The sequence below is a fragment of the Flavimobilis marinus genome, from assembly GCF_900113055.1.
Lineage (GTDB): Bacteria > Actinomycetota > Actinomycetes > Actinomycetales > Cellulomonadaceae > Flavimobilis > Flavimobilis marinus.
Map to the genome: position 1 here is coordinate 1,019,659 of NZ_FONZ01000001.1, position 57,671 is coordinate 1,077,329.

General features: G+C 72.8%; 56 protein-coding genes (2 of these 56 only partly in view). 50 read left to right on the top strand and 6 right to left on the bottom strand.

What is annotated here, in order from left to right; translation table 11 throughout:
• Positions 1-871, bottom strand: partial view of an AAA family ATPase gene (locus BMZ30_RS04705; RefSeq protein ID WP_229828240.1) — the 5' portion only. The gene continues 110 nt to the left of window position 1, outside the view; 871 of the gene's 981 nt are visible here — the first part of the coding sequence; it begins with the start codon at positions 869-871; the stop codon falls past the left edge of the window.
• Between the two features lie 429 nt (positions 872-1,300).
• On the opposite strand from BMZ30_RS04705, the gene mraZ reads away from it, so the two are divergent.
• The 23 genes from mraZ to BMZ30_RS04820 all read left to right on the top strand — a co-directional run bounded on the left by mraZ (position 1,301) and on the right by BMZ30_RS04820 (position 26,420).
• Positions 1,301-1,735, top strand: a complete 435-nt coding sequence (gene mraZ / locus BMZ30_RS04710) for a division/cell wall cluster transcriptional repressor MraZ (RefSeq protein WP_093375801.1) — start codon at positions 1,301-1,303, stop codon at positions 1,733-1,735.
• A 180-nt stretch (positions 1,736-1,915) separates the two neighbouring features.
• Positions 1,916-2,914, top strand: coding sequence for a 16S rRNA (cytosine(1402)-N(4))-methyltransferase RsmH (gene rsmH / locus BMZ30_RS04715; protein ID WP_093375470.1), 999 nt, complete (start codon positions 1,916-1,918; stop codon positions 2,912-2,914).
• Positions 2,911-3,321 (top strand): cell division protein FtsL, encoded by a 411-nt coding sequence (ftsL, locus tag BMZ30_RS04720; protein WP_177191273.1) that lies wholly within the window; start codon positions 2,911-2,913, stop codon positions 3,319-3,321. The genes rsmH and ftsL overlap by 4 nt, the downstream gene beginning before the upstream one ends.
• Positions 3,321-5,510, top strand: coding sequence for a peptidoglycan D,D-transpeptidase FtsI family protein (locus tag BMZ30_RS04725; RefSeq protein ID WP_093375474.1), 2,190 nt, complete (start codon positions 3,321-3,323; stop codon positions 5,508-5,510). Before ftsL ends, BMZ30_RS04725 begins: the two co-directional genes overlap by 1 nt.
• Before the next feature lie 58 nt (positions 5,511-5,568).
• Positions 5,569-7,119 carry a UDP-N-acetylmuramoyl-L-alanyl-D-glutamate--2,6-diaminopimelate ligase gene (locus tag BMZ30_RS04730; protein ID WP_093375476.1) on the top strand — a complete coding sequence of 517 codons (1,551 nt, stop codon included), beginning with the start codon at positions 5,569-5,571 and terminating at the stop codon, positions 7,117-7,119.
• A gap of 5 nt (positions 7,120-7,124) precedes the next feature.
• Positions 7,125-8,522: a UDP-N-acetylmuramoyl-tripeptide--D-alanyl-D-alanine ligase gene (locus BMZ30_RS04735; RefSeq protein ID WP_093375478.1), complete on the top strand. Its 1,398-nt coding sequence runs from the start codon at positions 7,125-7,127 to the stop codon at positions 8,520-8,522.
• Entirely contained in the window at positions 8,519-9,601 is a 1,083-nt protein-coding gene (gene mraY, locus BMZ30_RS04740) for a phospho-N-acetylmuramoyl-pentapeptide-transferase (protein ID WP_093375480.1), read from the top strand. Before BMZ30_RS04735 ends, mraY begins: the two co-directional genes overlap by 4 nt.
• Positions 9,601-11,016, top strand: coding sequence for a UDP-N-acetylmuramoyl-L-alanine--D-glutamate ligase (murD, locus tag BMZ30_RS04745; protein ID WP_093375482.1), 1,416 nt, complete (start codon positions 9,601-9,603; stop codon positions 11,014-11,016). The genes mraY and murD overlap by 1 nt, the downstream gene beginning before the upstream one ends.
• A complete protein-coding gene (locus BMZ30_RS04750) occupies positions 11,013-12,296 on the top strand; it encodes a peptidoglycan glycosyltransferase FtsW (protein WP_093375484.1) in 1,284 nt (427 codons plus the stop codon). Before murD ends, BMZ30_RS04750 begins: the two co-directional genes overlap by 4 nt.
• Positions 12,289-13,407, top strand: a complete 1,119-nt coding sequence (locus BMZ30_RS04755; protein ID WP_229828238.1) for a UDP-N-acetylglucosamine--N-acetylmuramyl-(pentapeptide) pyrophosphoryl-undecaprenol N-acetylglucosamine transferase — start codon at positions 12,289-12,291, stop codon at positions 13,405-13,407. Before BMZ30_RS04750 ends, BMZ30_RS04755 begins: the two co-directional genes overlap by 8 nt.
• Positions 13,397-14,806 (top strand): UDP-N-acetylmuramate--L-alanine ligase, encoded by a 1,410-nt coding sequence (gene murC, locus BMZ30_RS04760; RefSeq protein WP_308430754.1) that lies wholly within the window; start codon positions 13,397-13,399, stop codon positions 14,804-14,806. Before BMZ30_RS04755 ends, murC begins: the two co-directional genes overlap by 11 nt.
• A 170-nt stretch (positions 14,807-14,976) precedes the next feature.
• Positions 14,977-15,828, top strand: coding sequence for a cell division protein FtsQ/DivIB (locus tag BMZ30_RS04765; RefSeq protein WP_093375488.1), 852 nt, complete (start codon positions 14,977-14,979; stop codon positions 15,826-15,828).
• Positions 15,829-15,975: 147 nt separating this feature from the next.
• A complete protein-coding gene (gene ftsZ / locus BMZ30_RS04770; protein ID WP_093375490.1) occupies positions 15,976-17,265 on the top strand; it encodes a cell division protein FtsZ in 1,290 nt (429 codons plus the stop codon).
• A 40-nt stretch (positions 17,266-17,305) separates the two neighbouring features.
• Entirely contained in the window at positions 17,306-18,019 is a 714-nt protein-coding gene (pgeF, locus tag BMZ30_RS04775; protein ID WP_244887036.1) for a peptidoglycan editing factor PgeF, read from the top strand.
• Between the two features lie 126 nt (positions 18,020-18,145).
• A complete protein-coding gene (locus tag BMZ30_RS04780; protein WP_093375494.1) occupies positions 18,146-18,634 on the top strand; it encodes a cell division protein SepF in 489 nt (162 codons plus the stop codon).
• A gap of 10 nt (positions 18,635-18,644) precedes the next feature.
• The gene (locus tag BMZ30_RS04785) at positions 18,645-18,932 is read left to right on the top strand and encodes a YggT family protein (RefSeq protein ID WP_093375496.1); all 288 of its coding nucleotides are present in this window, start codon (positions 18,645-18,647) and stop codon (positions 18,930-18,932) included.
• A gap of 126 nt (positions 18,933-19,058) precedes the next feature.
• A complete protein-coding gene (locus BMZ30_RS04790; RefSeq protein WP_093375498.1) occupies positions 19,059-19,754 on the top strand; it encodes a DivIVA domain-containing protein in 696 nt (231 codons plus the stop codon).
• 125 nt (positions 19,755-19,879) lie between these two features.
• Positions 19,880-20,341, top strand: a complete 462-nt coding sequence (locus tag BMZ30_RS04795) for a TraR/DksA family transcriptional regulator (RefSeq protein ID WP_093375500.1) — start codon at positions 19,880-19,882, stop codon at positions 20,339-20,341.
• Positions 20,342-20,373: 32 nt separating this feature from the next.
• Entirely contained in the window at positions 20,374-21,006 is a 633-nt protein-coding gene (locus BMZ30_RS04800; protein ID WP_093375805.1) for a signal peptidase II, read from the top strand.
• Positions 21,003-21,935 (top strand): RluA family pseudouridine synthase, encoded by a 933-nt coding sequence (locus BMZ30_RS04805; RefSeq protein ID WP_093375502.1) that lies wholly within the window; start codon positions 21,003-21,005, stop codon positions 21,933-21,935. Before BMZ30_RS04800 ends, BMZ30_RS04805 begins: the two co-directional genes overlap by 4 nt.
• Entirely contained in the window at positions 21,932-22,444 is a 513-nt protein-coding gene (locus BMZ30_RS04810; RefSeq protein ID WP_229828236.1) for a GNAT family N-acetyltransferase, read from the top strand. The genes BMZ30_RS04805 and BMZ30_RS04810 overlap by 4 nt, the downstream gene beginning before the upstream one ends.
• Positions 22,445-22,453: 9 nt before the next feature.
• Complete coding sequence (gene dnaE, locus BMZ30_RS04815) at positions 22,454-25,993, top strand: DNA polymerase III subunit alpha (protein WP_093375504.1); 3,540 nt, start codon at positions 22,454-22,456, stop codon at positions 25,991-25,993.
• A gap of 19 nt (positions 25,994-26,012) precedes the next feature.
• On the top strand, positions 26,013-26,420 hold the full coding sequence (locus BMZ30_RS04820) for a TIGR03618 family F420-dependent PPOX class oxidoreductase (RefSeq protein WP_093375506.1): 408 nt from the start codon (positions 26,013-26,015) through the stop codon (positions 26,418-26,420).
• Positions 26,421-26,478: 58 nt separating this feature from the next.
• Here the strand turns inward: BMZ30_RS04820 and BMZ30_RS04825 are convergent, their stop codons facing one another.
• Positions 26,479-26,724 carry an RNA-binding S4 domain-containing protein gene (locus BMZ30_RS04825; RefSeq protein WP_093375508.1) on the bottom strand — a complete coding sequence of 82 codons (246 nt, stop codon included), beginning with the start codon at positions 26,722-26,724 and terminating at the stop codon, positions 26,479-26,481.
• Positions 26,725-26,757: 33 nt separating this feature from the next.
• On the opposite strand from BMZ30_RS04825, the gene hisD reads away from it, so the two are divergent.
• Entirely contained in the window at positions 26,758-28,083 is a 1,326-nt protein-coding gene (gene hisD / locus BMZ30_RS04830) for a histidinol dehydrogenase (RefSeq protein ID WP_093375510.1), read from the top strand.
• Between the two features lie 90 nt (positions 28,084-28,173).
• Here hisD and BMZ30_RS04835 read toward each other — a convergent pair whose 3' ends face one another.
• Positions 28,174-30,291 carry a RecQ family ATP-dependent DNA helicase gene (locus BMZ30_RS04835; RefSeq protein ID WP_093375512.1) on the bottom strand — a complete coding sequence of 706 codons (2,118 nt, stop codon included), beginning with the start codon at positions 30,289-30,291 and terminating at the stop codon, positions 28,174-28,176.
• Between the two features lie 146 nt (positions 30,292-30,437).
• Between BMZ30_RS04835 and BMZ30_RS04840 the strand changes: the two genes are divergently transcribed.
• Genes BMZ30_RS04840 through BMZ30_RS04870 form a run of 7 tightly spaced genes read left to right on the top strand, consistent with a single transcriptional unit; the run spans position 30,438 to position 35,555 of the window.
• Complete coding sequence (locus BMZ30_RS04840; protein WP_093375514.1) at positions 30,438-31,043, top strand: SRPBCC domain-containing protein; 606 nt, start codon at positions 30,438-30,440, stop codon at positions 31,041-31,043.
• A gap of 57 nt (positions 31,044-31,100) precedes the next feature.
• Positions 31,101-32,228 (top strand): histidinol-phosphate transaminase, encoded by a 1,128-nt coding sequence (locus BMZ30_RS04845; protein ID WP_093375516.1) that lies wholly within the window; start codon positions 31,101-31,103, stop codon positions 32,226-32,228.
• Complete coding sequence (gene hisB / locus BMZ30_RS04850; protein ID WP_093375518.1) at positions 32,225-32,839, top strand: imidazoleglycerol-phosphate dehydratase HisB; 615 nt, start codon at positions 32,225-32,227, stop codon at positions 32,837-32,839. Before BMZ30_RS04845 ends, hisB begins: the two co-directional genes overlap by 4 nt.
• Complete coding sequence (locus tag BMZ30_RS04855) at positions 32,836-33,372, top strand: hypothetical protein (RefSeq protein WP_093375520.1); 537 nt, start codon at positions 32,836-32,838, stop codon at positions 33,370-33,372. Before hisB ends, BMZ30_RS04855 begins: the two co-directional genes overlap by 4 nt.
• Positions 33,369-34,016 (top strand): imidazole glycerol phosphate synthase subunit HisH, encoded by a 648-nt coding sequence (gene hisH / locus BMZ30_RS04860; RefSeq protein ID WP_093375522.1) that lies wholly within the window; start codon positions 33,369-33,371, stop codon positions 34,014-34,016. Before BMZ30_RS04855 ends, hisH begins: the two co-directional genes overlap by 4 nt.
• Positions 34,017-34,071: 55 nt before the next feature.
• Complete coding sequence (gene priA, locus BMZ30_RS04865; RefSeq protein ID WP_093375524.1) at positions 34,072-34,803, top strand: bifunctional 1-(5-phosphoribosyl)-5-((5-phosphoribosylamino)methylideneamino)imidazole-4-carboxamide isomerase/phosphoribosylanthranilate isomerase PriA; 732 nt, start codon at positions 34,072-34,074, stop codon at positions 34,801-34,803.
• Complete coding sequence (locus BMZ30_RS04870) at positions 34,800-35,555, top strand: SseB family protein (protein ID WP_093375526.1); 756 nt, start codon at positions 34,800-34,802, stop codon at positions 35,553-35,555. The genes priA and BMZ30_RS04870 overlap by 4 nt, the downstream gene beginning before the upstream one ends.
• Positions 35,556-35,602: 47 nt before the next feature.
• Here the strand turns inward: BMZ30_RS04870 and BMZ30_RS04875 are convergent, their stop codons facing one another.
• The 3 genes from BMZ30_RS04875 to BMZ30_RS04885 all read right to left on the bottom strand — a co-directional run bounded on the left by BMZ30_RS04875 (position 35,603) and on the right by BMZ30_RS04885 (position 38,081).
• Positions 35,603-35,953, bottom strand: a complete 351-nt coding sequence (locus BMZ30_RS04875) for a DUF1844 domain-containing protein (RefSeq protein ID WP_093375528.1) — start codon at positions 35,951-35,953, stop codon at positions 35,603-35,605.
• 93 nt (positions 35,954-36,046) lie between these two features.
• Entirely contained in the window at positions 36,047-37,549 is a 1,503-nt protein-coding gene (locus BMZ30_RS04880) for a catalase (protein WP_093375530.1), read from the bottom strand.
• 67 nt (positions 37,550-37,616) lie between these two features.
• On the bottom strand, positions 37,617-38,081 hold the full coding sequence (locus BMZ30_RS04885) for a Fur family transcriptional regulator (protein WP_093375532.1): 465 nt from the start codon (positions 38,079-38,081) through the stop codon (positions 37,617-37,619).
• A 343-nt stretch (positions 38,082-38,424) separates the two neighbouring features.
• On the opposite strand from BMZ30_RS04885, the gene infC reads away from it, so the two are divergent.
• The 19 genes from infC to tyrS form a co-directional block, all read left to right on the top strand.
• Positions 38,425-39,441, top strand: coding sequence for a translation initiation factor IF-3 (infC, locus tag BMZ30_RS04890; RefSeq protein WP_093375534.1), 1,017 nt, complete (start codon positions 38,425-38,427; stop codon positions 39,439-39,441).
• Positions 39,442-39,536: 95 nt separating this feature from the next.
• The gene (gene rpmI / locus BMZ30_RS04895; RefSeq protein WP_093375536.1) at positions 39,537-39,731 is read left to right on the top strand and encodes a 50S ribosomal protein L35; all 195 of its coding nucleotides are present in this window, start codon (positions 39,537-39,539) and stop codon (positions 39,729-39,731) included.
• A gap of 62 nt (positions 39,732-39,793) precedes the next feature.
• Positions 39,794-40,180 carry a 50S ribosomal protein L20 gene (gene rplT, locus BMZ30_RS04900; protein ID WP_093375538.1) on the top strand — a complete coding sequence of 129 codons (387 nt, stop codon included), beginning with the start codon at positions 39,794-39,796 and terminating at the stop codon, positions 40,178-40,180.
• Positions 40,181-40,191: 11 nt separating this feature from the next.
• A complete protein-coding gene (locus BMZ30_RS04905) occupies positions 40,192-41,031 on the top strand; it encodes a TrmH family RNA methyltransferase (RefSeq protein ID WP_093375540.1) in 840 nt (279 codons plus the stop codon).
• A 60-nt stretch (positions 41,032-41,091) separates the two neighbouring features.
• The gene (locus BMZ30_RS04910; RefSeq protein ID WP_093375542.1) at positions 41,092-42,048 is read left to right on the top strand and encodes an aldose 1-epimerase family protein; all 957 of its coding nucleotides are present in this window, start codon (positions 41,092-41,094) and stop codon (positions 42,046-42,048) included.
• A gap of 61 nt (positions 42,049-42,109) precedes the next feature.
• A complete protein-coding gene (pheS, locus tag BMZ30_RS04915) occupies positions 42,110-43,171 on the top strand; it encodes a phenylalanine--tRNA ligase subunit alpha (protein ID WP_229828234.1) in 1,062 nt (353 codons plus the stop codon).
• Complete coding sequence (pheT, locus tag BMZ30_RS04920; RefSeq protein ID WP_093375546.1) at positions 43,171-45,717, top strand: phenylalanine--tRNA ligase subunit beta; 2,547 nt, start codon at positions 43,171-43,173, stop codon at positions 45,715-45,717. The genes pheS and pheT overlap by 1 nt, the downstream gene beginning before the upstream one ends.
• Positions 45,714-46,535, top strand: a complete 822-nt coding sequence (locus BMZ30_RS04925) for an SDR family NAD(P)-dependent oxidoreductase (RefSeq protein ID WP_093375548.1) — start codon at positions 45,714-45,716, stop codon at positions 46,533-46,535. Before pheT ends, BMZ30_RS04925 begins: the two co-directional genes overlap by 4 nt.
• 56 nt (positions 46,536-46,591) lie before the next feature.
• On the top strand, positions 46,592-47,668 hold the full coding sequence (argC, locus tag BMZ30_RS04930; protein WP_229828427.1) for an N-acetyl-gamma-glutamyl-phosphate reductase: 1,077 nt from the start codon (positions 46,592-46,594) through the stop codon (positions 47,666-47,668).
• Positions 47,665-48,834 carry a bifunctional glutamate N-acetyltransferase/amino-acid acetyltransferase ArgJ gene (gene argJ, locus BMZ30_RS04935; RefSeq protein ID WP_093375551.1) on the top strand — a complete coding sequence of 390 codons (1,170 nt, stop codon included), beginning with the start codon at positions 47,665-47,667 and terminating at the stop codon, positions 48,832-48,834. The genes argC and argJ overlap by 4 nt, the downstream gene beginning before the upstream one ends.
• Before the next feature lie 62 nt (positions 48,835-48,896).
• Positions 48,897-49,805 carry an acetylglutamate kinase gene (gene argB / locus BMZ30_RS04940; RefSeq protein WP_229828425.1) on the top strand — a complete coding sequence of 303 codons (909 nt, stop codon included), beginning with the start codon at positions 48,897-48,899 and terminating at the stop codon, positions 49,803-49,805.
• The gene (locus BMZ30_RS04945; protein WP_093375555.1) at positions 49,802-51,082 is read left to right on the top strand and encodes an acetylornithine transaminase; all 1,281 of its coding nucleotides are present in this window, start codon (positions 49,802-49,804) and stop codon (positions 51,080-51,082) included. Before argB ends, BMZ30_RS04945 begins: the two co-directional genes overlap by 4 nt.
• A 1-nt stretch (position 51,083) precedes the next feature.
• Positions 51,084-52,016 carry an ornithine carbamoyltransferase gene (gene argF, locus BMZ30_RS04950; RefSeq protein ID WP_093375557.1) on the top strand — a complete coding sequence of 311 codons (933 nt, stop codon included), beginning with the start codon at positions 51,084-51,086 and terminating at the stop codon, positions 52,014-52,016.
• On the top strand, positions 52,013-52,522 hold the full coding sequence (locus tag BMZ30_RS04955; protein ID WP_093375559.1) for an arginine repressor: 510 nt from the start codon (positions 52,013-52,015) through the stop codon (positions 52,520-52,522). The genes argF and BMZ30_RS04955 overlap by 4 nt, the downstream gene beginning before the upstream one ends.
• Positions 52,523-52,589: 67 nt before the next feature.
• Positions 52,590-53,834 carry an argininosuccinate synthase gene (locus BMZ30_RS04960; protein WP_093375561.1) on the top strand — a complete coding sequence of 415 codons (1,245 nt, stop codon included), beginning with the start codon at positions 52,590-52,592 and terminating at the stop codon, positions 53,832-53,834.
• A complete protein-coding gene (argH, locus tag BMZ30_RS04965; protein WP_093375562.1) occupies positions 53,827-55,245 on the top strand; it encodes an argininosuccinate lyase in 1,419 nt (472 codons plus the stop codon). Before BMZ30_RS04960 ends, argH begins: the two co-directional genes overlap by 8 nt.
• Positions 55,224-55,799 (top strand): uridine kinase family protein, encoded by a 576-nt coding sequence (locus tag BMZ30_RS04970; RefSeq protein ID WP_244887037.1) that lies wholly within the window; start codon positions 55,224-55,226, stop codon positions 55,797-55,799. Before argH ends, BMZ30_RS04970 begins: the two co-directional genes overlap by 22 nt.
• Positions 55,796-56,494, top strand: coding sequence for a DNA-3-methyladenine glycosylase (locus tag BMZ30_RS04975; RefSeq protein WP_093375809.1), 699 nt, complete (start codon positions 55,796-55,798; stop codon positions 56,492-56,494). The genes BMZ30_RS04970 and BMZ30_RS04975 overlap by 4 nt, the downstream gene beginning before the upstream one ends.
• A 44-nt stretch (positions 56,495-56,538) precedes the next feature.
• On the top strand, positions 56,539-57,671 hold the 5' portion of the coding sequence (gene tyrS / locus BMZ30_RS04980) for a tyrosine--tRNA ligase (RefSeq protein ID WP_093375564.1). Its footprint extends 130 nt past the window's final position; the window shows 1,133 of its 1,263 coding nt (coding positions 1-1,133); it begins with the start codon at positions 56,539-56,541; its stop codon lies off the right edge, out of view.

The window sequence follows — 57,671 nt, forward strand, 5'->3', positions numbered from 1 at the left end:
CGCGGTGGGCGAGCACCGGGACCGCGAGCGCCTGCACGTCGTCGGGGATCACGTACGCGCGGCCGTTCGTCGCGGCGAGGGCCTTGGCAGCCCGCAAGAGCTGGACCGACGCTCGCGGTGACGCGCCCAGCCGCAGTGCCGGGTCGCTGCGCGTGCTGGAGACGAGCGAGAGGAGGTACTGCTTGAGCGCCGGGCTCGCGTAGACGGTGCGGACCGTCGCGATGAAGCGCTCGATGGTCGCGGCGCTGGTGATGGGTCGGAGCGCGTCGATCGGGTCCGCCGTCTCCCGTCGTTCGAGCATCTCGAGCTCGGCGCCGGCGTCCGGGTACCCGACGCTGACGCACGCCATGAAGCGGTCGCGCTGCGCCTCGGGGAGCGGGTAGGTGCCCTCCATCTCGACCGGGTTCTGGGTGGCCACGACGAGGAACGGGCGGGGGAGCGTGTACGTGGTGCCGTCCACGGTGACCTGCCCCTCCTCCATCGACTGGAGCAGCGCCGACTGCGTCTTGGGAGACGCGCGGTTGATCTCGTCGCCGATGACGATGTTCGCGAAGACGGGGCCGGGCCGGAACTCGAACTCGTGCTGCTGGGCACGGTAGATGTTCACGCCCGTGAGGTCGCCCGGGAGCAGGTCCGGAGTGAACTGGATGCGCCCCACGCTGCCGTCGATCGTCCGGGCCAGCGCCTTCGCGAGGGTCGTCTTCCCGACGCCGGGCACGTCCTCGAGCAGCAGGTGGCCCTCGGCGAGGAGAACCGCGATGGTCGTCTGCACGACCTCCGGCTTCCCCGAGAGGACCGAGGACAGCTGGGCCTGGATGTCGGACGCCGCGCTGGTGATCTCGCGCAGGGCGTCGTCGGAGACAGTGGGCACATTTCCTCCAGATCGGTTAGGGGCGAGCCTAGAGGATGGCGGCCGCCCTCGGGGGCGGCGTCCTCCACACCGCTCCCCGCCGCGCCCCCGGGCTCCTCCACTTCGTTCCACAGCCGAGCCGCCACGAGCAGACCGGCTCACCTCGTCGCTCACGACGGGGCACGGCTGCCGCGGAGTTCTGCTGTTCCCGGGGTGATCGCCTGTCGCACAGCGGCTCGGGGGCGTCGCGGGCGGCGACGCACGCTGGCGTTGCGCCGCGCAGATCCCTCCACCGTCCTCCACGGCTCTCACCTGCGAAGTCGCCTCATGCTGGCGGTCCGTGCGCCGATGCATCCGTTGACGGTGGTGGAAAGTGGAGTAATGTGGAGCCACTTGGTGCAGGAGGGGAGGTGTGGCGTGGTGGCAGAGCTCTTCGGCGGCGCGCCCAGCCTGCTGCTCGGTACCTACACGCCGCGTCTCGACGAGAAGGGCCGCCTGATCCTTCCCGCCAAGTTCCGCGCCCAGCTGGCCCAGGGCCTCGTCATGACCCGCGGTCAGGAGCACTGCCTGTACCTGCTGCCGATGGACGAGTTCCGGCGCATGTACGAGCAGATCCGCGTGGCCCCGATCACCAGCAAGCAGTCCCGCGACTACCTGCGCGTGTTCCTGTCCGGGGCGAGCGACGAGGTCCCGGACAAGCAGGGGCGCATCTCCATCCCGGCACCCCTGCGCGAGTATGCGCGGCTCGACCGCGACGTCGCGGTGATCGGCATGGGCACCCGCGTCGAGATCTGGGACGCGCCCACCTGGGGCGACTACCTCGCCCAGCAGGAGTCGGGATACGCCGACACCGCGGAGGAGGTGCTGCCGCCCTTCCCGATCTGACCCTCCCCGTACGACGAGGCCTCCTCCCGCCCCCGCTGACGCACTTCCCCGGCGCCAGCGTCGGTCGCGGAGGGAGACCTGGCCGGACGGCGAGACGAACCGCAGCACCGCACCCCGCCCGATCCGCCCCCGCCCGATCCGCACCCGATCCCGCACCGCCGACGCCAGGAAGGAGCCACCGTGACCGAACCTCGCGAGACGTCCGACCGTCACGACCCCGTGCTCCTGCAGCGCTGCGTCGACCTGCTCGCCCCCGCGCTGGCTGTCGACGGCTCCGTGCTGGTCGACTGCACGCTGGGCATGGGCGGGCACACGGAGGCGATCCTCGAGCAGGTGCCCACCAGCCGCGTGATCGGCATCGACCGCGACCCGGAGGCGCTCACGCTCGCGTCGCAGCGGCTCGAACGGTTCGGCGACAGGTTCGTCGCGGTGCACGCCACCTACGACGAGATCGGCGACGTCGTGCGCGAGCAGGGGCTGCCGGCAGTCCAGGGTGTCCTGATGGACCTCGGGGTCTCGTCGCTCCAGCTCGACGAGGTCGACCGAGGGTTCTCCTACGCCCGGGACGCGGCGCTCGACATGCGGATGGACACGACCACGACCCTGACCGCGGCGGACGTGCTCAACACCTACTCCGAGGACGACCTCACCCGGATCCTGCGCGACTTCGGCGAGGAGCGGTTCGCACGCAAGATCGCGCGGTCGGTCGTCTCGCGGCGCGCGACCGAGCCGTGGCGCACGTCCGCACCGCTCGTCGACCTCGTGCGCGCCTGCATCCCCGCAGCGACCCGCAAGACCGGCGGGAACCCCGCCAAGCGCACCTTCCAGGCGCTGCGCATCGAGGTCAACCAGGAGCTCGAGGTCCTCGAGCGCGCGGTGCCGGCAGCGATCGAGGCCCTCGCCGTCGACGGTCGCATCGTCGTCGAGTCCTACCACTCGCTCGAGGACCGCCTGGTCAAACGGGCCTTCGCCCACGGTGCGACGTCGAGCGCGCCCGCGGGGCTCCCGGTGGAGCCCGAGACCCACAAGCCCTACCTCGAGCTGCTCACCCGCGGCGCCGAGGAGGCGCACGGCGAGGAGCTGGAGCGCAACCCGCGCGCAGCGTCCGTCCGTCTCCGAGCCGCACGCCGGCGACGTCCGACCCCCACCCACATGCTCCGAACGGCGGTGACACGATGAGCGCTCAGGCAGCAGCCCCCCTCGCGCGGCCCACGGCGCCGCTCCGCGCGCCAGCACCTGCGTCCGCCGAGCCCAGGATTCACCTCGTCAGCGCGCCTCTCGCGTCGCGGAGCCGGGTGCCGTTCATCGGGGTCTGCATGCTCATCCTCGTGGGGGCGCTCGTGAGTGTCCTGGTCCTCAACACGACGATGGCAGGCGGGTCCTACGAGCAGCGCGAGCTCCAGTCGCAGCTGTCCGAGCTCGCGCAGCGCGAGCAGGCGCTGCTGGCCCAGCTCGACCAGGAGGCGTCCCCTGAGACGCTCGCCGCGCGCGCCGAGGCCCTCGGGATGGTCCAGGACTCGACGCCGGCGTTCATCCGCCTCGCGGACTCCAAGGTCATCGGCGATCCCAGCCCGGCGAAGAAGTGATGACGGGCCCCGACGGCGGCGAGCAGCCGCGCAGCATCGCTCCGGGTGCGCGGCGGCGCCCGCAGCCGGCTCCCGGCACAGGCCGCAACGGATCGCCGCGTCCGGCCTCCGGACCCTCGGTCGCGGCCCGGACGGCCGTGCGCTCCGGGCGAGCCACCCCGGCGCCCCGGACGCAGGCGGCGCGGTCGTCCGCCGGGCGCACCGCCGCGCCCCGGTCCAGCGCTTCCCGTACGTCCGCACCGCGGACGAGCGCGCCCCGTGCGGGTGCCCCGCGGACGAGCGCCCCGGGCGCGACCTCCCGGTCAGGAGCGCCCCGAGCGTCGGCCCGCGCCAGCGTCCGGACCGGTGTCTCCGGCGCCGCGCGGACCGCCACGGCGCCCCGCGCGCCGCGCGCCCTGCGCGAGCCGACGACCCCGGCGTGGCGCGAGCGCCTGCGGATGCGCCCCGGGACGCCCGAGCGCCGCCAGCGGATCCTCATGGGGATCGTCCTCGCGGTGCTGTGCGTCTTCGCCGCACGCCTCGTCCACATCCAGCTCGTGCAGGGCCCGTCGCTGGCCCAAGCCGCGCTGCAGGGCCGGGTGCTGACCGGAGAGATCCCGGCGGTGCGCGGCGACATCGTCGACGCCGAGGGCGAGGTGCTGGCGACGTCGGTCGAGCGGTACGACATCATCGTCGACCTCACCCTGGTCGCCACGTGGAAGCGGATCGAGAACGGCGAGATCGTCGGCACCGGACCGACCGCTGCGGCAGAGGTGCTCGCACCGGTGCTCGGTCTCGACGCGCCCGAGCTCGCCGCTGACCTCGTGGGCACGAGCCGCGGCAAGTACATCGCCAAGGAGGTCCTCCCAGACACCTGGCGCGCGATCAAGGCGCTCAACGTCACGGGTGTCGCGGCCGAGCGAACGACCGTGCGGGAGTACCCGAACGGGTCGACGGCGGGCAACATCATCGGCTTCGTGAACTCCGAGGGCATCGGATCGGCGGGCCTCGAGCAGACCTTCGACTCGGTCCTGACCGGCACCCCCGGCTCGTACCTCATGGAGCGGAGCCTGCGCGGGCACCAGATCCCGACCGGCGTCCAGGAGGAGACGGCGGCGCAGGCCGGGCTGTCCACGCAGCTGACGACGATCAACGACCTGCAGTGGAAGGCGCAGGACGCGATCGACGAGGCGAAGCGCAAGACCGGCGCCACGTACGGGTCGATCGTGATCGAGGACGTCCGGACGGGCGACATCCTTGCGCTCGCCGAGACCGACACCGTCGACCCGAACGACCTGGGCGCGAGCGACCCGGCGACCTGGGGGTCGCGTGCCGTGTCCAACGTGTTCGAGCCCGGGTCGACCGCCAAGGTCATCACCATGGCCGCCGCGCTCGAGACCGGCGTCGCCGAGCCGCTGAGCGAGTTCGAGGTGCCCGACAGGTACACGACCAGCAACGGTGAGACGTTCAAGGACTCGCACGACCACGAGAAGCTCAAGCTGACCTTGGCGGGGATCTTCGCCGAGTCCTCGAACACCGGCACGGTCCAGGTGGCCGAGCTGCTGACCCCGCAGGTCCGCTACGACTACCTGCGCAAGTTCGGCTTCGGCGAGCGCACCGGCATCGGCCTGCCCGGGGAGTCCGCGGGGATCCTGCACCCCGTCGAGCGCTGGGACGGGCGCACGCAGTACACCGTGAGCTTCGGGCAGGGGCTCGCGGTCAACGCGATCCAGGCCAACGAGGTGTTCGCGATCATCGGTAACGGCGGCGTGCGCGCGCACCCCCGCCTCGTCAAGGGCTACACGGACGAGTCCGGCACCTTCACGCCGCACGACGCCGGGGCGCAGACCCGGGTGGTCTCGGAGGAGACCGCGGACGCCGTGCTGTCCATGATGGAGACGGCCGTGTCGGACGGGACCGGCGTGCTCGCCCAGATCCCCGGCTACCGGGTTGCCGGCAAGACGGGGACCGCGCAGGCCGCCAACCCGGCGACCGGCACCTACGACCACTTCGTCGCGTCCTTCAACGGCGTGGTGCCCGCCGACGAGCCGCGCCTCGCGGTGTCCGTCGCGCTGAACTACCCGTCGCTCGAGTACGGCGGCGTGGTGGCCGCGCCCGTGTTCGCCGACGTGTCGGCCTTCGCGCTGCAGTACCTGGGTATCGAGCCGAGCCAGCGGGCGGCCGAGCCCTACGCCACGACGTGGGAGTGACGGTTCCCACGCCGGGGCGCGCAGGCTCCGGCGGGGGCCTGCGAGGTAGGTTCTCCTTGTGACAGGACAACCGCTCCCGACGACGCTCGGACAGCTCCTGGCCGAGCTGACGTTCGCCCCGGAGCTCCGTGACGTCGATCCCGCCACCCCTGTCCGGGCGGTGACGCTCGACTCGCGCCGGGCGACGGCCGGGACCCTCTTCGCCGCGCTCCCGGGCGCGCGTGCCCACGGTGCGACCTTCGCCGGCCAGGCCATCGCCGCCGGGGCGTGCGCGGTGCTGACCGACCCGGCCGGCCTGGAGCACCTGCCGGCGCAGGCTCCGGCGCTCGTGGTGCCGGACGTGCGCGCCGCGCTCGGCGAGGTCAGCGCGTGCCTCCTCGGCCAGCCCGCGCAGGCACTCACGACGTTCGGCGTGACCGGGACCAACGGCAAGACGACGACGACGTTCCTGCTGGACCACGTCCTGCGGTCCATGGGCTGGCGGACCGGGCTGATCGGGACGGTCGAGAACCGCGTCGGCGACGTCGCTCTCGCGAGCACCCTCACGACGCCGGAGTCCCCGGACCTGCAGGGGTGGCTCGCCCAGATGCGCGACGCCGGTGTCGACATGCTCTCGATGGAGGTGTCCTCGCACGCGCTGGCCCTGCACCGGGTCGACGGAGTGACGTTCGACGTCGTCGGGTTCACGAACCTCAGCCAGGACCACCTGGACTTCCACGGCGACCTCGAGGGCTACTTCGCTACCAAGGCCGACCTCTTCACGCCCGAGCGCGCCCGGCGCGGTGTCGTGGTCGTCGACGACGCCTGGGGACGCAGGCTCGCCACCGAGGCGGACATCCCGGTCGCGACGCTCAGCACCGTGGGCGAGGACGCGGACTGGGTCGTGAGCGAGGTCGCGCCGAGCGCCGTCGGCTCGACCTTCCTCCTCCGTCACCACGACGGCCGCGCGGTCCGCACGTCGGTCTCGTTGCCGGGTCCGTTCAACGTCGCCAACGCCGCTCTCGCCCTGGCGATGGTGCTCGAGGGCGGCGCTGACGTGCGCGATCTCGTGGCGGCGCTCGGTGACGGCATCGACGCCCGGGTGCCCGGTCGCATGGAGGTCGTCGCGACCGCACCTCGCGTGGTCGTCGACTTCGCGCACAACGCCGAGGCGCTCGAGCTCGCGCTGACGGCGCTGCGCGCGACCACCCCCGGTCGCCTGATCGTCGTGTTCGGAGCCACCGGGGACCGCGATGCCGGCAAGCGCCCCGTCATGGGACGGGTCGCCGCGACGCACGCCGACGTCGCCGTGGTCACCGACGACGATCCGCACGGCGAGGACCCTGCGGCCGTGCGCCGCGAGGTCCTCGCAGGCACCACGGGCATCGACGACGCCCGTGCCACTGTGCACGAGGTCGCGCCCCGCCAGGACGCGATCGCGCGCGCCGTGGCGATGGCGGGGCCCGAGGACACGGTGCTCGTCGCGGGTCGCGGGCACGAGACGATCCAGGAGGTCGCGGGCGTCGACCTGCCGCTCGACGACCGCGTCGTGGCGCGGTCGGCCGCAGCGAGATGGCACGATGACCACGCCGCCGCGGTGGCAACCAGCCCCGAGCACGAGGAGCCCTGACGCACATGATCGAGATGACGGCCGCGCAGATCGCCGCCGCCACGGGCGGACGCGTCGTCGGCGACCCGGACGCCCGGGTGCTCGCCCCCGCCGTCGTGGACTCCCGGCTCGTGGCGCCCGGGGCGCTCTTCGTCGCCCTCGCCGGCGAACGGACCGACGGGCACGACCACGCGCCGGGCGCCGTCGCCGCGGGAGCGACCGTCGTGCTCGCGGCACGCGAGGTCGACGTGCCCAGCCTCGTCGTCGTCGACGACGTCCAGGAGGCCCTGGGCGCGCTCGCCCGGACCGTCCTGGCCCGCCTGCGCGCGGCCGGCGACCTGCGGGTCGTGGGCATCACCGGATCGGTCGGCAAGACGACCACGAAGGACCTCGTCGGGCAGCTCCTGCGGGCGCACGGCCCCACGGTGGTGCCGGTGGGCTCGTTCAACAACGAGATCGGCCTGCCCCTGACGGTGCTCGAGGCGACAACGGACACGCGCTTCCTGGTGCTCGAGATGGGCGCCTCCGGCGTCGGGCACCTGACCTACCTCACGTCGATCGCGCCGCCCGACGTCTCGGTGGTGCTGGCCGTCGGCTCGGCCCACCTGGGCGAGTTCGGGGGCATCGAGGCGGTCGCCCGGGCGAAGGCCGAGATCGTCACAGGACTCGCGCCGGGCGGCGTCGCCGTGCTCAACGCCGACGACCTGCGCGTCGCAGCGATGGCTGAGCGCGCCCCGGGCGAGGTCGTGACCTTCGGTACGGTCACCTCGGCGGTCGTGCGCGCCGACGACGTCACGGTCGACGAGGCCGGCCGGACCACCTTCCGCGTCAGCCACGCGGGGGAGCAGGCCCAGGTCCGTCTGCGCCTCGTGGGCGAGCACCACGTCGGCAACGCCCTCGCGGCGCTGACGGTCGGTCGCACGCTCGGGCTGCCGCTCGACCGGCTCGCCGCCGACCTCGCCGACGCGGTGCCGCTCAGCCCGCACCGCATGCAGGTGACGGAGCGAGCCGATGGCGTGACGGTCATCGACGACTCCTACAACGCGAACCCGGAGTCGATGCGCGCGGCGTTGCGTGCGCTCGCCGTCGTGGCTGGCCGGCGCCGCCGCTCGGTCGCCGTCCTGGGCGAGATGCTCGAGCTCGGTGACGACAGCCGCGAGCGGCACGACGAGGTCGGCCGGCTCGCGGTCCGGCTCAACGTCAAGCTGCTCGTCGTCGTCGGCGGCGCGGCGTGGCCCATCTTCGACGGTGCCCAGATGGAGGGCTCCTGGGGCGAGGAGGTCGTGCAGGTGGCTGACGTCGCCGAGGCCAAGGCGCTGCTGGACAGCACCCTCACGGCTGGCGACGTCGTGCTCGTGAAGGCGTCCCACGGCTCCGGCCTGTGGCGCCTCGCCGACGAGCTCGTGGCGGGTGAGCGCGGATGATCGCGATCCTCGTCGCGGCGGGTGTGTCGCTCCTGCTCTCGCTGCTGTGCACGCCGCTGTTCATCCGGTACCTCGTGCGCAAGCAGTACGGCCAGTTCATCCGCCAGGACGGACCGACGGCGCACTTCACCAAGCGCGGCACCCCCACCATGGGCGGCGTCGTGATCATCGGGTCGACGCTCGTGGCGGTCGCGGTGTCCGCGCTCGTCGCCGGGCGGGTGCCCAGCGTCTCGACGTGGCTGGTGCTGTTCCTCATGACCGGCCTCGGCGTCGTGGGCTTCCTCGACGACTTCATCAAGATCTCCCGCCAGCGCAGCCTGGGCCTGTCCGCGCGCGCCAAGATCGTCGGCCAGGGGCTCATCGGCATCACGTTCGCGGTGCTGGCCCTGCAGTTCCCGAACGCGAACTTCCGCACGCCGGCGTCGACCGCCGTGTCGTTCGTGCGGGACACCGGCATCGACCTCGCCTTCACGGGCGCCACGGTGGGCCTGGTTCTGTTCGTGCTGTGGGCCAACTTCCTCATCACGGCCTGGTCGAACGCGGTCAACCTGACCGACGGCCTCGACGGCCTCGCGACCGGCGTCTCGCTCATCGTCTTCGGCGCCTACACGTTCGTCGGGATCTGGCAGTGGAACCAGCGCTGCCAGTCGATCGCCTCGGCCGGACCGCGCTGCTACGAGGTCCGCGACGCGTGGGACCTCGCCGTCGTCGCCGCCGCGATCACGGGCGCCCTGTTCGGCTTCCTGTGGTGGAACGCCTCGCCGGCGAAGATCTTCATGGGGGACACCGGGTCTCTCGCCCTCGGCGGCGCGCTCGCCGGCATCTCCATCCTGTCGCGCACGGAGGTGCTGGCCGCCATCATCGGTGGTCTCTTCGTCCTCATCGTGCTGTCCGACGTCATCCAGATCGGGGTCTTCAAGCTCACCCGCAAGCGCGTGTTCAAGATGGCCCCGCTGCACCACCACTTCGAGCTGTCCGGGTGGGGTGAGGTGACGATCGTCATCAGGTTCTGGATCATCGCCGGGCTGTTCGCTGCCCTCGGCCTCGGCATCTTCTACGCCGAGTGGGTGGTCGGGTAGTGCCCGCTGCGCTCGACCGCCCGGACCTGGGCGACGCCCGGGTCGTCGTCGCCGGGCTCGGCGTGACCGGGCGAGCCGTCGTCACCGCGCTGACCCCCCGCGCACGCAGCATCGTGACGGTCGACGCGCAGGCCGACGCCGACGTCGCGGACGCGAGCACGCTCGACCTGACCGACGTCGATCTCGTCGTCGCCTCGCCGGGGTGGGCGCCGTCGTCGGACCTGCTCGTGCGGGCCGGCGCCGCCGGCGTGCCCGTGTGGAGCGAGATCGAGCTCGCGTGGCGGCTGCGCGCCTCTGACGCGCCCTGGCTCGCCGTCACCGGCACCAACGGCAAGACGACGACGGTCGGGATGCTGACGTCGATCCTCCGCGCGAGCGGCGCGCACGTGGCGGAGGTCGGCAACGTGGGCACGCCCGTGATCGAGGCCGCTCTCGACCCGTCCGTCGAGGTGCTGGCCGTCGAGCTGTCGAGCTTCCAGCTCCGGTTCACGCACTCGATGTCGGCGACGGCGGCGGCGGTGCTCAACCTCGCGCCGGACCACTTGGACTGGCACGGCTCGTTCGAGCAGTACGCACGGGACAAGGGGCGCATCTTCGACCGGGCGCGGCGCGCGTGCCTGTACAACGTGGCGGACGCCGCCACCCGTCGCATGGTCGAGGACGCCGACGTCACCGAAGGTGCCCGCGCCGTGGGCTTCACGCTCACCGCGCCGGCGCGGGGCGACGTCGGCGTCGTCGAGGACGTCCTCGTCGACCGTGCGTTCCACGCCGCTCCGGGCACGCCGGCCTGGCGCGACACGGCCGCGGAGCTCGGCACGCTCGCTGACCTCGCCCGCCTGGGGGGTACGGACGGCACACCGCCGGCGCACGTGGTGGCCAACGCCCTGGCTGCCGCCGGTCTCGCTCGCGCTTCGGGCGTGAGCCCGAAGGCCGTGCGCGACGGGCTGCGCGCCTACGCGCCCGGCGCCCACCGCATCGCGACCGTCGCCACGGTCGCAGGCGTGACCTACGTCGACGACTCGAAGGCGACCAACGCCCACGCGGCATCCGCTGCCCTCGGCGGGATGGCGGCGGGCACCGTCGTGTGGATCGCCGGTGGCCTCGCCAAGGGCGCGCAGTTCGACGACCTCGTCGCCGCCCGCGCCGACCGGCTGCGTGCCGTCGTGCTGATCGGCGTCGACCAGGCACCGCTGCGGCAGGCCCTCGAGCGACACGCGCCCCACGTCCGCGTCGAGAGCGTGGATCCTGGTGACACTGGGACGGTGATGCGTCGCGCCGTCGTCCGAGCAGCAGGACTCGCCCACCCGGGCGACACCGTCCTGCTCGCACCCGCGTGCGCATCGATGGACCAGTTCCGCTCGTACGCCGAGCGCGGGGACCGGTTCGCCGACGCCGTGCGCGGGGTGGGGGCGTGAGCCGCAAGAGCTGGCTCGGGCAGTGGAACAGTCCCGTCGCGAGCTACTACCTGATCCTTAGCGTGACTGCGCTGCTGACCGCGATCGGTCTGGCCATGGTGCTGTCCGCCTCGTCGGTGCGAGCCCTCAACATGGGCGACTCGCCGTACTCGATCTTCCTGGGACAGGCGCGCTTCGCGCTGCTCGGCGCCGTGGCGCTCTGCGTGACGGCGCTCGTCCCCGTCCGCTTCTACCGCAAGGGCGCCTGGTTCATCCTCGCCGGCGCCATGGGGCTGCAGCTGCTGATCTTCTCGCCGCTCGCGCTCTCGGCCGGTGGCAACACCAACTGGGTGAACCTGGGGTTCACGGCCGCCCAGCCCTCCGAGGTCGTCAAGCTCGGTCTCGCGATCTGGCTCGGCGCCGTCCTGGCCCGCAAGCAGGCGCTCATCGGGCAGTGGACCCACGCCCTGATCCCCGCGGTGCCCGTCGCCGCCGTCGCCGTCGGGCTCGTCCTCGGCGGCCACGACCTCGGGACCGCGATCATCCTCATGATGATCGTCGCGGGCGCGCTGTGGGTCGCCGGCGTGCCCGGCCGGCTGTTCGCGATCGGAGGCTCCGTCGCGGCGATCGGCATGGTCGCGCTCGCGCAGACGGACAACCGTGCCAAGCGCATCGCGGCCTGGCTCGGTGAGAACTGCGACGAGCAGGCGGCCTGCTACCAGACGAAGCACGGCCTCTGGGCGCTCGGCACCGGCGGATGGGGCGGCGTCGGCCTCGGGGCGGGCCGCGAGAAGTGGCTCTACCTGCCCGAGGCGCACAATGACTTCATCTTCGCGGTCGTGGGCGAGGAGCTGGGCCTGCAGGGCACGCTCCTGATGCTCGTGCTGTTCGGGGTGCTCGGCGCGGCCATGACGCGCGTGGTGCTGCGCCACCCCGATCCCTTCGTGAAGATCACCACCGCGGCCATCGCGGCGTGGATCATCGGCCAGGCTCTGGTCAACGTCGCCGTGGTGATCGGCCTGCTCCCGGTGATCGGCGTGCCGCTGCCGCTCGTGTCCGCGGGAGGCTCGGCCCTGATCATGACGATGGCGGCCATCGGGGTCGTGGTCGCCTTCGCGCGCGACGAGCCCGAGGCGCGCGCCGCGCTCGCCGCACGGCCCCGCACGGTGCGTCGGTCGATCGCCGTCGTCGCGCGCGGCGGCGCGCGACGGCTCGGGCGCCGCGGTCGTGCGCGCCCGAGCGAGCGCACCTCCTCGGGCTCCGTGCCCTCCGTCCGTTCTGAAAGGGTCAGCCGTGGTTGAGTCCGTCCTCCTGGCCGGTGGGGGTTCCGCCGGTCACGTCAACCCGCTCCTGGCCGTGGCCGACGAGCTGCGCCGCCGGTACCCGGACGCGACGCTCACGGTCCTCGGCACCCGGGAGGGGCTCGAGGCCGAGCTCGTGCCCCAGCGCGGCTACCCGCTCGCGGTGGTGCCGCGCGTCCCGCTGCCTCGTCGGCCGGGACGCGCCATGCTCGGCGTCGGTGGTCGGCTGCGCTCCGCGATCAAGGCGGCCGACGACGCGCTGACGAGCTCGGGCGCCCAGGTCGTCGTGGGCTTCGGCGGCTACGTCTCGGCGCCCGCCTACCTCGCCGCCCGCCGGCGCGGGATCCCCGTGGTCGTGCACGAGCAGAACGCACGGCCAGGGCTCGCGAACCGCCTCGGGGCGCGGTGGGCCAGCGCGGTCGCCGTCACGTTCCCGGGCACGCCCCTGCGCGGCGGGCGGCTGACCGGCCTGCCGCTGCGGTCCGAGGTCGTCGCGCTCGTCGAGGCGCGCCGCGCCGACCTCGGTGCGTCGCGGGCGGACAGCCGGCGCGCCCTCGGCCTCGACCCGGCGCGCCGCACCCTGCTCGTCACGGGAGGATCGCTCGGCGCCCAGACCCTCAACCGGGCGATGGCGGACGCCCTCGACGCGTTCGGCGAGGCCGACGCCCAGGTGCTTCACCTCACCGGGCACGGCAAGGCCGACGAGGTCCGCGCGGCCGTCGCTGCCGCCGGCCTGGCGGAGCGCTACCAGGTGCGGGAGTACCTGGACGAGATGCACCTCGGGCTGGGTGCCGCGGATCTCGTGCTGTGCCGCGCCGGTGCCGGCACGGTCGCCGAGCTCACCGCCCTGGGCATCGCCGCTGCCTACGTGCCGCTCGCGATCGGCAACGGGGAGCAGGCGCTGAACGCGGAGCCGGCCGTGCACGCCGGCGGTGGCGTCGTCGTCGAGGACCACCTGCTCACCGGCGCCTGGGTCCGCGGCACGCTCCTCCCGCTGCTCGCGGACGACGACCGGCGCAATGCCATGGGCGTGGCTGCCGCACGGGTCGGCCGGACCGACGCGGCCGAGTCCGTGGCGGACCTCGTCGAGGAGGCAGCCCGTGGGCGCTGACGCGCACGACCTCGCGGCCCGCTGGGGCACCGTGCACCTCGTGGGCGTCGGTGGCGCGGGCATGTCCGTGGTCGCCCGGCTCCTGCAGGCCCGCGGCGTGCGCGTGCAGGGCTCGGATGCGACGGCGTCGGCGACGCTCGCGGCCCTGACGGCCACGGGCATCACGACCTGGGTCGGGCACGACGCCGAGCACGTGGCCGGTGCGGACACGGTCGTCGTGTCGACGGCGGTCCGGGAGACCAACCCGGAGCTGCGCGCGGCCCGGGCAGCGGGTCTGCGCGTGCTGCACCGCTCCGAGGCGCTCGCCGGCCTGATGGACGGCGCGCGCGCGGTCGCGGTCGCCGGCGCCCACGGCAAGACGACGACGTCGGGCATGATCGCGCTCGCCCTGGCGGGGGCGGGGCTCGACCCCTCGTTCGCCATCGGGGGCAGCGTGCGGCACGTCGACGGCACCCTGCCCGGCGGCCACCACGGCGCGTCCGACATCCTGGTCGCGGAGGCGGACGAGTCGGACGGCTCGTTCCTCAACTACGCCCCCCAGGTCGCCGTCGTGACGAACGTCGAGCCCGATCACCTCGACCACTACGGCTCGCGCGAGGCCTTCATGCAGGCGTTCGTCGACTTCGCCGCCCGCGTGCGGCCCGGAGGCGTCCTCGTGGCGTGCGCGGACGACGCGGGCGCGGCCGACCTGGCCCGCGCGCACCGGGGAGACGTCGTCACCTACGGCTTCGACGCCGGCGCCGACGTCCGGATCGTCGACTATCTCCCTGAAGGCTCGGGCGTGTGCGCCCGGGTGGCCCTGCCCGAGCGGTTCGGCGGCCAGGTGCACACCCTCGACCTGCGGGTGCCGGGCCGCCACAACGCCGCGAACGCGACCGCCGCTCTCGCGTGTGCCGCCGCGCTGGGCGCGGACCCGGCCGCAGCCGCCGCCGCGCTGGGCGGGTTCCTCGGCGCGGGCCGGCGGTTCGAGCTGCGCGGCGAGGTCGGGGGAGTGCGCGTCGTCGACGACTACGCCCACCACCCGACCGAGGTGAGAGCGCTCCTCGAGGCGGCCCGGGTCGTGGCTGGGCCAGGGCGGGTCGGCGTGCTCTTCCAGCCGCACCTGTTCTCGCGCACCGCCACGTTCGCGGCCGAGTTCGCGACCGCGCTCGGTCTCGCCGACCACGCGGTGGTCACCGACGTCTACGCCGCGCGCGAGGACCCGGCGCCCGGCGTGACGAGCGCCCTCATCGTCGACCGGATGAGCGCCGCCCAGGCGGCGTTCGTCCCCGACCGCGTCGACGCCGCGCGCGCCCTCGCGAGGTGGGCTGTGCCCGGCGACCTGCTGCTCACGGTGGGCGCCGGGGACGTGACGGAGCTCGGCGAGGTGATCCTGGCCGAGCTGCGGGGAGCGCCGTGAAGCCCCCCGCGCGGCCTCGTCCAGCGGCGCCGCCGCCCGGCGACCGGCAGCCGCCGTCGCGCCGGCCGGTGCCCAAACCGCAGCAGCCGCCAGCGACATCGGCCTCGCCCTCGCCCTCGCCCGCACGCCGGACCCCCGGGCGAGCGGCGTCGACGCCTGCCCGGACACCTGTGCCCGCACCACCCGCACCGCCGGCTCCGCAGGTCGAGCCCGACGGCACCCCGCAGCCGGGCGCGCGGGAGCGGCTGCGCGCCTGGATGCCCGGACCACGGCCGGACCGCACGGTCTCCACGGGTCTCGCTGAGCGGCTGGCCGAGCGCGAGGCGGCGCTGCGGCGACGGCGCCTGGTGCGCGGCGCCATCGCCGCGGGTGCCCTCGCCGTCGTCGCGCTCCTGCTGTGGGCGGTGTTCTTCTCGCCGCTGTTCCGTCTCGACCTGGACCAGGTCGAGATCACGGGGGAGGGGACGGTCATCGAACCCGCTGACGTCATGGCCGTCGTCCGCTCCGTCGACGAGACGCCCCTGACGCGGCTGGACACGGTCGGGTTGCGTCTGGAGATCCTCGACGTCCCGGGCGTGCGGGACGTCCGGGTCGCGCGTGCGTGGCCTCGTGGCCTGACCGTCCGGCTCGAGTCGCGCGAGCCCGTGGCCGCCGCGCCGGTGCCCGGGGGTGTCGTGCTCCTGGACGACGAGGGCGTGCAGGTCGGCCGCGCGGACGCTGCCCCGGACGGGCTGCCGGAGATCGACATCGACCTCGCGGGGGAGAGCCGGCGGAGCCTCGAGGCGGCGCTCATCCTTCTCAACGCACTGCCGCCCGAGCTCTCTGAGCAGGTCAGGAAGATCTCTGCGGAGACGCCCGACGCCGTGACCATGCGGCTCGCAGACGGCTCGCGGGTCCTGTGGGGCAGCGCCGCGGACGCCGCGCTCAAGGTGCAGGTGCTCCAGGTGCTGCGTAGCGACGAGGCGTCGCGCAAGGCCGTTGTGTTCGACGTCTCGGCGCCCACCGCACCCATCACGCGCTGATCCGTGGGCCGACACGCGCGCGTGGTCGTTGCTCCGCGGGCGTCGGCAACCTAGCGTCATCCTCAGCATGAGTTGACATAACTATAACCCTCTACTAGAGGGTGAAGGTTATACGCGCACCGTCCGTCTGACTGAGAGGCACTCCCCGTGGCAACACCACAGAACTACTTGGCCGTCATCAAGGTGGTGGGCATCGGCGGCGGTGGCGTGAACGCCGTCAACCGCATGATCGAGGTGGGCCTCAAGGGCGTCGAGTTCATCGCCATCAACACGGATGCCCAGGCGCTGCTGATGTCGGACGCCGACGTCAAGCTCGACGTCGGCCGCGAGCTCACGCGCGGGCTCGGCGCCGGTGCCGACCCCGAGGTCGGCAAGAAGGCCGCCGAGGACCACACCGAGGAGATCGAGGACGTCCTGCGGGGCGCTGACATGGTCTTCGTCACTGCGGGCGAGGGCGGCGGCACGGGAACCGGCGGAGCCCCCGTGGTCGCCCGGATCGCGCGCTCGCTCGGCGCGCTGACGGTCGGCGTCGTCACCCGGCCGTTCACCTTCGAGGGTCGCCGCCGCGCCAACCAGGCGGAGTCCGGCATCGAGGCGCTGCGCAGCGAGGTCGACACGCTGATCGTCATCCCCAACGACCGTCTGCTGTCGATGTCGGACCGCAACGTCTCGGCCCTCGACGCCTTCCACTCCGCGGACCAGGTGCTGCTCTCCGGCGTGCAGGGCATCACCGACCTCATCACCACCCCGGGCCTGATCAACCTGGACTTCGCCGACGTGAAGTCCGTGATGCAGGGTGCCGGGTCCGCGCTCATGGGCATCGGCTCTGCGCGGGGCGACGACCGCGCCGTCCAGGCCGCCGAGCTCGCGATCTCCTCGCCGCTGCTCGAGGCCAGCATCGACGGTGCCCACGGTGTGCTGCTGTCGATCCAGGGCGGATCCGACCTCGGTCTGTTCGAGATCAACGAGGCCGCGCGTCTGGTGCACGAGGCAGCCCACCCCGAGGCCAACATCATCTTCGGTGCGGTCATCGACGACGCTCTCGGCGACGAGGTCCGCGTCACGGTGATCGCTGCCGGGTTCGACGGCGGTGCACCGCAGGTCCGCAAGGACAGCCGGGGTCTGGGGCAGGTCGAGAGCGCTGCTCCCGCGCCGGCGATCCAGCCGCCGGCCGCGCGCCGTGCGGAGCCGCCGACGACGACGGGCATGCACGCGCAGGCCCGCCCGGTCCTGCCCGTCGAGGGCGAGCGCGCGCAGCGTGCCGAGGCTCCGGCCCGCCGGCCCGCCGAGCCCACCACGGAGCAGGTTCCGGCGTTCCTGTCGACGGACCCCGACGCCAACCCGGCCACGGGCGCGCTCGAGGTCCCGCGGATCTTCGACGAGGAGCCCCCACGCCGGCGCAACGACGACCTCGACATCCCCGACTTCCTCAAGTAGTCCGGGTCCCGGCTCCACCATGCAGGCACACGAACCCCAGGTGATCGAGGCTGACCTCGGCCCTGGGGTTCGTGCGTTCTTCACGACGGTCGCGGGCGGGGTGTCCGGGGCCGGCTACGCCAGCCTCAACCTCGGGCCCGCCACCGGGGACAGCGCGGAGCACGTGCAGGTCAACCGCACGCGGGTCGCTGCGCGCGCCGGGATGCCCGTCACCTATGCGACCCAGGTGCACGGCACCGACGTGGCGCACGTCTCGGGCCCCGCCTTCGGCGAGGAGTGCGGCGAGTACGACGCGCTCGTGACGGCCGAGCGGGGCCGAGGGCTCGCCGTCCTCGTGGCCGACTGCGTCCCGATCCTCCTCGCGGACCCCGCCGCCGGCGTCGTCGGCGCCGTGCACGCCGGGCGGCGTGGCCTCGGCGCCGGCATACTCGAGCGTGCGCTGGCCCAGCTGCGCGCTGCGGGCGCGCGCGAGGTCAGAGCCGTGGTGGGACCCGCGGCCTGCGGTCGCTGCTACGAGGTGCCCGAGCGCCTCCGGGCGGAGGTCGCGGCCGTGCACCCCGCTGCGTGGAGCGAGACGAGCTGGGGCACCCCGGCGCTCGACCTGCCGGGCGCCGCCGAGGCGGTCCTCTCGGACGCCGGCGTCGCCCACGTGCGAGTGCATCGCTGCACGATCGAGGACCCGGCACTGTTCTCTTACCGGCGTGCCGCAGGGGCGCCGACCGGCCGCAGCGCGGGAGTGGTCGGCCTCGTCTGAGTCGCGCCGCAGGTCCGACACGCCGCGCCCGGGCGTGTCGGTGCGCAGCGGACGGCTTATCGGCGACTAGCGTGAGCAGCGCTGAGCACGATGACCCACCATGCACGCGACGAGATGGAGAGAGCGATGGCCGGAGCGCTGCGCAAGACCATGCTGTACCTGGGCCTCGCCGACGACCGCGGCGAGCAGGAGTACGCCGACGAGTACGTCGAGGACTACACCGAGCACGAGGGCGAGGCTGAGATGTCCCACGACTTCCCCGCGCAGGTGACGCCCATCAACCGGGCCGTCGCGCAGCGCGAGCAGGCCATGCACGGCGCCGGCCTGCGCCGGATCACGACCGTGCACCCGCGTTCGTACAACGACGCGCGCGTGATCGGCGAGGCCTTCCGGTCCGGCACCCCCGTGATCATGAACCTCTCCGACATGGACGACGCCGACGCCAAGCGCCTGGTCGACTTCTCCGCCGGTCTCATCTTCGGCCTACGCGGCGCGATCGAGCGGGTCACCAACAAGGTGTTCCTCCTGTCCCCCGAGAGCGTCGAGATCACCGCCGAGGAGCGGGGTCCCGTGGCGGACCCGGTCACGCGCGCGGGCTTCTACAACCAGAGCTGATCCGTCGCCGGTGGACATCGTCATCGAGCTGCTCAGGCTCGCGCTCTTCCTATACATCCTCGTGCTCTTCAGCCGGGTGGTCCTCGACCTCGTGCGGATGCTCGCACGGGACTGGCGGCCCACCGGGGTGGTGCTCGTGCTGGCCGAGGGCGTGTACATGCTCACGGACCCGCCGCTGCGTGCGCTGCGCAAGGTGATCCCGCCCCTGTCGCTCGGTCCCGTGCGCCTGGACCTTGCCTTCATGGTCCTGCTCCTGGCGTGCTATCTGCTCTCCGGGCTGCTCAGCACCCTCGCCTGACCGCGCACCGGTGCGCCGTCACGGCGTGCTCCCCGCGCACAACTCCCCGTTCATCCGCTAGCGTGAGGCCGTGGTCGTCCCTGACCTCCCGCTCATGACCCGCGAATACCGCATTGAGGTGACACGATGGCACTGCTCACGGCAGACGACATCCTGAACAAGAAGTTCACGGCAACCAAGTTCCGTGAGGGGTACGACGTCGTCGAGGTCGACGACTTCCTCGACGAGGTCCTCGAGACCCTCCGTGCGCTCCAGGGTGAGAACGACGACCTGCGCGCCAAGCTCGCCGAGGCCGAGGCCAAGGTCGCCGAGGCGACGCGCGCCGGTGCCCAGGCCCCGGCGCCCGCTCCGGCCCCCGTGCCCGAGGCGCGCCCGGAGCCCGAGCCGGAGCCCGAGCCGGAGCCCGAGCCCGAGCCGGCCCCCGCGCCGCCGGCGCCCGTCGCTGCGGCCCCCGCGCCTGCTCCCGTCCAGGCCACGGCCCGGATGAGCGAGCCGGAGTCCGCGACGGGCATGCTGCAGCTCGCGCAGCGTCTGCACGACGAGTACGTCCGCAACGGCCAGGAAGAGGGCGAGCGCCTCGTCGGCGAGGCTCGCGAGGAGGGCGAGCGCATCGTCCGCGAGGCCGAGCAGCAGTCGGCACGCACCCTCGAGCAGCTCGAGCAGGAGCGCTCGCTCCTGGAGCGCAAGATCGACGAGCTCCGCCAGTTCGAGCGCGACTACCGCACCCGTCTGCAGAGCTACCTCGAGACGCTGCTGGGCGACCTGAACAACCGCGGCTCGGCGCTCCCGGGCCGAGGCGACCAGCCGAACCAGGGCATCTGACTCAAGCCCCATCGCCGCTGAGGTCTCGCGCGGCCGGTGGTGCCCACTTCCGTCGTGAAGTGTTGGCACCACCGGCCGCGCGCGTCTATCCTCAGGCATCCTTGCGAACAGAGAGGTCCGGTGTGATGCCGATCCAGAACGAAGAAGCGGCGCAGACGTTCAAGGAGCGCTTCCCGCGCCTCGCCAAGGACGTCAAGACGTTCCCCGTGCGTGACGGCGAGGAGCCGTGGACCACCAAGGACGTCAAGGAGCTCGCCGAGGAGCTCCTCGCCGAGGTCGACCGGCTGACGGTGGACCTGGAGGCGGCGGACCGCGAGCTGTCCGAGCTCCTGCGCAACTCCGGCGACGGCGCGGGGGACGACCAGGCGGACTCCGGCTCTAGCGCGCTCGAGCGCGAGCAGGAGCTGACGTTCGTCAACAACACGCGTGACCTCCTGCAGCAGAATCACCGCGCGCTGTCGCGGATCGCCGCGGGCACCTACGGCACGTGCGAGTCGTGCGGCGGCCCCGTGGGCAAGGCGCGCCTGCAGGCTTTCCCCCGCGCAACCCTCTGCGTCGCCTGCAAGCAGCGGGAGGAGCGTCGCTGAGAGCCCGTAGCGGCGTGGGAGACTTCTCCTCGATGACTGACACCTCTGACCCCACCGCGGCGCGAGCGCGACGCCTCACCACCGGCCTGACCTTGATCGCCGTCGTCGTGCTCGTCGCGGACCAGCTGTCGAAGTGGGCGGCGGAGTCCTGGCTGTCGACGTCGGAGCCGACGCGCTGGTTCCTGGGCGAGCTGCTGGGCTGGCGACTGATCTACAACCCTGGTGCGGCGCTGTCCATCGGCACCAGCTTCACGTGGGTGCTCACGATCATCGCGGTCGGCGTCGTCGTGACGATCGTCCGGCTCTCGCGCCGGCTCGTCTCGACTGGCTGGGCCGTGGCGCTCGGGCTGCTCCTCGGCGGCGCGCTCGGCAACCTCGGCGACCGCTTCTTCCGCGACCCAGGCTTCGCTCGGGGACACGTGGTCGACTTCATCAACTACGCGGACTTCTTCGTCGGGAACGTCGCGGACATCGCGATCGTCGTGGCTGCCGGCCTCATCGGGATCCTGTCGTTCCGCGGTGCGCCGCTGAGCGCCGATCCGAGCGAGCCTGCGGACTCGGCGACCCCTGAGGATCCCGCGGACTCCGCCGACGCCGATTTCGCCGAGGGCGAGTCCGCCGACCCGAAGGCGCCGCTCGCGACGCCCGAGGAGGACCGGGCGTGACCGCCCGCTCTCTTCCCGTCCCCGACGGGCTGGCGGGCGAGCGTGTGGACGCAGCCCTCGCCCGGCTGCTCGGCCTGTCCCGCACCCGCGCGGCCGAGCTCGCCGAGGCCGGCTACGTCGTCGTCGACGGACGTGCCGTGGGCAAGTCCGACCGCCTCGTGGCGGACGCGTGGCTCGAGGTCGAGATCCCGGACGAGCGGGAGCCCGACCCGGCGACGCCCACACCCGTGCCAGGCATGGCCATCCGGTACGACGACGACGAGGTCGTCGTGGTGGACAAGCCCGTCGGCGTTGCCGCGCACCCGTCACCCGGTTGGACAGGCCCGACGGTCGTGGGCGCGCTCGCCGCCGCGGGCTACCGCATCGCGACGTCCGGGGCCGCCGAGCGGCAGGGCATCGTGCACCGCCTCGACGTGGGCACCTCGGGCTTGATGGTCGTCGCGAAGAGCGAGCGTGCCTACACGGTCCTCAAGCGCGCGTTCAAGGAGCGCACGGTCGACAAGGTCTACCACTCGGTGGTGCAGGGTCATCCTGAGCCGACGACCGGCACGATCGACGCGCCCGTGGGGCGTCACCCGGGCGCCGACTACAAGTTCGCCGTGGTGGCGTCGGGGAAGCCCTCGGTCACGCACTACGAGGTCCTGGAGATGTTCCCGGCCGCGTCGCTCGTCGAGGTGCATCTCGAGACGGGTCGCACCCACCAGATCCGCGTGCACTTCTCGGCGCTGCGGCACCCGTGCGTCGGGGACCTCACGTACGGGGCGGATCCGACGCTCGCCCGGCGCACCGGGCTGACCCGGCAGTGGTTGCACGCCATGCGCCTCGGGTTCGACCACCCCGCCACGGGTCAGCGTCTGGAGATCGCCAGCGAGTACCCCGACGACCTCGCGCACGCCCTCGAGGTGCTCTCCTCCGGGACCGGACGGTGACCGAGGAGCGTCACGGGGCCCCGGGCTCGTACGTCGTCGAGCACGTGACCACGTCGGCGCAGCTCGAGGAGTGCTACGCCATCCGCATGGAGGTGTTCGTGGCGGAGCAGCAGGTGCCGGCCGAGGAGGAGCTCGACGACCTCGACGTCGCGCCCACGACGACGCACCTGCTCGTCCGGGGGCCTGGCGGCGAGGCCGTCGCCACGGGCCGGCTGCTGACCGACCCGGCCCACCCGGACGTCGTCCACGTGGGCCGTGTTGCTGTGCGGCGCGTGGCTCGTGGCACCGGGGTCGGCCGGCACCTGATGGAGGCGCTGCACGAGCGCGCCCGCGCGCTGCCGGTGCCCGCCAGACGGGTCGAGCTCAGCGCCCAGGAGCAGGCGCTCGCCTTCTACCAGCGGCTCGGCTATGCGATCGGTGAGGCGCGCTACCTGGACGCAGGCATCTGGCACCGGGACGCGTGGCTCGAGCTCGCCGACGGTTCGGGAAGCGTCGGCCGGGGCGCCTAGACTGCCTCCATGCCGCACTCGTCCTCGGACTTCGTTCACCTCCACGTGCACACCGAGTACTCGATGCTCGACGGCGCCGCCCGGCTGGGGGACCTGTTCGAGGAGACCTCGCGCCTGGGCCAGAAGGCCATCGCGACCACCGATCACGGGTACCTTTTCGGCGCCTACGACTTCTGGAAGCAGGCCACCGCAGCCGGCGTGAAGCCGATCATCGGCGTCGAGGCGTACGTCACGCCGGGGACCTCGCGGTTCGACCAGACGCGCGTCCGGTTCGGGGAGAAGGGGCAGGAGTCCGACGACGTCTCCGCCCGCGGCGCGTACACGCACATGACGATGTGGGCGCGGAACAACGAGGGTCTGCACAACCTCTTCCGGGCGAGCTCGTACGCCTCGCTCGAGGGACAGATGGGCAAGTGGCCGCGCATGGACCGCGACCTGCTCGAGCGCTTCAGCGGCGGGATGATCGCCTCGACGGGCTGCCCGTCCGGGGAGATCCAGACCCGGCTGCGGCTGGGCCAGTGGGACGAGGCCGTCCGCGCCGCCGGCGAGCTCCAGGACATCTACGGCAAGGAGTTCTTCTACGTCGAGCTGATGGACCACGGTCTCAGCATCGAGCAGCGCGTCCTGGCCCAGCTCATCGAGCTGTCCAAGGCCATCGGTGCGCCGCTGCTCGCCACGAACGACTCGCACTACGTCAAGCAGGAGGACTCCCCGTCGCAGGAGGCCCTGCTCTGCATCAACTCGGGCTCCACGCTCACCGACCCGGACCGGTTCAAGTTCGACGGCGACGGCTACTACCTCAAGTCCGCCGAGGAGATGCGCCGCATCTGGGCCGAGCTGCCGGAGGCCTGCGACAACACCGTCGCGCTCGCCGAGCAGTGCGAGGTGTCGTTCAACACCTCGGCGAACTACATGCCCAACTACCCGTGCCCCCCGGGCGAGGACGAGACCTCCTGGTTCATCAAGGAGGTCGAGCGGGGCCTCGAGGTGCGCTATCCCGACGGCATCCCCGCCGACGTGCGCGCCCAGGCGGAGTACGAGACGCAGGTCATCACTCAGATGGGCTTCCCGGGGTACTTCCTCGTCGTCGCGGACTTCATCAACTGGTCCAAGGACAACGGCATCCGGGTCGGGCCCGGCCGAGGCTCGGGCGCTGGCTCGATGGCCGCGTACGCGATGCGCATCACGGACCTCGACCCGCTGCAGCACGGCCTGATCTTCGAGCGCTTCCTCAACCCGGACCGCGTCTCGATGCCCGACTTCGACGTCGACTTCGACGAGCGCCGCCGTGGCGAGGTGATCCGGTACGTCACCCAGAAGTACGGCGAGGACCGCGTCGCACAGATCGTCACCTACGGCACCATCAAGGCCAAGCAGGCGCTCAAGGACTCCGCCCGGCTGCTGGGCATGCCGTTCGCGATGGGGGAGAAGCTCACCAAGGCGATGCCGCCCGCGATCATGGGCAAGGACATCAGCCTCACGGGGATCTTCGACCCGTCCGACAAGCGCTACAACGAGGCGGACGAGTTCCGTCAGGTGCACGCCGCCGACCCGGACGCTCAGCGCGTCGTGGAGCTGGCCAAGGGCATCGAAGGGCTGAAGCGCCAGTGGGGCGTGCACGCGGCCGGCGTCATCATGTCGAGCGAGCCGTTGATCGACATCATCCCGATCATGCGGCGCCTGCAGGACGGCGCGGTCATCACGCAGTTCGACTACCCCAAGTGCGAAGAGCTCGGCCTCATCAAGATGGACTTCCTGGGGCTGCGGAACCTCACGATCCTCGACGACGCGCTCGCGAACATCGTGATGAACGGCAAGGAGCCGGTCGACCTCGAGGCGCTCACGCTCGACGACCCGGCCACCTACGCGCTCCTGGGCCGGGGCGACACGCTCGGGGTGTTCCAGCTCGACGGCGGCGGCATGCGCACGCTCCTCAAGCTCATGCGCCCCGACAACTTCGAGGACATCTCCGCCGTCGGCGCGCTCTACCGGCCTGGTCCGATGGGCGCCAACTCGCACACGAACTACGCGCTGCGCAAGAACGGCCAGCAGGAGGTCACCCCGATCCACCCGGAGCTCGAGGAGCCGCTGGCGGAGATCCTGGGCGCGACCTACGGCCTGATCGTGTACCAGGAGCAGGTCATGGCGATCGCGCAGAAGGTCGCGGGCTACAGCCTCGGCCAGGCCGACATCCTGCGGCGCGTGATGGGCAAGAAGAAGAAGGCCGAGCTCGACAAGCAGTTCGAGGGCTTCTCCCAGGGGATGATCGACCGGGGCTTCTCGATGGCCGCGGTCAAGACGCTGTGGGACATCCTGCTGCCGTTCTCCGACTACGCGTTCAACAAGGCGCACTCGGCTGCCTACGGCGTCGTGTCGTACTGGACGGCCTACCTCAAGGCTAACTACCCGACCGAGTACATGGCGGCGCTGCTCACGAGCGTGCGCGACGACAAGGACAAGTCGGCGCTGTACCTCAACGAGTGCCGGCACATGGGCATCACGGTGCTCCCGCCGGACGTCAACTCCTCCTCGGCGAACTTCACGGCTGTCGACAAGGACATCCGGTTCGGTCTGACCGCCATCCGCAACGTGGGTGCGAACGTCGTCGACGCGATCGTGGCGGCTCGTGAGGCGCACGGCGAGTTCACGTCGTTCACGGACTTCCTCGACAAGGTGCCGGCGGTCGTCTGCAACAAGCGCACGATCGAGTCGCTCATCAAGGCCGGGGCGTTCGACTCGCTCGGGCACACGCGGCGCGCGCTCGTCGTGGTGCACGAGCAGGCCGTCGACTCGGTGATCGGCGTCAAGCGCAAGGAGGCCGAGGGACAGTTCGACCTGTTCGCGGACCTGGGGGCGGAGGGCGCCGACGACGGCATGTCGTTCAGCGTCGAGGTTCCGGTGCTGCCGGACTGGGACAAGAAGCAGCTCCTTGCCTTCGAGCGGGAGATGCTCGGCCTGTACGTCTCCGACCACCCCCTGTCCGGCCTCGAGCACGTCCTGTCGCGTGCGGCCGAGACCTCGATCGCGTCCCTGATCGCGGACGACGTGCGCCCCGACGGCTCGACGGTGGTGATCGCGGGCCTGATCACGTCCCTGCAGCGCAAGATGTCCAAGAACGGCAACCCGTGGGCCGCAGTCACGATCGAGGACCTCGCCGGCGGCGTCGAGGTGATGTTCTTCGGCGAGACCTACCTGGCGTACTCGACGATCCTCGCCGAGGACCAGGTCGTGGTGCTCAAGGGCCGCGTGCGTCGGCGCGACGAGACCATGCAGCTGCAGGCGATGGAGGTCTCGCTCCCCGACATCTCCGTGGGCACCGACTCGCCCCTCGTGGTGACGCTCGCGACCTCGCGGTGCACGCAGCCGATCGTCGAGAAGCTGCGGGACGTCCTGCGCACCCACCCGGGCAGCACCGAGGTGCACCTGCGGCTGACGAGCCCGGGGCGGTCCACCGTCATGCGGCTCGAGGACAAGCTGCGCGTGGAGCGCACGCCGGCGTTGTCGGGCGACCTCAAGGCATTGCTGGGCCCGTCCTGCCTGATGGTCTGAGCCCACCTAGACTCGGGCGGTGATCCATCTGACGCCCGAGCAGCACGTCTTCGTGACTGAACGCCACCTCGCCACCCTGAGCACGCTGCGGGCCGACGGCTCTCCGCACGTCGTGCCCGTGGGCTTCACGTGGGACCCCGACGCCGGGGTGGTGCGGATCACCACCAAGGTGACGGCCGTGAAGGCGCGCAACGCCCAGCGCCTGGGACCGGCGGGGGAGCGGCCGCGGGCGGCCGTGTGCCAGGTCGATGGGGGCCGCTGGATGACGCTCGAGGGCACCATCGAGCTGCGGACCGCGGCGGACGAGGTCGCCGAGGCCGTCCGCCGCTACGCCCGGCGCTACCGCCAGCTGGAGGAGAACCCCGAGCGCGCTGTCCTGGTCCTCACCGTGGACAAGGTGATGAGCTCGTCCTACATGGCGCGCTGAGCGCGTCGCGGCTGGCGCTGGTCCCGAACCGCTGGGCCCGAAGCCGCTGGCGCAGGGCTCAGCCCGCAGCGCCCACCTGGGCCGTGCGGTCCCCGTGCGGCGCGGAGACGACGACGACGTCGCCGGCGACGAGCTGGCGTCCCCGGCGGGTCTCGGTCTCACCGTTGACCGCGACCTCACCGTCGGCGACGAGCTCGGCGGCCTGCGCGCCCGACTCGGCGAGGTCGGCGAGCTTGAGGAACTGCCCCAGGCGGATGCTTGCGTCCTTGATCGGCACGATGTTCACGCCCCCAGTCTCGCCCATCGAGGACTGCCGGTGCTCGCTAGACTCGCCCCTGTGATCACTCGCCTCGACCTCCGCGGTCGCGCCCTGTCTGCCCGTGACCTGCTGACCGTCCTGCCGCGCCCCGAGCTCGGCGTCGAGGACGCCACGCATCTCGTGGCGCCGATCCTCGAGGCGGTGCGCGTCGAGGGCGCCGCTGCGCTGCGGTCCTACGGGGAGAAGTTCGACGGCGTGCGCCCCGAGCACCTGCGGGTCCCGGCGGCGGCGATGCAGGCGGCCCTCGACGCGCTCGAGCCCGCGCTGCGCTCGGCCCTCGAGGAGTCGATCTCGCGCGTGCGGACCGTGCACGCGGCCCAGCGGCCCGCGGACTTCGTCGTCGAGGTGGCGCCGGGCGCGACGGTGCGTCAGCGCTGGATCCCGGTCCGCCGCGTGGGGCTGTACGCGCCGGGCGGCCTGGCGGTGTACCCGTCGTCGGTGATCATGAACGTCGTGGCCGCCCAGGAGGCCGGTGTCGGTGGGCTCGCCGTCGCGTCGCCCCCGCAGGCCAGCAACGGCGGGCTGCCCAACCCGACGATCCTCGCGGCGTGCGCGCTGCTCGGGGTGGACGAGGTCTACGCGGTCGGCGGTGCCCAGGCGGTCGCGATGTTCGCCTACGGGGCGCTGGGTTCCGAGCCCCAGGACGGCGACCACCTGTGCGACCCCGTCGACGTCGTCACCGGGCCCGGGAACGTCTTCGTCGCGGCGGCCAAGCGGCTGGTGCGCGGGGTCGTGGGCATCGACTCCGAGGCTGGGCCCACCGAGATCGCGGTCCTCGCCGACGACACGGCCGATCCTGACCACGTGGCGGCGGACCTGCTGAGCCAGGCGGAGCACGATCCGCTCGCGGCGTCGGTCCTGGTGACGGACTCGCTCGCGCTCGCGGACGCCGTCGAGGGGCGAGTGACTGCGCGCGCGGCGGCGACCAAGCACGTCGAGCGCGTCCGTACTGCGCTCGGCGGCCCGCAGTCGGCGATCGTCCTGGTGGACGACCTCGCCCAGGGGCTGGCGGTCGTCAACGCCTACGGAGCCGAGCACCTCGAGATCCAGACGCGTGACGCTGCCCAGGTGGCCGACCAGGTGACGAGCGCCGGGGCGATCTTCGTCGGTCCGTACTCGCCCGTGCCCCTGGGCGACTACATGGCCGGGTCGAACCACGTGCTGCCCACCGGGGGGTGCGCCCACTTCTCGAGCGGGCTCGGCGTGCACACCTACGTGCGGGCCGTCCAGGTCATCGAGTACGACCAGCCTGCGCTCGCGGTGATCGCGGACCAGATCGTCGCGTTCGCCGACGCCGAGGACCTCCCGGCGCACGGCGAGGCGATCCGCGCCCGCGGGGTCTGAGCACCCGAGGGAGCCGCGTCCGAGGACGCCCAGGAGCCGCGCCAAGCCCGACGCGGTTCCGGGCACACCGGCCTCGTGGAGTGCCCGGCGTCAGCGCACGGCGAGGACGAACGGGAGCACCTCGGCGGCCCCGGCGAGCCGCAGCAGCCGCGCCGCGACGGTGAGCGTCCAGCCGGAGTCGGTGACGTCGTCGACGAGCAGGACGCGACGCCCGGCGACCGCCGCATGGTCACCGGCGAGGTGCAGTCGGCGCGCGACGCCGGCGAGGCGGGTGGCCGAGTTCACGTCGTGGCGACCGGCGTCACCTGTGGGCACCACGTAGCCGCTGACGGGAACGCCGAGGTAGCGCCCGAGCCCGTCGGCGAGGTGCGCCACGAGGCGTGGGCGGCCTTGCGACGCGACGGCGACGAGGGCGTCGACGCCGGGCTGCCAGTCGTCGAGCACCTGCGCCGCCGCATGGCGCAGGGGGACCGGCAGCTCGCCGTCGGGTCCAGTGAGCAGGTCCCGCAGCGGTCCCGACCACCCGAGCCCGTCGAGCCGGGCGATCGCCCGACCAGGTGCCGCCTGCTCCGTCGCCGGGATCCGGCCCGACAAGGACACCCCGAGCGTCGCCATGCCGCTCGGCCACATGCGCCGGGCGGCGACCTCGATGCCCGGCTGGTCGAGCTGCTCGCGGACCGCGGTGACCTGCTCGCCGGTGGGCAGGGCCGGCAGGTCGACGGTCGTGCACCGGTCGCAACGGCCGCAGCGCCAGTCCGGGGCGAGGCCCGGGTCGTCGAGCGTGGCGCGCAGGAACGCCATGCGGCAGCTCGAGGTCTGCTCGTACTCGAGCATCGTGCGCTGCTCGTGCAGCCGCGCCGCGTCGACCCGGGCATAGCGTTCCGCGTCGTAGCTCCAGGGCTGGCCCGTCGCCTCCCAGCCCCCGCGCACGCGGCGGACGGCGCCGTCGACATCGAGGACCTTGAGCATCATCTCCAGGCGCGAGCGGCGTAGGTCGACGCTCGTCTCGAGTGCGGCGAGGGAGTGCACACCGCCTCCGTCCAGCGCGCGGAGCACGGCACGCACCTGGGACTCCGAGGGGAAGCCGAGCGCGCCGAAGTACTCCCAGATGCGCTCGTCCTCCTCACCGGGCACGAGCACGGCGAGCGCGCGAGCGACCCCGCGCCCGGCACGGCCGACCTGCTGGTAGTAGGACACGGGCGAACCCGGCGCGCCGAGGTGCACGACGAAGGCGAGGTCCGGCTTGTCGAACCCCATGCCGAGGGCGGACGTGGCGACGAGAGCCTTGAGGGCGTTGTCCTTGAGGTCGGCCTCGAGCCGCTCCCGCTCGGCGGGCTCGGTGCGTCCGGTGTACGCGTGCACGTCGTGACCGGCGGCCCGCAGGTGCGCGGCGACTTGCTCGGCCGCCGCGACAGTCAGGCAGTAGACGATGCCGGAGCCGTCGACGGTGGCGAGCATCGCGGTGAGCCAGGCCACCCGCGTCGCGGGGTTCGTCACGGGGAGCACGGCCAGCTGCAGCGACTCGCGGTCGAGGGCGCCGCGCAGCACCAGGGGTGCGGTGTCGTCCGCCATCGCGAGCTGTTCGGCGACGTCGCGCGTGACCCGCTCGTTCGCGGTCGCGGTCGTCGCGAGGACCGGAGTGTGGGGCGGCAGTCCCTCCAGGAGGGTGCGGATGCGGCGGTAATCGGGGCGGAAGTCGTGCCCCCAGTCGGAGATGCAGTGTGCCTCGTCGACGACGATCAGTCCTGCGCTCGCCGCGAGCCGGGGCAGCACGAGGTCGCGGAAGTCCGGGTTGGTCAGTCGCTCGGGGGAGCACAGCAGGACGTCGACCTCTCCCGCAGCGATCGCAGCGTTGATCTGGTCCCACTCGGTCACGTTCGCCGAGTTGATGGTGACGGCGCGCACGCCCGCGCGCTGGGCGGCGGCGACCTGGTCGCGCATGAGCGCGAGCAGCGGTGACACGATCACGGTGGGACCTGCTCCCTGTTCGCGCAGCAGCGCGGTCGCGACGAAGTACACCGCGGACTTCCCCCAGCCCGTGCGCTGGACGACGAGCACCCGTCGCGACGCGGAGACGAGCGCGTCGATCGCGTGCCACTGGTCCTCGCGCAGGCGAGCGTCAGGGGAGCCGACGAGCGCACGGAGCAGCTCCTCGGCGCGGTCGCGGGACGCGCCCGCACGTGTCGGTGAGATGGGTGTCGACGTCATCCGGCGAGGCTACGCGCTGCGCCGGACACGGTCCGCCCGGGCGTGGACGGTCCCGCCTCCGCCCCGCCAACGCCGACCGGTATGTCTGGTATTTCCGCCCGCGCGGTGCGACGATCGAGTGACGAGCGACAGGAGGGGGCGTCACCATGGACGCACAGACACCCAGCACCAAGACCCCGGTGGGGCGGCTCGAGGACTGCGGCGCGTACCGTCGGCTCGTGATCGAGCGCGATCTCGACCACGGCGCGACGGACGTGTGGGAGGCGCTCACCCGGCCGGACGAGCTCCAGGCGTGGATCGGCACCTGGTGGGGGACCCCCGGGGCCGGCCAGACGGTCATGTTCCAGATGACCGCCGAGGGCGAGAGCACCGAGCCGGTCGAGGCCCTCGTCGAGGAGTGCCTGCCGGTGGAGTCGCTCCGGGTGACGTTCGCCTCGGACCGTGTGGTGTGGCGGGTCGGCGTCGAGCTCGCCCCGCAGGGCAGCGCCCGCACGCACCTGCGCTTCGTGATGCGGGTGCACGACGACGAGGTCGTCAGCGACATCGGCCCCGGCTGGGAGTACTACCTCGACCGGCTCGCCGCAGCGCTCGCCGGCGAGGCGATGCCCGCGTGGGAGGACTACTACCCGGCGCAGTGCGCCTACTACGGGGCGCTCGAGCCGATCGAGGTGCACGAGCCGTTCGTCCCGGCGGCGCACGGCCCGGGGCCGGAGCACCTGCCGGGAGAGCCGGGGTCGCGTCGCACCGCCTGATGCCCGACCGGTGAGCGGCGCGGCAGCCGTGCGTGCCCGACGCCTAGACTCTCGCGGGTGACACGTGAACCGCTCCTGCCGCTGCGTCCCGAGCTGCGCGGCATCGAACCGTACGGCGCGCCCCAGCTGGACGTGCCTGTGCTGCTCAACGTCAACGAGAACCCTTACGGGCCCTCGCCCGCCGTGGTCGCGGAGATCGCCGCGCGCGTCGCGGCGGCGGCGTCGGGCCTCAACCGGTACCCGGACCGCGACTTCCCGCAGCTGCGGGGGGCGCTCGCGGGCTACCTGACCCGCGAGTCGGGCGTCGCCGTGGCCGCCGACCAGGTCTGGGCCGCGAACGGCTCCAACGAGGTCATGCTGCACCTGCTGCAGGCGTTCGGTGGCCCTGGTCGCACGGCGCTGTCGTTCGCCCCGACCTACTCGATGTACCCCGAGTACGCCCGCGACACCCACACCCGCTGGGTCACCGGGAAGCGCGAGACGGACTTCACGATCGACCTCGACCACGCGCTCGAGACGATCGCCGCGCACCAGCCGTCGGTGATCCTCCTCACGAGCCCGAACAACCCCACGGGCACCTCGCTCAGCCTCGAGCTCGTCGAGGCGGTGTGCGAGGCGGCGCTGCGCGTCGACGTCGACGGCGCCCCCGCGGTCGTCGTCGTGGACGAGGCCTACGGGGAATTCCGGCGCGCCGGCGTGCCCTCGGCCCTGCGTCTGCTCGAGCGGTTCACCAATCTCGCCGTGAGCCGCACCATGTCCAAGGCCTTCGCCCTCGCGGGCGCCCGCCTGGGCTACCTGGCCGCCCACCCGCGACTGGTCGACGCGCTGCGCGTCGTGCGGCTGCCCTACCACCTGTCGGGCGTGACGCAGGCGACGGCGCTCGCGGCCCTCGCGCACGCCGACGAGCTCCTCGCGCAGGTGGACGCGCTGCGCGCCGAGCGCGACGCCACGGTGACCTGGCTGCAGCAGCAGACGGTCGACGGCGCACCCCTGGTCGTTGCGGAGTCGGACGCGAACTTCGTGCTGTTCGGCACGTTCGCCGACCGTCACGCCGTCTGGCAGGGCCTGCTGGATCGCGGGGTGCTGATACGGGAGACTGGTCCCGACGGATGGCTGCGGGTCTCGATCGGGACGCCGCAGGAGATGGCTGCCTTCCGGGCAGCCCTGGTGGAGGTAGCCCTGTGAGCGAAGTCAGCGGCCCGCGCACGGCTCGGATCGAGCGCGCGACGTCAGAGTCGAGCGTCCTCGTCGAGATCGACCTGGACGGCACCGGCCGGACGGACGTGTCGACGTCGGTCCCGTTCTACGACCACATGCTCACGGCGCTCGGCAAGCACTCGCTCATCGACCTCACCGTGCGCGCGACCGGCGACACGCACATCGACGCGCACCACACCGTCGAGGACGTGGCCATCTGCCTCGGGCAGGCCCTGCGGGAGGCGCTCGGTGACAAGTCGGGGATCTCCCGGTTCGGTGACGCCCTGGTCCCGCTCGACGAGGCGCTCGCACGCGCCGTCGTCGACGTCTCCGGCCGGCCGTACCTCGTGCACTCCGGGGAGCCCGCGGGCCAGGAGTACCACCTGATCGGTGGCCACTTCACGGGGTCGCTCACGCGCCACGTGCTCGAGTCGATCGCCCACCACGCCAGCATCTGCCTGCACGTCGAGGTCCTCGCCGGCCGCGACCCGCACCACATCGTCGAGGCCCAGTTCAAGGCGCTCGCGCGCGCCCTGCGGTTCGCCGTGGCCCGCGACCCGCGCGTGCAGGGCATCCCGTCGACCAAGGGAGCACTGTGAACCCGGACCAGACCGCTGACGGCGCCGACGACCTGAGCGGTTTCGAGATCCCGGACGACCTGTCCGGTCTGAGCCCGTTCGGCGGCGAGACCGCGAGCACGCCGACGCTCGCGGTCGTGCTGACTCAGGTCGCCGGCGCGGAGCCGCTGGCGGCGGCGTGCGCGCTCGCCAAGGTCTCCGGCGACGTGTTCGCCACGTCAGTCGGCGCCGTGCTCGTGTGCCGCGAGCTCACCGGCGGCGCCCCCGCGCGCGACGCCGCGGCGGTCTCCCAGGTGGTGCGCGGCGTCCCCGCGATCCTCGTCGAGCGACGCGAGGGCCAGCTCACGGCCGCGCGGTTCCAGGACGGCGCGCGCGGGGACGACCTCCCGGCGGGCCTCGTGCTCGACGGCGCCCCCGCGGAGCTCGAGGACCTCCTGCTCGGTGCGACCAGCCTCGCCGACATGCCGGACGTGCTGCCGACCGACGGCATCTCGCGGCTCAAGGCGGCCCGGCTGCTGGGCGGCTTCGCCCGGAAGATGCGACGGTCCTCGTGAGCGCGCCCGACGTCGTCGTCCTCGACTACGGGTTCGGGAACGTCCGGTCGGCGGTGCGTGCCCTGGAACGTGCGGGCGCCTCGGTCGAGCTCACGTCGGACCGTGCCCGGGCCGAGAACGCCGCCGGTCTGGTCGTCCCTGGCGTCGGTGCGTTCGCGGCCGTGATGGACGGTCTTCGCGCCGTGCGAGGCGACCAGATCGTCGAGCGTCGCCTCGCGGGCGGGCGCCCCGTCCTGGGCATCTGCGTCGGCATGCAGGTGATGTTCGACGCGGGCGACGAGCACGGTGACCACGCCGAGGGCCTCGGCCAGTGGCCGGGCGTCGTCGACCGCCTCGAGGCGCCCGTCGTGCCGCACATGGGCTGGGACACGGTCGACGTCCCTGCGGGGTCCGTGCTGTTCGACGGCCTCGAGGACGAGCGGTTCTACTTCGTGCACTCCTACGCGGCGCGCTCGTTCACGCTCGGGCAGGACGAACCGTCGGACACCCGCTTCGCCCCGCCCTTGGTGACGTGGTCCGACCACGGCGGGCGGTTCGTCGCCGCCGTGGAGAACGGCCCGCTGTCCGCGACGCAGTTCCACCCCGAGAAGTCCGGGGACGCCGGGGCGCAGCTGCTGCGCAACTGGCTCGGCTCGCTCTCCTGACCTCCCAGCACACTCGCACCCGGCTGCCGCGCGCGGCCGAACGGAAGGAACCCCCATGGCTGATCGTCTCGTCCTCCTGCCCGCCGTCGATGTCGCGGACGGCCAGGCGGTCCGTCTCGTCCAGGGCGAGGCCGGATCGGAGACGTCCTACGGTGACCCGCTCACCGCTGCGCTGGACTGGCAGTCCGGTGGCGCCGAGTGGGTGCACCTGGTGGACCTCGACGCCGCGTTTGGGCGCGGTTCCAACGCAGAGCTGCTCGCGGACGTCGTCGGCCGGCTGGACGTCGCCGTCGAGCTGAGCGGTGGTATCCGCGACGACGCGTCGCTCGAGCGGGCGCTCGCCACCGGGTGCGCGCGCGTCAACCTCGGCACGGCGGCGCTCGAGAACCCCGAGTGGACTGCCAAGGTGATCGCCGAGCACGGCGACGCGATCGCCGTCGGGCTCGACGTGCGCGGCACGACGCTCGCCGCCCGCGGATGGACGCAGGAGGGCGGCGACCTCTGGGAGGTTCTCGCGCGCCTCGACGCGGCGGGCTGCTCGCGCTACGTCGTGACCGACGTGACGAAGGACGGCACGCTGCGCGGACCCAACGTGGAGCTGCTCCGCGAGGTCGCGTCGCGCACCGACGCCCCGGTCGTCGCGTCCGGTGGCATCTCGAGCCTCGACGACCTGCGCGTGCTCCGCGAGCTCGTCGGCGAGGGCATCGAGGGCACGATTGTCGGCAAGGCGCTCTACGCGGGCGCGTTCACGCTCCCGGAGGCGCTTGACGTCGCTGGTCGCCCGTGACGGGCCCGACCGACTCCGCCGGGACGCCGTGGGAGGGGCGGGACCTGAAGTCGAACCCCTTCGCGGGCGACGACGGCTCGGCCGATCCCGCGCTGGAGGCCGCGCTCGGGGCCTACGTGACCGACGACGTCGGGAGCCTCGAGCGGGTCGTGCACGCGCTCGCTCCAGCACGCGTGCTCATCCCGATCCTCGCGGAGCTCGAGGCGGCCGGCGCCGGCGTCGACGGCATCGTCGCGGACAAGGAGGCGTCGGCGGGCGTCGTCGCGCTCGAGGCGCCCGACGGCCGCCGCGCACTACCCGTGTTCACGTCCGTCGCCGCCATGGCCGCGTGGCGCGCAGACGCCCGTCCGGTGCCGGCCATGGCGACCCGCGCCGCGCTCTCGGCCGTGTCCGAGGACTGGGCGCTGCTCGTGATCGACCCGGCAGGACCCGTGACGGCTCTCGTCCCCCGACCGGCCGTCTGGGCGATCGCGCGCGACCGCACCTGGGTGCCTGCCGTAGGCGCCGGGGGCGTCGTCGACCCGCAGGTGCACCTCGCGATCGTCGCCGCGCTGACGGGGGTCCCGCACGTGGGACGCGTCGGCACCGCGCCCGGACGCACGTCGGAGCTCGCCGTCGTGCTCGGGCTCGATCCCGGTCTCGACCGACCGGGGCTCGACGCCGTCCTTGCGGACGTCAACGCGCGGCTCGCGGCGATCGATGTCGTGAGCGAACGCGTCGACTCGCTCGAGCTGCGGGTGGGCCGGGCCTGAGAGCAGCCCGGCCTGACGGTATGGTCGCCCCGCGGGGGAGGGGGCGCTCAGCTCACGTAGCCGGTGAGCTTCTCGCCCGGGCCCTCGCCGGGGGCGTCCGGGATCACGCTCGCCTCGCGGAACGCGAGCTGGAGGCTGCGCAGCCCGTCGCGGAGCGAGCGCGCGTGCTGGTTGCCGATGTCCGGCGCCGACGTGACGACGAGCGCGGCCAGCGCGTTGATGAGCTTGCGGGCCTCGTCGAGGTCCATGAGCTCCTCCTCGCCCTCGGCGAGGCCGCACTTGACGGCCGCCGCCGACATCAGGTGCACGGCGGCGGTGGTGATGACCTCGACGGCGGCGACGTCCGCGATGTCACGGACGGCCTGCTGGGAGTCGACGGGCTGGTCGGGAGATGTCATGGACTCATTGTCGCCCACGCGCGCGCGAACGCCGACGGCGGCCGGACCCGTGGGTCCGACCGCCGTCGGCGTTTCCGTGGCGCGCGGGAGCGATCAGCTCGCGGGGCCGACCCCGACGGGCTCGGCCTCGGCGCCGTCCGACTTCTCGCCGGCCGCGATGCCAGCGCGCAGGCGCGCGGCGAGACCCGCGTCGACCTGGCCCCAGTACCAGAAGAAGCGCTCGCGCACCTCGGGGACCGTGATCCCGGAGCCCTGCCCGACGAGCGTCTCGATGAACCGCTCGCGGGCGGCGTCGTCGAACACCTCGCGGTACAGCGTGCCGGCCTGGTTGAAGTCGCCGTCCTCGGAGCGCAGGGTCTGCGCGGCGCGCACGAGCTCGCCGTCCGACTCCCAGCCGACCTCGCCGGCGCGGTTCTGGTCCGCCGCCGGACCGCCGACCGAGTTGCCTGCGGTCACCGGCGTGGTGGCCGACGAGAAGTGGTAGCGCATCTGCCCCTCGTGCTGGTAGTTGCGCACCTCGGCCGCGTGCGGCATGTTCACCGGCAGCTGGTTGTAGTTCGCGCCGATGCGGTACCGCTGGGCGTCCGGGTAGGCGAAGACCCGGCCCATGAGCATCTTGTCGGGGGAGATCCCGATCCCGGGCACGAGGTTCGACGGGGAGAACGCCGCCTGCTCGATCTCCGCGAAGAAGTTCTCCGGGTTGCGATCGAGGGTGAGCTCGCCGACCTTGATCAGCGGGTAGTCCGCGTGCGACCAGACCTTGGTGATGTCGAACGGGTTGAAGCGGTACGTCTTGCCCTCCTCGTACGGCATCACCTGGACGAAGAGGTCCCACACGGGGTTTTCGCCGCGCTCGATGGCCTCGAACAGGTCGCGGCGGTAGTAGTCGGCGTCGGAGCCGGCCAGCTTCTCGGCCTCCTCGCTCGACATGGCCTCGACACCCTGGCGGGACTTGAAGTGGTACTGCACCCAGAACTTCTCCCCGGCCTCGTTCATCCAGGAGAAGGTGTGCGAGCCGTAGCCGTTCATGTGCCGCCACGAGCGGGGCAGTCCGCGGTCGCCCATGACGTAGGTGACCTGGTGTGCGGACTCGGGGGACAGCGTCCAGAAGTCCCACTGCATGTCGGCGTCGCGCAGGCCCGAGGCGCCCAGGCGCTTCTGCGAGTGGATGAAGTCCGGGAACTTGATCGCGTCGCGGATGAAGAACACCGGGGTGTTGTTCCCGACGATGTCGTAGTTGCCCTCGGTCGTGTAGAACCGCAGCGAGAACCCGCGCACGTCGCGCCACGTGTCGGGGGAGCCCTGCTCACCCGCGACCGACGAGAAGCGCAGGAGCGTCTCGACCTCGGCGCCGGGCTGGAAGACCGCGGCCTTGGTGAAGCGGGAGACGTCGTCGGTCACCACGAACCGGCCGAACGCGCCGCCACCCTTCGCGTGCGGGTTGCGCTCCGGCACACGCTCCCGGTTGAACGACGCGAGCTTCTCGACGAGGAAGCGGTCGTGGAGGGCGGTGACGCCGTCCGGACCGGTCGTCAGCGAGTGCTGGTCCGACGGGATCGGCGCTCCGGTCTGGGAGGTGGTGAAGTTCTCGGTCACAGGGGACTTCCTTCTGTTGCGGGGATGGTGCATGGGCCGTGGCCCACGAGCGTGGGGGCGGTGTCGCTCAGGTGGCCGACGACGTCGCTGCCGCCCGGCAGCCGGGGCACGTGCCCCAGTAAAGGACCTCGGCGGTCTCGATGCTGAAGCCGTGGTCGTTGGCAGGGATGAGGCACGGGGCGTGCCCGGTCGCGCAGTCCACGTCCGCGACGGCGCCGCAGGTGCGGCACACGACGTGGTGGTGGTTGTCGCCGACGCGGCGCTCGAACCGGGCGGGGTGGCCGGCTGGTTCGATCTGGTTCAGGAGCCCGGCGCGGGTCAGCGCGTGCAGGACGTCGTAGACCGCCTGGACCGAGACCGAGCCGAGCTGTGCCCGGGCGACGCTGAGCACCGTGTCGGCGTCGGCGTGGGGGTGCTGGGACACTGCGGCCAGCACGGCGAGGCGCGGGGCGGTCACACGCAGGCCCGCGTCCCGCAGCGCGCGGACGTCGGGCGTCTCGGGGCGCGTCGCAGGGGCGGGGATGGTGGGCATGTCGTCACCCAAGCACAGACTCTGGAATGATTCAAGTAACGGAGCCGTGCCAGAGTGGAGAGGTGCGGTGTTGCGCCGATGCCCGATCGGCATAGGACCGTGAGCGTGCTACTGTGGGTCGCTGACCGGCTGTGGGTCCTGTGATGTCGATGTCGTGAGACGTGGGCGGCTCGGATCCGCAGCGCAAGTGGAGAGATCCCACCCCGTTCCGACTGTCCGCAAGGACGACAGGGCCTGGGTCCTGGTCCGTGAGAACCGCGCATCCCCTGGGGGTGTGCTGCGACCGCATCCTCGGGTGTGCGCCGCAGGACGCGGACGCTCGTCGGATGAGACCTCCACCTGCATGCAGGGACGGGGGTCTTTCTTCGTCTCTGACGACATATTTCGACGATCTGAGGAGTCTCACATCAGCGAGCCCCGCATCAACGAGCGGATCCGTGTTCCCGAGGTCCGGCTCGTCGGACCCAACGGCGAGCAGGTCGGCATCGTCCGTGTCGAGGACGCCCTGCGCCTGGCGCAGGAGGCGGACCTCGACCTGGTCGAGGTCGCTCCTGACGCGCGCCCCCCTGTCTGCAAGCTCATGGACTTCGGCAAGTTCAAGTACGAGGCAGACATGAAGGCCCGCGAGGCGCGCCGCAACCAGGCGAACACGGTTCTCAAGGAGATCCGGTTCCGGCTGAAGATCGACCCGCACGACTACGGCACCAAGAAGGGCCACGTCGAGCGGTTCCTCTCGGCCGGCGACAAGGTCAAGGTCATGATCATGTTCCGCGGCCGCGAGCAGTCGCGTCCGGAGATGGGTGTCCGTCTGCTGCAGCGTCTGGCCGATGACGTCGCCGAGCTCGGCTTCATCGAGAGCATGCCCAAGCAGGATGGCCGCAACATGGTCATGGTGCTGGGGCCGACGACCAAGAAGGCCGAGGCCAAGGGCATCGTCCGCCGCAAGCGTGACGAGAAGGCCCGCCCGGCGTCCGCGACGGCCGAGGAGTCCAGCGCTCCCGCGGCGGCCCCGGCAGCCCCGGCGCCCGTGGTCGAGCAGGCTCCGGTGGCACCGCCCGAGCCCGTCGAGGCCGCTCCGGTCGAGGCGAGCGCTCCTGCCGCAGCTCCCGAGCCCGCGGCCGAGGCCAAGCCTGCCGAGGCGGAACCCGCCGAGACCAAGCCCGCCGAGACCAAGCCGGCTGCGACCAAGCCCGCCGTGGCGAAGGCCGCAGCCCCCAAGCCCGCAGCCTCGAAGCCGGCGGCAGCCAAGCCGGCAGCGGCGCCCAAGCCCGCTGCAACCGCAGCGACGCCCAAGCCCGCCGCGAAGCCTGCGACGCCGAAGCCGGCTGCGAAGCCTGCGCCGAAGCCCAAGGCCGACTGACGCACCACCGATCCGCCGAGCGGGGGCACGCGCGCCCGCTCGAACCTGTCGCAGGTAATCCCGCCTGCGACCGAACCTGAGGAGACACGGCAGCCATGCCGAAGAACAAGACACACTCTGGGGCCAAGAAGCGGTTCCGCATCACCGGCTCCGGCAAGGTCATGCGCGAGCAGGCGAACAAGCGTCACCTGCTGGAGCACAAGTCCAGCCGCCGGACGCGCCGCCTGAGCGCCGACCAGGTCGTCTCGGCCGCCGACACCCCCAAGATCAAGAAGCTGCTCGGCAAGTGAGCCGTGGGGCGCGCCAGCGCCCCGTCGGACACTTGTGAGCCCCAAGAGTCAAGGAGCATCACGTGGCACGCGTGAAGCGGGCAGTAAACGCCCAGAAGAAGCGTCGTTCAACCCTCGAGCGGGCCAGCGGCTACCGCGGTCAGCGCTCGCGCCTGTACCGGAAGGCCAAGGAGCAGGTCACCCACTCGCTCGTCTACTCCTACCGTGACCGCAAGGCGCGCAAGGGTGACTTCCGCAAGCTGTGGATCCAGCGCATCAACGCCGCGGCTCGCGCCCAGGGCATGACGTACAACCGTCTGATCCAGGGCCTCAAGCTCGCCGGTATCGAGGTCGACCGTCGCGTCCTCGCTGACCTCGCGGTCAACGACGTCGCGGCGTTCAACACCCTCGTCGCGGCCGCCAAGGCTGCCCTTCCCGCGGACGTCAACGCGCCGCGGGACGCTGCCTGAGCGATCAGAGCATGACCGAGCGCTCGGACACACCTGAGCTGACCAACACCCGCGCGGAGCGGGTGGCGGCAGTGCGGGCGTTGTCCGGGCGCTCGGCGCGTTCCCGGGCCGGCGTCTTCCTGGTCGAGGGGCCCCAGGGCGTGCGCGAGGCGGTCCGGTTCGCCGCGCCGCAGGTCCGTGAGGTGTTCGTAACGCCCGCAGCCGCCGAGCGCTACGACGAGGTGCTCGCCGACGCCGCCGCCAACGCCGTCCGCGTCCGCACGGCGTCGCCCGAGGTCGTCGCGGCGATGAGCGCGGACGCGCAGGGCCTGCTCGCGGTCCTCCGCGCCGCCGAGACCGCGCTGGACGACGTGCTCGCCACGTCTCCCCGGCTGGTGGCCGTGTGCGTGAACGTCCGCGACCCTGGCAACGCCGGGACCGTGATCCGGGCGGCGGATGCCGCCGGTGCCGATGCCGTGGTGCTGACCGGGCACAGCGTCGACGTGCACAACCCCAAGACGGTGCGCGCGACGGCGGGCTCGTTGTTTCACCTGCCGGTCGTGGTGGACGAGGACACGGCGGGCGTCGTGGCGCGGCTGCAGCGGGCCCGGCTGACCGTGCTGGCAGCCGACGGCTCGGGGTCGCACGACCTCGACGACCTGCTCGACGACGCCGGCCAGGGCCAGCGTCCCGACCTCGCTCAACCCACCGCGTGGATGTTCGGCAACGAGGCATGGGGCCTGACGCCCGAGGATGCCGCCCTCGCGGACGCGGTCGTGCGCGTGCCGCTGCGCGGCAAGGCCGAGTCGCTCAACCTCGCCGCCGCAGCGACCGTGTGCCTCTACGCGTCGTCGCGCGCGCACCGGTCCTGAGGCGACGCGCCCGCGAGGGCGCACGTGTTCCGCGAGGGGCACGGGCACTAGATTGGGCTCGTGACCACGTCGACTGCCACCCCTGACCCGACCGCTCCGCTCCCGATCTCCGGGGCCCGGTACCGGATCGAGGCCGACGGCTACGTCGCCGAGATCGCCGGTGTCGGTGCCAGCCTGCGCACCCTGTCGCACGAGGGCCGTGAGCTCGTGCTCGGCTTCGGGCAGGACGAGATCCGGCCCGGCTTCCGCGGCGCCGTGCTCGCACCGTGGCCCAACCGGGTCGTCGACGGCCAGTTCGTCTTCCGTTCGCAGCAGCACATCCTGGCCCTGAGCGAGCCCGCGCGCGGGCATGCGCTGCACGGCCTCGCCGTCTGGGTCGAGTGGGAGGCCGAGGAGGTTACGCCGACGTCGGTCACGCTCGTGCACGCTATCCCCGCCCAGGAGGGCTACCCGTACCAGGTGCGCGTGCGCGTGACGTACGCGGTGGGGCCGGACGGCCTGACGTGGTCCGTCGCGGCGACCAACGAGGGAACGACGACGGCGCCGTACGGCACGGCGCCGCACCCGTACCTCGTCGCCGGTGACGGGCTGGCCGACGACTGGACCCTCGAGCTGCCTGCGGCCCAGGTCCAGACGGTGACACCGGACCGGCTGATCCCCACCGGGATCGTCGACGTGGCCACCTACGACGGCGGGGTGTTCGACTTCCGCGCGCCGCGGCTGCTCGCGCAGACCTTCCTCGACCACGCGTACACGGCCCTCACGCCCGGCGCCGACGGCCTGGTGCGGGCCGCGCTCCGTGCGGGCGATGGCTCCGGCGTCGGCATGAGCTGGTCGACGGACTGCCCCTGGGTCCAGGTCCATACGCCCCAGGCCCCCGGCCCGGACGGCTGGCGGCGCGGGGTCGCCGTCGAGCCCATGACGTGCCCGCCGGGCGCCTTCAACTCCGGCACCGACGTCGTCGCGCTCGAGCCCGGCCGCACGCACGAGGTGCGCTGGGGCATATACGCCCTCTGAGCCGTCCAGGTGGACGCCTAGACTGGCGCTCATTCCCGTCACTGTGCCCATGGAAGGCCTGATGAGCCCGAACGACACCCCCCTGTCCCCGCTCGACGAGGCTGCGGTCGGCGCCGCCGTCGCTGCCGCGCTGTCGGCGATCTCGGCCGCGCCCGACCTCGATGCGCTCAAGGACGTCCGCCTCGCGCATGCCGGCGACAAGAGCCCGCTCGCGCTCGCGAACCGCGCGATCGGCGGCCTGCCCGGCGCCGAGAAGGCGCTGGCGGGCAGGCTGGTCGGGCCCGCCCGCGGCAAGGTCAACCAGGCGCTCGCCGCGCGGCAGGTCGAGCTCGAGGCCGAGCGCGCCGCCCGGGTCCTCGTGACCGAGTCAGTCGACGTGACCGTGCCGGTCACGCGCGCGCCCGCCGGTGCGCGCCACCCCCTCGAGCTCGTCTCCGAGCAGGTGGCCGACTTCTTCGTCTCCATGGGCTGGGACATCGCCGAGGGACCGGAGCTCGAGGCGGAGTGGTTCAACTTCGACGCCCTGAACTTCGGGCCTGACCACCCGGCGCGGCAGATGCAGGACACCTTCTTCGTCGACTCCGGCTCGCCGGAGCCGTCCGGTCTCGTGCTGCGCACCCACACGTCCCCGGTCCAGGCCCGTGCCCTACTCGAGCGCGACCTCCCGCTGTACATCGCCTGCCCGGGCAAGACGTTCCGGACGGACGAGCTCGACGCGACGCACACACCGGTGTTCCACCAGGTCGAGGGCCTCGCGGTCGACAAGCACCTGACGATGGCGCACCTCAAGGGCACCCTCGACCGGTTCGCGCAGGCGATGTTCGGCGCCGAGGCACGCACGCGCCTGCGGCCGTCCTTCTTCCCGTTCACCGAGCCCAGCGCGGAGATGGACCTGTGGTTCCCGCAGAAGAAGGGCGGACCGGGCTGGATCGAGTGGGGCGGCTGCGGCATGGTCAACCCCGCGGTCCTGCGCTCGGCCGGCATCGACCCGGAGGTCTACAGCGGCTTCGCGTTCGGCATGGGCCTCGAGCGCACGCTCATGCTCCGGCACGGGATCGCTGACATGCACGACATGGTCGAGGGCGACGTCCGCTTCTCCACCCAGTTCGGAATGGGGATCTGATGCCCACCATCGGTCTGTCCTGGCTCGCCGACCACGTCGCCCTGCCGGCGGGTCTCACCGCTGAGCAGCTCGCGGAGGACCTGGTCCGCGTCGGGCTCGAGGAGGAGGCGGTCCACCCGCCCGCGGTCACGGGACCGCTCGTCGTCGGCGAGGTCGTCGCGCTCGTACCCGAGCCGCAGAAGAACGGCAAGACGATCAACTGGTGCCAGGTCGACGTGGGCGCGCACAACACGCCCGGTGACGACGGCCAGCCGACGATGCCGCGCGGCATCGTCTGCGGCGCGCACAACTTCGGCGTCGGCGACCGCGTCGTCGTCGCGCTCCCGGGCGCCGTGCTGCCCGGACCGTTCCCGATCGCGTCACGCAAGACGTACGGCCACGTGTCCGACGGCATGATCTGCTCCTCGCGGGAGCTGGGCCTCGGCGACGACCACGACGGCATCATCGTGCTGTCGAGCCTCGGACTGGCGGACACGCCCGTCGGGACGGACGCCGTGGCGCTCCTCGGGCTGGGGGAGGCCGCGCTCGAGATCAACGTCACCCCGGACCGCGGCTACTGCTTCTCCATGCGCGGGGTCGCCCGCGAGTACGCGCTGTCCACCGGCGCGGCCTTCACCGACCACGGCCTCGGCGAGGCCCCTGCGGCGACCCCGGACGGGTTCGCCGTCGAGGTGGCCGACGAGGCGCCGATCCACGGCGTCGTGGGCTGCGACCGCTTCGTGACACGGATCGTGCGCGGGATCGACCCCGCGGCGCCGACCCCGGCGTGGATGCGCCAGCGGCTCACGCAGGCCGGGATGCGCTCGATCTCGTTGACCGTCGACGTCACGAACTACGTCATGCTCGACCTGGGCCAGCCCTTGCACGCGTACGACCTCGCGAAGGTCGCCGCGCCGATCGTCGTGCGGCGTGCGAGCGCCGGCGAGCGACTCACGACGCTCGACGACGTCGACCGGGCGCTGCACGTCGAGGACCTGCTGATCACCGACAGCCCTGCGGGGGGCTCGCGTGTGCTGGGCATCGCGGGCGTCATGGGCGGCGCGTCGTCCGAGGTGAGCGAGACCACCACGGACGTCCTCGTCGAGGCCGCGCACTTCGACCCGATCACCGTTGCGCGGTCCGCGCGCCGGCACAAGCTGCCGTCCGAGGCAGCCAAGCGGTTCGAGCGCGGCGTCGACCCGCGGCTCGCGGCCGTCGCGGCTGACCGCGTCGTCGCGCTGCTCGTCGAGCACGGGGGCGGGTCCGCCGACCCCGCCGTCAGCGACCTCGACACGACCGCCCCGGCCGCACCGATCACCATGGCTTGGTCCGAGCCCGAGCGCCTCACGGGCGTGGCCTACCCGCGCGAGCGCGTGGCCGAGGTGCTGCGCGCCATCGGCTGCGACGTCACGGACACGGGGGACGCCGCCCAGGTCACGCCGCCCACCTGGCGCCCTGACCTGACGATCCCCGCGGACCTCGTCGAGGAGGTCGCGCGCATCGTCGGGTACGACGCGATCCCGTCGGTCGTCCCGGTGGCGCCGCCGGGGCGCGGCCTCACCGCCGAGCAGCGTGCCCGGCGGTCGGTGGCGCGCGCGCTCGCCGAGGCGGGGCTGGTCGAGACGCTCAGCTACCCCTTCGTGGGCGCCGACCAGTGGGACGCGCTCCAGCTCCCGGCGGACGACGAGCGTCGTCGTGCGCTGCGGCTGCGCAACCCGCTCGCGGACACCCAGCCCTACCTCCGCACGGACCTGTTGACCACGCTGCTGGGCACGGCGCGCCGCAACGTCGGTCGCGGCGTTCCCGACGTCGCCGTGTACGAGCTCGGGCTGGTGACGCAGCCGGTCGCCGGCCCGGCGGTCGCACCGCAGCTGCCCGGAGGCGTGCGCCCGACGGACGAGCAGCTCGAGGCTCTCGACGCCGCCGTGCCCGCGCAGCCGCGGCACGTCGCGGCCGTCCTCACCGGGCACCGGGAGCGACCGGGCTGGTGGGGCGAGGGTCGCCGGGCCGACTGGTCGGACGCGCTCGAGCTCGCGCAGCGCGTGGGCCGCACGGTCGGTGTGCCGATCACGGCCGTCGCCGACACGACGCGGCTGCCGTGGCACCCGGGCCGCTGCGCCGCGCTCACGCTCCCCGGCGGCGTCGTCGTCGGCCACGCGGGCGAGCTGCACCCAGCGGTGCTCGAGGCGCTCGACCTGCCTGCCCGTACCGTCGCGTTCGAGCTGGACCTCGACGAGGTCCTGTGCGCGGTGGACGAGGGCCCGGTCCAGGCCGAGCCGATCTCGACGTTCCCGGCCGCCAAGGAGGACTTCGCCTTCGTCGTCGACGCCGCGGTGACCGCCGGCGCTCTCGAGGCGGTCGTGCGCGAGGCCGCGGGCGAGCTCGCGGAGGAGGTCCGGCTGTTCGACGTCTTCACCGGCGCGCAGGTGGGTGAGGGGCGCAAGTCGCTCGCGTTCGCGGTGCGGCTGCGTGCCGCGGACCGGACGCTGGGCGCCGAGGAGACCACAGCGGTACGCGAGCGCGTGATCGCGCTGGCGGCCGAGCGGCTCGGGGCGGTGCTGCGGTGACGATCGTCGCCCCGGCGCGGACCGCGCTGGTCACCGGGGCCTCGCGGGGGATCGGACGCGCGATCGCGCTCGGTCTCGCTGAGGCCGGCCTCGACGTCGGGCTCGTCGCGCGATCGCGCGAGGCCCTGACCGAGGTGGCACGTGAGGTCGAGGCGCTTGGTCGCCGAGCCGTGGTCGCGGTCGCGGACGTCGCCGACCGCAGCGCGGTCGACGCGGCGGTCGCGCAGGTGACCGACGCCCTCGGCTCCATCGACGTCCTGGTCAACAACGCGGGCCGGATCGACGCCGAGGTGCCGCTGTGGGAGTCCGACCCCGACGAGTGGTGGAGCGTCGTCGAGACCAACGTGCGTGGGCCGTACCTGCTGACGCGCGCCGTCGTGCCGGGGATGCTCGCACGCGGGGGTGGCCGCGTGATCGCGCTGAACTCGGGCTCGGGCGTGCGGGAGATGGACACGGCGTCGGCGTACAACGTGAGCAAGACGGCGCTCTTCCGGATCGGCGGCTCGGTGCACGAGGCGGGGTTCGACCGCGGGCTGCGGACATTCGAGCTCGCGCCCGGCGTGGTGCGGACGGACATGACGGCGGGCATGGACATGCACCGCGACCGCACGGAGTACACGCCCGTCGAGCGCACGGTCGAGATGGTCGTCGCGATGGCCCGCGGCGAGCTCGACGCGTTCTCCGGCCGGTACGTGCGCGTGACCTCGGACTCGCCGGCGTCGCTGCTCGCAGCCGCCGCCGCGCAAGATGCCCCGGGGAGTGACGGGCGACGCCTGCGTATGCGACCGTGGGGTGAGGGTGACCCGCTCGCCGACTGACCGACGCGCCCGCATCGCGGTCCCTGCTGCATTGTTGTGCAGATCTGTGTATGGTTATGCAGATGACGTACTCCGTAGCAGTCGCTGGCGCCAGCGGCTACGCCGGCGGTGAGGTGCTCCGGCTCCTGACCGCCCACCCCGAGGTCGAGATCGGTGCCCTCACGGCCCACTCGACGGCGGGGACGCCGCTCGGCGCCCACCACCCGCACCTCCGGTCGCTCGCCGCCCGGACGCTCGAGCCGACGACCCCGGACACGCTCGCCGGCCACGACGTCGTCGTCCTGGCGCTGCCGCACGGCGCGTCCGGTGAGATCGCCGCCCAGCTCGACCCCGAGACCCTCGTGCTCGACCTCGGTGCCGACCACCGCCTGGTCTCGGCGGCCGACTGGGAGGAGTTCTACGGCAGCCCGCACGCCGGCACCTGGGCGTACGGCCTGCCTGAGCTGATGCTCGCGGGCGCCGACGGCGTCGCACGCCAGCGCGAGCACCTCGCCAGGGCGCGCCGCATCGCGGTCCCGGGCTGCAACGTCACCGCCGTGACGCTGGGCCTGCAGCCCGGCATCAGCGCCGGGGTGGTCGACCCCACGGACATCGTCGCCGTCCTCGCCAACGGGTACTCCGGGGCGGGCAAGTCCCTGGCGCCGCACCTGACCGCTGCCGAGGCCCTCGGCAGCGCCCAGGCCTACGCCGTCGGCGGCAGGCACCGGCACATCCCCGAGATCATGCAGAACCTCCGGGCCGCCGGCGCGGGCGACGTCACACTCTCGTTCACGCCCACGCTCGTCCCGATGGCGCGGGGGATCCTCGCGACCGCGACCGCACGGCTGACGGACCCCACGCTGTCCGACGACGAGGTCCGCCAGGCCTGGGTCGACGCCTACGTCGCCGAGCCGTTCGTCGAGCTGCTGCCCAGCGGCCCTGACGGCGCCCAGTGGCCCACGACCGCGATGACCACCGGGGCGAACGTGGCGCTCGTGCAGGTCGCCGTCGACCGCCGCGTGGGCCGGGTCGTCACCGTCACCGCGCTCGACAACCTCGTCAAGGGCACGGCGGGCGCGGCCGTGCAGTCCATGAACATCGCGCTCGGCCTCCCCCAGGAGCTGGGCCTGACCACGCAGGGAGTCGCACCATGAGCGTCACCGCACCTGCCGGTTTCCGCGCCGCTGGCGTGAGCGCCGGTCTGAAGTCCACCGGCAACAAGGACGTCGCGCTCGTCGTGAACGACGGCCCGCTCGACGTCGCCGCAGGCGTCTTCACCAGCAACCGCGTCGTGGCCGCCCCGGTGATCTGGTCGCGCCAGGCCGTGGCCGACGGCGTCGCCCGCGCCGTGGTCCTCAACTCCGGGGGAGCCAACGCGTGCACGGGCCCTGAGGGCTTCGCGGACACCCACCACACGGCCGAGCACGTCGCGCAGGCGCTCGACGTCTCCTCGGGCGACGTGCTCGTGTGCTCGACGGGGCTGATCGGCGAGCGCCTCGACATGACGGCGCTGCTCGGCGGGGCCGACGCCGCCGTCGCGGCCCTCGCCCTCGACGGCGGAGACGTCGCCGCGGAGGCGATCATGACGACCGACTCGGTCGCCAAGACCGTCGTCGTCACCGCGACCGACGGCTCGTGGTCCGTGGGCGGCATGGCCAAGGGTGCGGGCATGCTCGCCCCCGGCCTCGCCACGATGCTGTCCGTGCTCACCACGGACGCGGTGGTCGACGCCGCCGCCGCGGACACCGCGCTGCGCCGCGCCACGGCCCGCACCTTCGACCGGGTCGACTCCGACGGCTGCATGTCCACCAACGACACCGTCCTGCTCCTCGCCTCCGGGGCGAGTGGCGTCAAGGTCAGCACCGACGACCTCACGGACCTGGTCACCCGCGCGTGCGCCGACCTGTCCCGCAAGCTCGTGGCCGACGCCGAGGGCGCGAGCCACGACATCGCGGTCCGCGTCACGGGGGCGACCACCGAGGCCGCTGCCGTGGCCGTGGCCCGCGCGGTCACGCGCTCGAACCTGTTCAAGGCCGCGGTGTTCGGCAACGATCCCAACTGGGGCCGGGTGCTGTCCGCCGTCGGCACCGTCCCCGAGGACGTCGCCCCGTTCGACGCCCTCGCGGTCGACGTGTCGATCAACGGGGTCCAGGTGTGCCGGGCCGGGGGAGTCGGGGAGGACCGGTCGCTCGTGGACCTGGCCGCGGACCGCGAGGTCCACGTCGTCGTCGACCTGCACGCCGGCGAGGCCGAGGCGACCGTCTGGACCAACGACCTCACGCACGACTACGTCCACGAGAACAGCGCGTACTCGACATGAGCTGGTCAGACATGAGCCGCACCGACGCCCTGCCCGCCGCTCCTGAGGGCCTCGTGCCCCAGATGCCCGCGGACCTGCCCACCGACCTGTCGCCCGGCCACAAGGCCGAGGTCCTGATCGAGGCGCTCCCGTGGCTGCGGGAGCTCTCCGGCGCGCTCGTCGTCGTGAAGTACGGCGGCAACGCGATGATCGACGACGACCTCAAGCGCGCCTTCGCCCAGGACATGGTGTTCCTGCGCCAGGTCGGGCTGCGTCCCGTCATCGTCCACGGCGGCGGGCCGCAGATCTCCGCGATGCTCGACCGCCTCGGCATCGCCTCCGAGTTTCGCGGCGGGCTGCGCGTGACGACGCCGGAAGCCATGGAGGTCGTCCGGATGGTCCTGACCGGACAGGTCTCGCGCGAGCTCGTCGGGCTCATCAACGCGTTCGGCCCCATGGCCGTGGGCCTGTCCGGCGAGGACGGCGGGCTGCTGCGCGCCGAGCGTCGCACCGCGACCGTCGACGGCGAGCAGGTCGACGTCGGGCTCGTGGGCGACGTCGTCGAGGTGCACCCGTCGGCCGTCCAGGACCTCCTCGACGCTGGCCGGATCCCGGTCGTCTCGACGATCGCCCCGGACGTCAACGACCCCACGCAGGTCCTCAACGTGAACGCCGACACCGCGGCCTCGGCGCTCGCGGTCGCCCTGGGCGCCAAGAAGTTTCTCGTGCTCACGGACGTCGAGGGGCTCTACACCCGCTGGCCGGACACCTCGTCGCTCGTGAGCGAGATCCGCGCGAACGAGCTCGCCGAGCTCCTCCCGAGCCTGGCCTCGGGCATGATCCCCAAGATGGAGGCCTGCCTGCGCGCCGTGCGGGGTGGCGTCTCGCGGGCGACCGTCATCGACGGCCGCGTGCCGCACTCGGTGCTGCTCGAGGTCTTCACCAACGAGGGCAACGGCACCATGGTCCTTCCTGAGGCAGGTGTCGCATGAGCGAGGTCGACAAGCAGAGCGTCACGGACGTCGTCGGCGCGCCCGACGGCCCGCGGCCGGTCGGCGAGCGCTGGGTCGAGCGGTACTCGGGCGCCGTCATGGACACGTTCGGGCCTCCGTCGCGCGTGCTGGTGCGGGGGGAGGGTGCGTACGTGTGGGACGCCGACGGCGCGCGCTACCTGGACCTGCTGGCCGGCATCGCCGTCAACGCGCTGGGGCACGGGCACCCGACCTTGACCGCGGCCATCAGCGCGCAGCTGGGCACCCTGGGGCACGTGTCGAACTTCTTCGGCACCCCGCCGCAGATCGCGCTCGCCGAGCGGCTGCTGGATCTCGCGGCGGCGCCCGAGGGCTCGCGCGTGTTCTTCACGAACTCCGGCGCGGAGGCGAACGAGGCGGCGTTCAAGATGGCACGGCGCAACGTCGGCGACGGCGAGCGGCGCCGGGTGATCGCGGTCGAGGGAGCGTTCCACGGCCGCACGATGGGCGCGCTCGCGCTCACCTCGAAGACCGCCTACCGCGAGCCGTTCGAGCCGCTGCCCGGCGGCGTCGAGTTCGTGCCGTTCGGTGACCTCGACGCGCTGCGTGCGGCGTTCGCCCATGGCGGGATCGCGGCGATGTTCGTCGAGCCCGTGCAGGGCGAGGCCGGTGTGCGGCGGCACCCCGAGGGCTACCTGTCGCTCGCCCGCGAGCTCACGCGCGAGCACGGCGCCCTCCTCGTGCTGGACGAGGTGCAGACCGGCGCCGGGCGCACCGGGCACTGGTTCGCGTTCCAGGACCCGGAGATCGGCGAGGGCATCATGCCGGACGTCGTCACCCTCGCCAAGGGCCTCGGCGGCGGCTTCCCCGTCGGCGCGGTCCTGGCGATCGGGCAGGACGCCGCGACGCTCGTCGGTCGTGGCCAGCACGGCACGACGTTCGGCGGGAACCCTGTCGCCGCGGCGGCGGCCCTCGCGACGATCGGCGTGCTCGAGCGCGACGACCTCCTGGCTCACGTCCGCGCCGTGGGGTCCCGCTGGCGCCACGCGCTCGCAGCGACCGGGAACCCGCTCGTCGTGGACGTGCGCGGCGCGGGCTTCCTCCTGGCCGTGCAGCTGCGGGAGCCGGTGGCCGCGGATCTCGCGGCGGCGGCGCTCGCGGCGGGCTTCATCGTCAACCCCGTCGCCCCCGACGCGATCCGCCTCGCCCCGCCGCTGATCCTCAGCGACGAGCAGGCGGACGCCTTCACCACCTTCCTCGCGGGCTACCAGCCCGCCCTGCCCTCCCAGGAGGCCTGACGTGGCACGCCATTTCCTGCGCGACGACGACCTCTCCCAGGCGGAGCAGCGTGAGGTCATCGAGCTCGCGCTCGCGTTCCAGGCGGACCGGTTCATCCGGACCCCGCTCAAGGGCCCGCGCGCCGTCGCGGTGATGTTCGACAAGCCGTCGACGCGCACGCGCGTGTCGTTCGCTGTCGGCGTCGCCGAGCTCGGGGGATACCCGCTCGTGATCGACGCCGTCGGGTCCCAGCTGGGGCGCGGCGAGTCCGTCGCGGACACCGCCCGGGTGCTCGACCGCCAGGTGGCTGCGATCGTGTGGCGCACGTTCGGCCAGGAGCGCATCGAGGAGATGGCCGCGTGGTCGACCGTGCCGGTCGTGAACGCGCTGACGGACGAGTTCCACCCGTGCCAGATCCTCGCCGACCTGGTCACGGTCGCCCAGCACCGCGGGGGCGCGGGGGCGTTGCCCGGGCTCACGCTCGCCTACGTCGGCGACGGCGCCAACAACATGGCGCACTCTTACCTGCTCGGCGGCGCGCTCGCGGGCATGAACGTGCGCGTCGGCGCTCCGGCGGGTTTCCAGCCGGACCCCGGCGTCGTCGCCGATGCCGAACGCCTCGCCGCCCAGAGCGGCGGCTCGGTCCTGGTGACGACCGACGCGGCGGAGGCGGTGGCCGGGGCCGACGTCGTCGCCACCGACACCTGGGTGTCCATGGGGCAGGAGCTCGAGAGCGACGAGCGCGAGCTGCCGTTCGTGCCCTTCGCCCTGACGGCCGACCTGCTCGCCCAGGCCGCCCCCGACGCGCTGGTCCTGCACTGCCTGCCCGCCTACCGCGGCAAGGAGATCGCCGCGGAGGTGATCGACGGCCCGCAGTCGGTGGTCTGGGACGAGGCCGAGAACCGCCTGCACGCGCAGAAGGCGCTCCTGGCGTGGCTCCTGGAGCACTCGTGAGCGCCCCCGTGGCACCGACCACCAAGGCGGCACGCCACGCCCGGATCCGGGCGTTGCTGACGCAGAGCGCGGTGAGCTCGCAGACGCAGCTCGCCGAGGCGCTCGCCGCCCAGGGCGTCCAGGTGACCCAGGCGACCCTGTCGCGCGACCTCATCGAGCTCCGGGCGCAGAAGGTCCGGACCGCCCAGGGCGTCTCGGTCTACGCCGTCCCGGGTGAGGGCGGTGACCGCAGCCTGCAGGTGGACGCGGACACCGAGTCCTTGTCTGCGCGGCTGGCGCGGCTGTGCCAGGAGCTGCTCGTGTCGGCCGAGACCTCGGCCAACCTCGTCGTCCTGCGGACACCGCCGGGCGCCGCCCAGTACCTGGCGTCGGCGATCGACCACTCGGTGCTGCCGAGCGTGCTCGGCACCATCGCCGGCGACGACACCGTGCTCGTCATCACGCGGGAGGACGGCGGCTCCGCCGTCGCCGCCCGCCTCCTCGCCCTCGCCGAGGGCACCCCCTGACCTTCCCCCTGCTCCGGCGTCCAGCCGCTGCCAGACTGCTCACAGACTCACAGAAGAGAGAGACCCCATGACTGATCGCGTCGTCCTCGCCTACTCCGGAGGACTCGACACCTCCGTCGCCATCGGATGGATCGCTGAGCGCACCGGCGCGGAGGTCATCGCCGTGGCCGTCGACGTCGGCCAGGGCGGTGAGGACCTCGAGGTCATCCGCCAGCGCGCGCTCGACTGTGGCGCGGTCGAGGCCTACGTCGCCGACGCCCGCGACGAGTTCGCGCAGGAGTACTGCATGCCTGCGCTCCGCGCGAACGGCCTCTACCTCGACCGGTACCCCCTCGTGTCCGCGCTGTCGCGTCCGGTGATCGTCAAGCACCTGGTCCGCGCCGCTCGCCAGTTCGACGCGCAGATCGTCTCGCACGGCTGCACCGGCAAGGGCAACGACCAGGTCCGCTTCGAGGTGGGCATCACGTCGCTCGCCCCGGACCTCAAGTGCCTCGCGCCCGTCCGCGATCTCGCGCTCACGCGGGACAAGGCCATCGGTTACGCCGAGCAGCACAACCTGCCCATCGCGACCACCAAGCGGAACCCGTTCTCGATCGACCAGAACGTGTGGGGCCGGGCCATCGAGACCGGCTTCCTCGAGGACATCTGGAACGGCCCGACCAAGGACGTGTACTCCTACACCGACGACCCCACTTTCCCGCCCGTCGCGGACGAGGTCGTCCTGACGTTCGACCAGGGCATCCCCGTCGCGATCGACGGTGTCGCGGTCACCCCGCTGCAGGCCATCCAGGAGATGAACCGCCGCGCCGGCGCCCAGGGCGTCGGTCGGATCGACATCGTCGAGGACCGGCTCGTCGGGATCAAGTCCCGCGAGATCTACGAGGCCCCCGGCGCCATGGCGCTGATCGCGGCGCACCAGGAGCTGGAGAACGTCACGGTCGAGCGCGAGCAGGCACGCTTCAAGCGCGGCGTCGAGCAGCGCTGGGCCGAGCTCGTCTACGACGGCATGTGGTTCAGCCCGCTCAAGAAGTCCCTCGACGTCTTCATCGACGACACCCAGCGTTACGTGTCGGGCGAGGTGCGGATGGTGCTGCACGGCGGTCGCGCGACCGTGACCGGCCGCCGCTCCGACGCGAGCCTGTACGACTTCAACCTGGCCACCTACGACGAGGGCGACTCGTTCGACCAGTCGAACGCCAAGGGCTTCATTGAGATCTACGGCCTCACGGCCAAGCTGTCCGCGGCGCGCGACGCCAAGTTCGGCAACGGCGTGGACCTCTCGGCGCCGGCGAACCTCCAGGCCGATGGCTGAGTCGTCCGCGAGCCTCTGGGGCGGCCGGTTCGCCGGCGGCCCCAGCGGCGCGCTCGCCGCGCTCAGCAAGTCGACCCAGTTCGACTGGCGGCTGGCGGAGGTCGACGTCGCCGGGTCTCAGGCGCACGCCCGCGTCCTGCACCAGGCGGGCCTGCTCGACGACGCCGAGCTCGCGGGCATGCTCGACGCGCTCGACCGACTGCTGACCGACGTCCGCTCCGGTGCGTTCGGGCCCCGCGAGGACGACGAGGACGTGCACACCGCGCTCGAGCGCGGCCTGATGGACCGCGCGGGCGCAGATCTGGGCGGCAAGCTCCGCGCGGGCCGGTCCCGGAACGACCAGATCGCGACGCTTGTACGCATCTACCTGCGCGAGCAGACCCGGGTGCTCGCGGGCGGGGTGCTCGGCGTCGTCGACGCTCTTGTCGAGCAGGCGGCTGCCCACCCGGGCGCGCCCATGCCCGGGCGGACCCACCTGCAGCACGCGCAGCCGGTGCTGCTCGCGCACCACCTCCTCGCGCACGCGTGGCCGCTCCTGCGGGACGTGGAGCGCTGGACGGACTGGGACCGGCGCGCCGCCGTGTCGCCGTACGGCTCCGGTGCGCTCGCGGGCTCCTCGCTGGGCCTCGACCCGGCGGCGGTCGCGCGTGACCTCGGTTTCGACGCCCCGGTGGCGAACTCGATCGACGGCACCGCGAGCCGTGACGTCGTCGCGGAGTTCGCGTTCGTGGCGGCGATGACGGGGGTGGACCTGTCCCGGATCGCCGAGGACGTGATCCTGTGGGCGACCAAGGAGTTCGGCTTCGTCGACCTCCACGACGCCTATTCCACCGGGTCGAGCATCATGCCGCAGAAGAAGAACCCGGACATCGCCGAGCTGGCCCGCGGCAAGGCCGGCCGGCTGATCGGTGATCTCACCGGGCTGATGACGACGCTCAAGGGCCTGCCGCTGGCGTACAACAGGGACCTGCAGGAGGACAAGGAGCCGGTGTTCGACCAGATCGACCAGCTCTCGGTCCTGCTGCCGGCCTTCGCCGGCATGGTCGCGACGCTGACGTTCCGGACGGAGCGGATGGCGGAGCTCGCTCCGCAGGGCTTCTCGCTCGCGACGGACATCGCTGAGTGGCTGGTCCGCCAAGGCGTGCCGTTCCGGGTGGCGCACGAGGTCGCGGGCGCGTGCGTGCGGGCCTGCGAGGAGCGGGGCATCGAGCTGTGGGACCTCAGCGAGGACGACCTCGCAGCCATCAGCCCGCACCTCACGCCTGAGGTGCGCGAGGTTCTGACGGTCGAGGGCTCGCTGGCCTCGCGCGACGCCGTCGGCGGCACCGCGCCGGTACGCGTGGCCGAGCAGCTCGAGGCCGCCCGGGCGCGCGCGGTCGAGCTCCGGTCGTGGGTGGCCGGTACGGCGTGAGCGCGGACGTCGTCGCGCAGATCGTCGCCCAGGCCGAGGCTCGTCGCCCCGGCCTGGGCGGTATGCGTCTGATCTGCGTCGACGGACCCGCAGGATCGGGCAAGACGACGCTCGCCGGGCAGCTCGGGGCGTTGCTGCCCGCGCAGGTGGTGCACATGGACGACCTCTACGAGGGCTGGACCGGGGTGCGCGCCGGCGTGGAGCGCCTGCACGAGTGGGTCCTGGGGCCGCTCGCCGCCGGCGCCCCCGGGCGCTACCGCCGCTATGACTGGGAGCTGGGTCGCTATGCGGAGCGGCACGCCGTCCCGGTGGCCGACTCCCTCGTGGTGGAGGGTTGCGGGTCGGCGTGCCAGGGCGTCGATGTGTACGAACCCTTGATCGTGTGGGTCGAGGCGGACGACGACCTGCGCTTGCGCCGTGGTGTCGAGCGGGACGGCGAAGGGGCGCGCGAGCACTGGCTCGAGTTCATGGCCGCGGAGCAGGAGATGTACGCGCGGGAGCGGACCCGAGAGCGGGCGCACGTGCGGCTCGACGCGTGGGGACGGCCGGCATGATTCCCAGCGCGGACAGGACGGCCGACGGCGAGCTCGCCGCGGCCGTCGCCGGCCTCGAGCAGCCGGACCGCGCCTGGTTCGACCGGCCGCCGCTCGACGTCGCCCAGGGCCTGCTGGGCGCCGTCCTGGTCTCCCGGTCGCCCGGGGGTGACGTGGCCCTGCGCGTCACCGAGACCGAGGCCTACCACGGCAGCCATGACCCGGGATCGCACGCGTACCGCGGGCGTTCGGCGCGCAACGAGGTCATGTTCCGGGACGGCGGGCACCTCTACGTGTACCGGCATCTCGGTCTGCACACCTGCATGAACGTCGTCACGGGGAAGGCCGGCGAGGCCTCCGCGGTGCTGCTCCGGGCGGGGGAGATCGTGGTCGGCCAGGATGTCGCCCACAGGCGCAGGACGGCGGCAGGGGTGGTGCGCAGCCCGGAGCAGCTGGCGTCCGGTCCGGCCCGCCTCACGGTCGCGCTCGCGGTGACCATGGACGACGCCGGGGCGGACCTGCTGGACCCCGCCTCGCGCCTGCGGCTGTTCGTGCCCGGCGTGCCGGTGCAGCCGTATGCGTCCGGGCCGCGGGTCGGGGTCGGAGGGGCAGGCGCGGGTCCTGGGTTCGACTGGCGCCGGTGGATCCCCGGCGAGCCCACCGTCTCGGCGTTCCGACCCGGTGTCACGCGACGGCGCAGGAACCAGGCAGACTAGGCGCAGCGCCGCCACCTCGGCGCGCAGACGACCAAGGAGCAGCAGTGACCAACGTTCTCGACGAGCTGATGTGGCGTGGGCTCGTAGCCCAGACCACCGACGTGGACGCCCTCCGGGCGGCCCTCGACGACGGACCGGTCACCTACTACTGCGGGTTCGACCCGACCGCCGCGAGCCTGCACCACGGTCACCTGGTCCAGCTCGTCGTGCTGCGTCACCTGCAGCTGGCGGGGCACAAGCCGCTCGCGCTCGTGGGCGGTGCGACCGGCCTCATCGGCGACCCGCGCATGTCGGGGGAGCGGGTGCTCAACGACCCGGCGACCGTCGCGGAGTGGGTCGACCGCCTGCGCACGCAGATCTCCGGCTTCTTGTCCTTCGAGGGCGAGAACGCGGCGCAGATGGTCAACAATCTCGACTGGGCAGGCGACCTCCGCGCGCTCGACTTCCTGCGGGACGTCGGCAAGCACTTCCGCCTCGGCACGATGCTGGCCAAGGAGACCGTCGCGCGCCGGCTCAACAGCGACGAGGGCATCTCCTTCACGGAGTTCAGCTACCAGATCCTCCAGGGCATGGACTTCCTCGAGCTCAACCGGCGCCACGGCTGCACGCTGCAGACGGGCGGCAACGACCAGTGGGGCAACCTGCTCGCAGGGGTCGAGCTCATCCGCAAGGCGGACAAGCGCCCGGTACACGCGTTGACGACCCCGCTGATCACCAAGGCCGACGGCACGAAGTTCGGGAAGTCGGAGGGCGGGGCGGTCTGGCTCGCGCCGGACATGATGAGCCCGTACGCCTTCTACCAGTTCTGGGTGAACGCCGACGACGCCGACGTCGTGGGCTGGCTGAAGATCTTCACGTTCCGGACGCGCGAGGAGATCGACGAGCTCGCCGCCGCCGTGCAGGACCGGCCGCAGGCACGCGAGGCCCAGCGGGTGCTCGCGGCGGACGTCACCACGCTGGTGCACGGCGCCGAGGCGACGGCGCAGGCGATCGCGGCGAGCCAGGCGCTCTTCGGGCGCGGGGACCTCGCCAGCATCGACGCGGCCACGCTCGCGTCGGCGGTCGTCGGACTTCCGAGCGCGGAGGGCAAGGCGGGCGACCAGGTGGCGGATCTCCTTGCGGCGACGGGCCTGGTCCAGGGCCGCAACGCTGCCCGTCGTGCGATCGCAGAGGGCGG

Coding starts and splice junctions, on each gene's coding strand:
- ftsL (WP_177191273.1), top strand. CDS start 2,911: ATGAGCGCTCAGGCAGCAGCCCCCCTCGCGCGGCCCACGGCGCCGCTC.
- BMZ30_RS04725 (WP_093375474.1), top strand. CDS start 3,321: ATGACGGGCCCCGACGGCGGCGAGCAGCCGCGCAGCATCGCTCCGGGT.
- BMZ30_RS04735 (WP_093375478.1), top strand. CDS start 7,125: ATGATCGAGATGACGGCCGCGCAGATCGCCGCCGCCACGGGCGGACGC.
- mraY (WP_093375480.1), top strand. CDS start 8,519: ATGATCGCGATCCTCGTCGCGGCGGGTGTGTCGCTCCTGCTCTCGCTG.
- BMZ30_RS04780 (WP_093375494.1), top strand. CDS start 18,146: ATGGCCGGAGCGCTGCGCAAGACCATGCTGTACCTGGGCCTCGCCGAC.
- BMZ30_RS04790 (WP_093375498.1), top strand. CDS start 19,059: ATGGCACTGCTCACGGCAGACGACATCCTGAACAAGAAGTTCACGGCA.
- BMZ30_RS04795 (WP_093375500.1), top strand. CDS start 19,880: ATGCCGATCCAGAACGAAGAAGCGGCGCAGACGTTCAAGGAGCGCTTC.
- BMZ30_RS04800 (WP_093375805.1), top strand. CDS start 20,374: ATGACTGACACCTCTGACCCCACCGCGGCGCGAGCGCGACGCCTCACC.
- dnaE (WP_093375504.1), top strand. CDS start 22,454: ATGCCGCACTCGTCCTCGGACTTCGTTCACCTCCACGTGCACACCGAG.
- BMZ30_RS04825 (WP_093375508.1), bottom strand. CDS start 26,724: ATGGGCGAGACTGGGGGCGTGAACATCGTGCCGATCAAGGACGCAAGC.
- BMZ30_RS04835 (WP_093375512.1), bottom strand. CDS start 30,291: ATGACGTCGACACCCATCTCACCGACACGTGCGGGCGCGTCCCGCGAC.
- BMZ30_RS04840 (WP_093375514.1), top strand. CDS start 30,438: ATGGACGCACAGACACCCAGCACCAAGACCCCGGTGGGGCGGCTCGAG.
- priA (WP_093375524.1), top strand. CDS start 34,072: ATGGCTGATCGTCTCGTCCTCCTGCCCGCCGTCGATGTCGCGGACGGC.
- BMZ30_RS04875 (WP_093375528.1), bottom strand. CDS start 35,953: ATGACATCTCCCGACCAGCCCGTCGACTCCCAGCAGGCCGTCCGTGAC.
- BMZ30_RS04885 (WP_093375532.1), bottom strand. CDS start 38,081: ATGCCCACCATCCCCGCCCCTGCGACGCGCCCCGAGACGCCCGACGTC.
- infC (WP_093375534.1), top strand. CDS start 38,425: ATGCAGGGACGGGGGTCTTTCTTCGTCTCTGACGACATATTTCGACGA.
- rpmI (WP_093375536.1), top strand. CDS start 39,537: ATGCCGAAGAACAAGACACACTCTGGGGCCAAGAAGCGGTTCCGCATC.
- BMZ30_RS04905 (WP_093375540.1), top strand. CDS start 40,192: ATGACCGAGCGCTCGGACACACCTGAGCTGACCAACACCCGCGCGGAG.
- pheS (WP_229828234.1), top strand. CDS start 42,110: ATGAGCCCGAACGACACCCCCCTGTCCCCGCTCGACGAGGCTGCGGTC.
- pheT (WP_093375546.1), top strand. CDS start 43,171: ATGCCCACCATCGGTCTGTCCTGGCTCGCCGACCACGTCGCCCTGCCG.
- argC (WP_229828427.1), top strand. CDS start 46,592: ATGCAGATGACGTACTCCGTAGCAGTCGCTGGCGCCAGCGGCTACGCC.
- argJ (WP_093375551.1), top strand. CDS start 47,665: ATGAGCGTCACCGCACCTGCCGGTTTCCGCGCCGCTGGCGTGAGCGCC.
- argB (WP_229828425.1), top strand. CDS start 48,897: ATGCCCGCGGACCTGCCCACCGACCTGTCGCCCGGCCACAAGGCCGAG.
- BMZ30_RS04945 (WP_093375555.1), top strand. CDS start 49,802: ATGAGCGAGGTCGACAAGCAGAGCGTCACGGACGTCGTCGGCGCGCCC.
- BMZ30_RS04960 (WP_093375561.1), top strand. CDS start 52,590: ATGACTGATCGCGTCGTCCTCGCCTACTCCGGAGGACTCGACACCTCC.
- argH (WP_093375562.1), top strand. CDS start 53,827: ATGGCTGAGTCGTCCGCGAGCCTCTGGGGCGGCCGGTTCGCCGGCGGC.
- BMZ30_RS04975 (WP_093375809.1), top strand. CDS start 55,796: ATGATTCCCAGCGCGGACAGGACGGCCGACGGCGAGCTCGCCGCGGCC.